Annotated in this window: 51 protein-coding genes and 1 pseudogene (2 of these 52 only partly in view); 23 read left to right on the top strand and 29 right to left on the bottom strand. The window is 63.2% G+C overall.

What is annotated here, in order from left to right; genetic code table 11:
* On the bottom strand, window positions 1-470 hold the 5' portion of the coding sequence (locus ACNFCJ_RS13950) for an alpha/beta fold hydrolase (RefSeq protein ID WP_416771939.1). 457 nt of this gene lie to the left of the window's left edge; the window shows 470 of its 927 coding nt (coding positions 1-470); the start codon lies at window positions 468-470; its stop codon lies off the left edge, out of view.
* Window positions 471-583: 113 nt separating this feature from the next.
* Here ACNFCJ_RS13950 and ACNFCJ_RS13945 point away from each other — a divergent pair, with 113 nt between their 5' ends.
* The 8 genes from ACNFCJ_RS13945 (at window position 584) to ACNFCJ_RS13910 (ending at window position 7,812) form a co-directional block, all read left to right on the top strand.
* Window positions 584-1,417 carry a substrate-binding periplasmic protein gene (locus ACNFCJ_RS13945; RefSeq protein ID WP_099525433.1) on the top strand — a complete coding sequence of 278 codons (834 nt, stop codon included), beginning with the start codon at window positions 584-586 and terminating at the stop codon, window positions 1,415-1,417.
* A 9-nt stretch (window positions 1,418-1,426) separates the two neighbouring features.
* Window positions 1,427-1,777 (top strand): DUF4398 domain-containing protein, encoded by a 351-nt coding sequence (locus ACNFCJ_RS13940; protein WP_106735224.1) that lies wholly within the window; start codon window positions 1,427-1,429, stop codon window positions 1,775-1,777.
* Window positions 1,777-2,589: an OmpA family protein gene (locus tag ACNFCJ_RS13935; RefSeq protein WP_179545092.1), complete on the top strand. Its 813-nt coding sequence runs from the start codon at window positions 1,777-1,779 to the stop codon at window positions 2,587-2,589. Before ACNFCJ_RS13940 ends, ACNFCJ_RS13935 begins: the two co-directional genes overlap by 1 nt.
* Window positions 2,590-2,776: 187 nt before the next feature.
* Complete coding sequence (locus ACNFCJ_RS13930) at window positions 2,777-4,222, top strand: PLP-dependent aminotransferase family protein (protein WP_416771936.1); 1,446 nt, start codon at window positions 2,777-2,779, stop codon at window positions 4,220-4,222.
* A gap of 85 nt (window positions 4,223-4,307) precedes the next feature.
* Window positions 4,308-6,008, top strand: a complete 1,701-nt coding sequence (locus tag ACNFCJ_RS13925; RefSeq protein ID WP_416771935.1) for a vWA domain-containing protein — start codon at window positions 4,308-4,310, stop codon at window positions 6,006-6,008.
* Window positions 6,005-6,577: an RNA polymerase sigma factor gene (locus ACNFCJ_RS13920; protein ID WP_416771934.1), complete on the top strand. Its 573-nt coding sequence runs from the start codon at window positions 6,005-6,007 to the stop codon at window positions 6,575-6,577. The genes ACNFCJ_RS13925 and ACNFCJ_RS13920 overlap by 4 nt, the downstream gene beginning before the upstream one ends.
* Entirely contained in the window at window positions 6,574-7,236 is a 663-nt protein-coding gene (locus ACNFCJ_RS13915) for a hypothetical protein (protein WP_416771933.1), read from the top strand. Before ACNFCJ_RS13920 ends, ACNFCJ_RS13915 begins: the two co-directional genes overlap by 4 nt.
* A gap of 90 nt (window positions 7,237-7,326) precedes the next feature.
* Window positions 7,327-7,812: a hypothetical protein gene (locus ACNFCJ_RS13910; protein WP_416771931.1), complete on the top strand. Its 486-nt coding sequence runs from the start codon at window positions 7,327-7,329 to the stop codon at window positions 7,810-7,812.
* Between the two features lie 12 nt (window positions 7,813-7,824).
* On the opposite strand, the pseudogene ACNFCJ_RS13905 reads toward ACNFCJ_RS13910, so the two are convergent.
* Window positions 7,825-8,027 (bottom strand): annotated as a pseudogene (locus ACNFCJ_RS13905) (AMP-binding protein); the annotation flags it as partial.
* A 27-nt stretch (window positions 8,028-8,054) separates the two neighbouring features.
* On the bottom strand, window positions 8,055-9,395 hold the full coding sequence (locus ACNFCJ_RS13900; RefSeq protein WP_416771930.1) for an NCS2 family permease: 1,341 nt from the start codon (window positions 9,393-9,395) through the stop codon (window positions 8,055-8,057).
* 592 nt (window positions 9,396-9,987) lie between these two features.
* Between ACNFCJ_RS13900 and ACNFCJ_RS13895 the strand changes: the two genes are divergently transcribed.
* Window positions 9,988-10,755: a GntR family transcriptional regulator gene (locus ACNFCJ_RS13895; protein ID WP_416771929.1), complete on the top strand. Its 768-nt coding sequence runs from the start codon at window positions 9,988-9,990 to the stop codon at window positions 10,753-10,755.
* Window positions 10,756-10,935: 180 nt separating this feature from the next.
* On the opposite strand, the gene guaD is transcribed toward ACNFCJ_RS13895, so the two are convergent.
* From guaD to xdhA, 4 genes are all read right to left on the bottom strand, one after another.
* The gene (guaD, locus tag ACNFCJ_RS13890; RefSeq protein ID WP_416771927.1) at window positions 10,936-12,240 is read right to left on the bottom strand and encodes a guanine deaminase; all 1,305 of its coding nucleotides are present in this window, start codon (window positions 12,238-12,240) and stop codon (window positions 10,936-10,938) included.
* Window positions 12,241-12,344: 104 nt separating this feature from the next.
* Entirely contained in the window at window positions 12,345-13,175 is an 831-nt protein-coding gene (xdhC, locus tag ACNFCJ_RS13885) for a xanthine dehydrogenase accessory protein XdhC (RefSeq protein WP_416771926.1), read from the bottom strand.
* A gap of 269 nt (window positions 13,176-13,444) precedes the next feature.
* Window positions 13,445-15,841, bottom strand: coding sequence for a xanthine dehydrogenase molybdopterin binding subunit (gene xdhB / locus ACNFCJ_RS13880; RefSeq protein ID WP_416771925.1), 2,397 nt, complete (start codon window positions 15,839-15,841; stop codon window positions 13,445-13,447).
* A 62-nt stretch (window positions 15,842-15,903) separates the two neighbouring features.
* Window positions 15,904-17,343 carry a xanthine dehydrogenase small subunit gene (gene xdhA / locus ACNFCJ_RS13875; RefSeq protein ID WP_416771924.1) on the bottom strand — a complete coding sequence of 480 codons (1,440 nt, stop codon included), beginning with the start codon at window positions 17,341-17,343 and terminating at the stop codon, window positions 15,904-15,906.
* A gap of 364 nt (window positions 17,344-17,707) precedes the next feature.
* Between xdhA and ACNFCJ_RS13870 the strand changes: the two genes are divergently transcribed.
* From ACNFCJ_RS13870 to ligA, 4 genes are all read left to right on the top strand, one after another.
* Window positions 17,708-18,367, top strand: a complete 660-nt coding sequence (locus tag ACNFCJ_RS13870) for a GntR family transcriptional regulator (protein WP_416771923.1) — start codon at window positions 17,708-17,710, stop codon at window positions 18,365-18,367.
* Between the two features lie 6 nt (window positions 18,368-18,373).
* Complete coding sequence (smc, locus tag ACNFCJ_RS13865) at window positions 18,374-21,862, top strand: chromosome segregation protein SMC (protein ID WP_416771921.1); 3,489 nt, start codon at window positions 18,374-18,376, stop codon at window positions 21,860-21,862.
* A gap of 213 nt (window positions 21,863-22,075) precedes the next feature.
* Window positions 22,076-22,897 (top strand): cell division protein ZipA, encoded by an 822-nt coding sequence (gene zipA / locus ACNFCJ_RS13860; protein ID WP_099525448.1) that lies wholly within the window; start codon window positions 22,076-22,078, stop codon window positions 22,895-22,897.
* Window positions 22,898-22,956: 59 nt separating this feature from the next.
* Window positions 22,957-25,317 (top strand): NAD-dependent DNA ligase LigA, encoded by a 2,361-nt coding sequence (ligA, locus tag ACNFCJ_RS13855; RefSeq protein ID WP_416771920.1) that lies wholly within the window; start codon window positions 22,957-22,959, stop codon window positions 25,315-25,317.
* Window positions 25,318-25,534: 217 nt separating this feature from the next.
* On the opposite strand, the gene ACNFCJ_RS13850 is transcribed toward ligA, so the two are convergent.
* The 5 genes from ACNFCJ_RS13850 to ACNFCJ_RS13830 all read right to left on the bottom strand — a co-directional run bounded on the left by ACNFCJ_RS13850 (window position 25,535) and on the right by ACNFCJ_RS13830 (window position 28,407).
* Entirely contained in the window at window positions 25,535-25,903 is a 369-nt protein-coding gene (locus ACNFCJ_RS13850; protein ID WP_343349940.1) for a glutaredoxin, read from the bottom strand.
* A gap of 195 nt (window positions 25,904-26,098) precedes the next feature.
* Entirely contained in the window at window positions 26,099-26,644 is a 546-nt protein-coding gene (gene folE / locus ACNFCJ_RS13845) for a GTP cyclohydrolase I FolE (RefSeq protein ID WP_074680367.1), read from the bottom strand.
* Between the two features lie 77 nt (window positions 26,645-26,721).
* Window positions 26,722-27,279, bottom strand: coding sequence for a Smr/MutS family protein (locus tag ACNFCJ_RS13840; protein ID WP_143506300.1), 558 nt, complete (start codon window positions 27,277-27,279; stop codon window positions 26,722-26,724).
* Window positions 27,280-27,408: 129 nt separating this feature from the next.
* A complete protein-coding gene (locus ACNFCJ_RS13835; RefSeq protein ID WP_143506301.1) occupies window positions 27,409-27,729 on the bottom strand; it encodes a hypothetical protein in 321 nt (106 codons plus the stop codon).
* Window positions 27,730-27,810: 81 nt separating this feature from the next.
* Window positions 27,811-28,407: a cysteine hydrolase family protein gene (locus ACNFCJ_RS13830; RefSeq protein WP_143506302.1), complete on the bottom strand. Its 597-nt coding sequence runs from the start codon at window positions 28,405-28,407 to the stop codon at window positions 27,811-27,813.
* Between the two features lie 155 nt (window positions 28,408-28,562).
* Between ACNFCJ_RS13830 and ACNFCJ_RS13825 the strand changes: the two genes are divergently transcribed.
* The gene (locus ACNFCJ_RS13825; RefSeq protein WP_343349941.1) at window positions 28,563-28,691 is read left to right on the top strand and encodes a hypothetical protein; all 129 of its coding nucleotides are present in this window, start codon (window positions 28,563-28,565) and stop codon (window positions 28,689-28,691) included.
* 78 nt (window positions 28,692-28,769) lie between these two features.
* Entirely contained in the window at window positions 28,770-29,690 is a 921-nt protein-coding gene (gene prmB, locus ACNFCJ_RS13820) for a 50S ribosomal protein L3 N(5)-glutamine methyltransferase (RefSeq protein ID WP_343349942.1), read from the top strand.
* Window positions 29,691-29,809: 119 nt separating this feature from the next.
* Here prmB and ACNFCJ_RS13815 read toward each other — a convergent pair whose 3' ends face one another.
* The 7 genes from ACNFCJ_RS13815 to ACNFCJ_RS13785 all read right to left on the bottom strand — a co-directional run bounded on the left by ACNFCJ_RS13815 (window position 29,810) and on the right by ACNFCJ_RS13785 (window position 39,302).
* Window positions 29,810-30,634, bottom strand: coding sequence for an SDR family oxidoreductase (locus tag ACNFCJ_RS13815; protein ID WP_416771917.1), 825 nt, complete (start codon window positions 30,632-30,634; stop codon window positions 29,810-29,812).
* An 88-nt stretch (window positions 30,635-30,722) separates the two neighbouring features.
* Entirely contained in the window at window positions 30,723-32,711 is a 1,989-nt protein-coding gene (locus ACNFCJ_RS13810) for an acetyl/propionyl/methylcrotonyl-CoA carboxylase subunit alpha (protein WP_416771915.1), read from the bottom strand.
* Between the two features lie 160 nt (window positions 32,712-32,871).
* Window positions 32,872-33,669, bottom strand: a complete 798-nt coding sequence (atuE, locus tag ACNFCJ_RS13805; protein WP_416771913.1) for an isohexenylglutaconyl-CoA hydratase — start codon at window positions 33,667-33,669, stop codon at window positions 32,872-32,874.
* A 54-nt stretch (window positions 33,670-33,723) separates the two neighbouring features.
* Window positions 33,724-34,884 (bottom strand): citronellyl-CoA dehydrogenase, encoded by a 1,161-nt coding sequence (gene atuD, locus ACNFCJ_RS13800; protein WP_343349946.1) that lies wholly within the window; start codon window positions 34,882-34,884, stop codon window positions 33,724-33,726.
* Window positions 34,885-34,965: 81 nt separating this feature from the next.
* Window positions 34,966-36,582: a geranyl-CoA carboxylase subunit beta gene (gene atuC / locus ACNFCJ_RS13795; RefSeq protein WP_416771912.1), complete on the bottom strand. Its 1,617-nt coding sequence runs from the start codon at window positions 36,580-36,582 to the stop codon at window positions 34,966-34,968.
* Between the two features lie 4 nt (window positions 36,583-36,586).
* On the bottom strand, window positions 36,587-37,456 hold the full coding sequence (locus ACNFCJ_RS13790; protein ID WP_416771910.1) for an SDR family oxidoreductase: 870 nt from the start codon (window positions 37,454-37,456) through the stop codon (window positions 36,587-36,589).
* A gap of 40 nt (window positions 37,457-37,496) precedes the next feature.
* The gene (locus ACNFCJ_RS13785) at window positions 37,497-39,302 is read right to left on the bottom strand and encodes an acyclic terpene utilization AtuA family protein (protein WP_416771908.1); all 1,806 of its coding nucleotides are present in this window, start codon (window positions 39,300-39,302) and stop codon (window positions 37,497-37,499) included.
* A 222-nt stretch (window positions 39,303-39,524) separates the two neighbouring features.
* On the opposite strand from ACNFCJ_RS13785, the gene ACNFCJ_RS13780 reads away from it, so the two are divergent.
* The 3 genes from ACNFCJ_RS13780 to ACNFCJ_RS13770 all read left to right on the top strand — a co-directional run bounded on the left by ACNFCJ_RS13780 (window position 39,525) and on the right by ACNFCJ_RS13770 (window position 41,923).
* Entirely contained in the window at window positions 39,525-40,148 is a 624-nt protein-coding gene (locus ACNFCJ_RS13780; protein WP_416771906.1) for a TetR/AcrR family transcriptional regulator, read from the top strand.
* A 95-nt stretch (window positions 40,149-40,243) separates the two neighbouring features.
* The gene (locus tag ACNFCJ_RS13775; RefSeq protein WP_416771905.1) at window positions 40,244-41,029 is read left to right on the top strand and encodes a substrate-binding periplasmic protein; all 786 of its coding nucleotides are present in this window, start codon (window positions 40,244-40,246) and stop codon (window positions 41,027-41,029) included.
* A gap of 75 nt (window positions 41,030-41,104) precedes the next feature.
* Window positions 41,105-41,923: a substrate-binding periplasmic protein gene (locus tag ACNFCJ_RS13770; protein ID WP_416771903.1), complete on the top strand. Its 819-nt coding sequence runs from the start codon at window positions 41,105-41,107 to the stop codon at window positions 41,921-41,923.
* Here the strand turns inward: ACNFCJ_RS13770 and ACNFCJ_RS13765 are convergent.
* The 4 genes from ACNFCJ_RS13765 to ACNFCJ_RS13750 form a co-directional block, all read right to left on the bottom strand.
* Window positions 41,874-42,632: a CPBP family intramembrane glutamic endopeptidase gene (locus ACNFCJ_RS13765; RefSeq protein WP_416771901.1), complete on the bottom strand. Its 759-nt coding sequence runs from the start codon at window positions 42,630-42,632 to the stop codon at window positions 41,874-41,876. The two genes, ACNFCJ_RS13770 and ACNFCJ_RS13765, sit on opposite strands and share 50 nt — an antisense overlap.
* Before the next feature lie 67 nt (window positions 42,633-42,699).
* Entirely contained in the window at window positions 42,700-42,873 is a 174-nt protein-coding gene (locus tag ACNFCJ_RS13760) for a DUF2897 family protein (RefSeq protein WP_081648502.1), read from the bottom strand.
* 55 nt (window positions 42,874-42,928) lie between these two features.
* Entirely contained in the window at window positions 42,929-43,696 is a 768-nt protein-coding gene (gene eutC / locus ACNFCJ_RS13755) for an ethanolamine ammonia-lyase subunit EutC (RefSeq protein WP_416771898.1), read from the bottom strand.
* Window positions 43,696-45,090: an ethanolamine ammonia-lyase subunit EutB gene (locus tag ACNFCJ_RS13750; RefSeq protein ID WP_416771897.1), complete on the bottom strand. Its 1,395-nt coding sequence runs from the start codon at window positions 45,088-45,090 to the stop codon at window positions 43,696-43,698. Before ACNFCJ_RS13750 ends, eutC begins: the two co-directional genes overlap by 1 nt.
* A 357-nt stretch (window positions 45,091-45,447) precedes the next feature.
* Here ACNFCJ_RS13750 and pyrF point away from each other — a divergent pair, with 357 nt between their 5' ends.
* From pyrF to ACNFCJ_RS13735, 3 genes are all read left to right on the top strand, one after another.
* A complete protein-coding gene (gene pyrF, locus ACNFCJ_RS13745) occupies window positions 45,448-46,149 on the top strand; it encodes an orotidine-5'-phosphate decarboxylase (protein ID WP_416771896.1) in 702 nt (233 codons plus the stop codon).
* 218 nt (window positions 46,150-46,367) lie between these two features.
* Window positions 46,368-47,129, top strand: a complete 762-nt coding sequence (locus tag ACNFCJ_RS13740; RefSeq protein WP_416771894.1) for an SDR family oxidoreductase — start codon at window positions 46,368-46,370, stop codon at window positions 47,127-47,129.
* A gap of 112 nt (window positions 47,130-47,241) precedes the next feature.
* On the top strand, window positions 47,242-48,138 hold the full coding sequence (locus tag ACNFCJ_RS13735) for a bile acid:sodium symporter family protein (RefSeq protein WP_416771892.1): 897 nt from the start codon (window positions 47,242-47,244) through the stop codon (window positions 48,136-48,138).
* Window positions 48,139-48,225: 87 nt separating this feature from the next.
* Here the strand turns inward: ACNFCJ_RS13735 and ACNFCJ_RS13730 are convergent, their stop codons facing one another.
* Window positions 48,226-49,416, bottom strand: a complete 1,191-nt coding sequence (locus tag ACNFCJ_RS13730) for a benzoate/H(+) symporter BenE family transporter (RefSeq protein WP_099525472.1) — start codon at window positions 49,414-49,416, stop codon at window positions 48,226-48,228.
* Window positions 49,416-50,027 carry a LysE family translocator gene (locus ACNFCJ_RS13725; protein ID WP_416771890.1) on the bottom strand — a complete coding sequence of 204 codons (612 nt, stop codon included), beginning with the start codon at window positions 50,025-50,027 and terminating at the stop codon, window positions 49,416-49,418. The genes ACNFCJ_RS13730 and ACNFCJ_RS13725 overlap by 1 nt, the downstream gene beginning before the upstream one ends.
* 140 nt (window positions 50,028-50,167) lie before the next feature.
* Between ACNFCJ_RS13725 and ACNFCJ_RS13720 the strand changes: the two genes are divergently transcribed.
* Window positions 50,168-50,815 (top strand): hypothetical protein, encoded by a 648-nt coding sequence (locus ACNFCJ_RS13720; RefSeq protein WP_416771889.1) that lies wholly within the window; start codon window positions 50,168-50,170, stop codon window positions 50,813-50,815.
* Window positions 50,816-50,869: 54 nt separating this feature from the next.
* On the opposite strand, the gene ACNFCJ_RS13715 is transcribed toward ACNFCJ_RS13720, so the two are convergent.
* The 4 genes from ACNFCJ_RS13715 to ACNFCJ_RS13700 all read right to left on the bottom strand — a co-directional run bounded on the left by ACNFCJ_RS13715 (window position 50,870) and on the right by ACNFCJ_RS13700 (window position 55,548).
* Window positions 50,870-53,278, bottom strand: a complete 2,409-nt coding sequence (locus tag ACNFCJ_RS13715) for a TonB-dependent siderophore receptor (protein WP_416771887.1) — start codon at window positions 53,276-53,278, stop codon at window positions 50,870-50,872.
* 80 nt (window positions 53,279-53,358) lie between these two features.
* Window positions 53,359-54,318: a FecR domain-containing protein gene (locus ACNFCJ_RS13710; RefSeq protein WP_416771885.1), complete on the bottom strand. Its 960-nt coding sequence runs from the start codon at window positions 54,316-54,318 to the stop codon at window positions 53,359-53,361.
* Window positions 54,315-54,839 carry an RNA polymerase sigma factor gene (locus tag ACNFCJ_RS13705; protein ID WP_416771883.1) on the bottom strand — a complete coding sequence of 175 codons (525 nt, stop codon included), beginning with the start codon at window positions 54,837-54,839 and terminating at the stop codon, window positions 54,315-54,317. Before ACNFCJ_RS13705 ends, ACNFCJ_RS13710 begins: the two co-directional genes overlap by 4 nt.
* A gap of 187 nt (window positions 54,840-55,026) precedes the next feature.
* A complete protein-coding gene (locus ACNFCJ_RS13700; protein ID WP_143506321.1) occupies window positions 55,027-55,548 on the bottom strand; it encodes a MarR family winged helix-turn-helix transcriptional regulator in 522 nt (173 codons plus the stop codon).
* A gap of 83 nt (window positions 55,549-55,631) precedes the next feature.
* Between ACNFCJ_RS13700 and ACNFCJ_RS13695 the strand changes: the two genes are divergently transcribed.
* On the top strand, window positions 55,632-56,136 hold the beginning of the coding sequence (locus ACNFCJ_RS13695; RefSeq protein ID WP_416771882.1) for a PLP-dependent aminotransferase family protein. The gene runs 662 nt beyond the window's last position; only the first 505 of its 1,167 coding nucleotides appear in the window; it begins with the start codon at window positions 55,632-55,634; its stop codon lies off the right edge, out of view.

Below are 56,136 nucleotides of genomic sequence, written 5' to 3'. Positions count from 1 at the left end.
GCCAGCGAGCGGACGCGTTCCGGGTAGCGCGCGGCGAAAAGGGCGGCAATCTGTCCGCCCATGGAGTTGCCCAGCATGTGCGCCTGCTGGACGCCCATTGCATCGAGGATATCCGCCAGGCGCTCGGCCTGGGTGCCGACGTCGTAGCTGCCTGGCGGCAGATCGCTGTCGCCGAAGCCGGGCAGGTCCAGTGCGATGACGCGATAGTCCTGAGTCAGGTGGCGGGAAAACCGCAGCCAGTTATCCTTGTCTGCAGCGAACCCGTGGAGCAGTACCAGGGTTTCACCGCTTGCCGGTCCTCCCCGGTAATAATGGATGTTAAGATTGTGGACAGACAGTTGCTCGTGACTGAGCCCGGCGCGGTACTGTTCTATCAGGCGCAGGCTGGCCAGTTGGGTCGCTGGAACGAAATACAGCGTGGCTGCGCTGCCTGATAGCAGAAGCAGCAGTGCGAGCAGCAGTTTTTTCATGGCGCGTCCTTATCGCGAATTATTATGGCGGCGCCATTAAGCTAGCATGAACACCGAGGATGCCGGGGTGCCAAGACCATCCCACCGATCAACGCATAAACCGAGAGTAGCCAATGCCAGAGCGTTGTCTGTTTAAGTCGCTGTTGCTGTGGTGCGCCCTGGCTCTGATGCCAGCCGCTGCTCTGGCTGCCGGTAAGTGCGAGCGCCTGGTGGCGACCGGCAATCCGGAGTATCCCCCTTATCTCTGGCGTGACCCGCAGAATCCGCAGCAGCTGATCGGCGCCAATGCCGACCTGCTCAAGCATCTGGCCAAGGAACTGGGCGTGGTGGTCGATGTGATCTACACCGGGCCTTGGTCGCGCGCGCAGGACGAAGTGCGTACCGGCCGTGTCGACCTGCTGGCAGGGGCGTTTCTGACGCTACCGCGTCTGGAGAACATGGATTACGTGCACCCGGCATTCTTCTTCACGCCGAGTGTGGTCTGGGTGCGCAAGGGAGAGGCCTTTCCCTACGGCAGTTGGATCGACCTGCAAGGGCATACCGGCGACACCCTGGTGGGCAATAGCTTCGGTCAGCAGTTCGATGCCTTCGCCAAGCAGAACCTGAAGCTGGAGGGTGTCTCCAGTCTGACGCAGGCTTTCCAGAAGCTGCTGCTCGGCCGCACCGACTACGTGCTCTACGAGCGCTACCCCGGCCTCGCGCTCGCCGAGACGCTGGGGATGGACGATGATCTGGAGGTACTGGATCCGCCGATTTCCAGCGAAGGCCTCTACCTTACCTTGTCGCACAATTCGGCGTGCAACGAGCCCTGGCTGCGTGGCCAGCTGGCGCGGAAAATGACAGAAATGGTCGCCGCCGGCCTGCCTGAGCAGTTCCTGCAAAGCAATCTAGAGCTTTGGAAGGCGCAGCAGATGCAGCCCGACCCGGTTGGCGACGTCACTCAGTAGGAAAATTTCGTGATCAATCGAACCCTTCCCTTGCTGCTGGCGCTGGGCCTGACGGCCTGTGCGAGCGATCCTGCACCCGTCGAACAACTGCGCCTGACCGAACAGGCGTTGGCGCAGACCAAGTCCCTGGGTGTGGTCAGCGAGCAATCGGAGTCGCTGCGCCAGGCTGAGGACAAGTTCGCGCAGGCCCAGGCCGCCATGCAGGACGATGAGAACAAGCAGGCGCGCCAGCTCGCCGAACAGGCCGAGCTTGATGCGCGCCTGGCCGAGGCTGAGCACCTCAACGGCAAAGGGCGGGAACAGCTGAATGAACTCAATCAGCGCATTGGCCGTCTGCGTCAGCAACTGGGGGCCATGTGATGAGGGCGTATGGTTATCTGGGCAGTCTGGCGCTGGTCGTTACTTTGCTCGGTGGTTGCGCGACCAACCAGATGGCGAGTGAGCAGGCGCTGGAAGAGGCGCGTCTGAGCTTCCAGGCAGTGAAGGAAGATCCCAGCGTGCTGCGCGCTGCACCCAAGGACGTGATTCGCGCTGGCGAATCGCTGGGCCGTGCCGAGCGCCTGTCCAGCTACTGGGGCAGTGGTGACGATGTGCGTCATTACGCTTACCTCAGCCAGCGCTATGCCGCGATCGCCCGCCAGCACAGTGATATCAGCCTCAACCAGGAGCGGGCGGCCAAGCTCGAGCTGGAGCGCCAGCGTCTGCAACTGACGCTGCGCGAGGCCAAGCTGATGAGCGTGCAGCAGCACAACGGTTGGTTGGAAGAGCAGATGGTCAGCCTCGCCACCAGCGAGACCGAGCGGGGCCTGGTGATGACCCTCGGTGACATGCTGTTCGACGCTGGTCGCGCTGATCTGCAGCCGGCCGCTAACCGCACGGTGCTCAAACTCGTGCAATTCCTGCAGATCAACCCGCAGCGCCGCGTGCGTATCGAGGGCTATACCGACAACACCGGCGACGCTGCCGAGAATCTCGAGCTTTCCCGCGCGCGGGCGCAGGCCGTGGCCGATCTGCTGGTCGACCTGGGCGTGGATGCGAAGCGGATCCAGGTGGCTGGTTACGGGGTCGACTTCCCTGTTGCGGAAAATGCCTCTGCCCGTGGCCGGGCGCAGAATCGGCGGGTGGAGATTGTCTTCTCCGACGAGCGAGGCCAGCTCGGCGCCGAGCGCTGAGGGTCAGCAGTCAAGAACCCCGGCATCGTCCGGGGTTTTTTATGCCTTGAATCAGGCTTAGACGTGGTGTTTTACGCATACAGACAGTTGGTACAGAGCTGCTTGTGAAAAGTGTTTTCATCTGTGCCGGTACAATTGTGTAGCAATAGGTTACTGTTATGCTCCTGTGACCACGGAGGATATCGCCATGACCAATCTGCTGCTTTATCAACGTATCGCCCAGCAGTTGGCCGAGGATATTCGTCGTGGCGTCTACCAGCCGGGGGAGCGCGTGCCATCGGTACGCAAGATGAGCGCCCAGCTCAATGTCAGCCACGCCACGGTGTTGCAAGCGTACGCCAATCTCGAGGATCAGGGCCTGATCCGAGCGCGGCCGCAGTCGGGCTTCTACGTACATCAGACACCGGCACTGACCGCACCGACTCCGGATATCGCCAAGGTTGAGCGGCCGGGCCTGGTGACCCGCGCCAGCATCATCAACCAGGTGCTTACCGAGTCGCGTCGCGAGGGCGTATTCCCGCTGGGCGCCGCGGTGCCGCATGTCGACTACCTGCCGGTGCGTGCGCTGCACCAGCAACTGGCGAAGGTCACGCGCTTTCACAGTCCGCGTGCCTTCAGCTACATGTTCAGCCCCGGCTTCGAGCCGCTGCGTCGCCAAGTGGCGATCCGCATGCGCGATGCCGGCGTGGTGGTCGACCCGTCCGAGGTGGTGATCACCCATGGCTGCGTCGATGCGCTGCAGATGAGCCTGCGCGTGCTGACCAAGCCAGGTGACCTGATCGCGGTGGAGTCGCCGACCTACTACGGCCTGCTGCAACTGGCCGATCTGCTGGGGCTCAAGGTCATCGAGATCCCGTGCGACCCCACCACCGGCATCAGCCTCGAAGCGCTGCAACTGGCGGCCAACCAGTGGCCGATCAAGGCACTGGTGCTGACGGCGCGGCTGTCCAATCCGCTCGGTGGCACTATCCCCGAGGAGCGTCAGCGTCAGTTGTTGCGCCTGGCAGGTGATTACGATTTCCAGATCGTCGAGGACGATATCTACGGCGAGCTGATGTTCGAACAGGCCCCGACCAAGGCGCTCAAGTCCCATGATCGCGACAGCCGGGTGATTTATTGCTCGAGCTTCTCCAAGACGCTGTCGCCCGGTGTGCGCATCGGCTGGATAGTCGCTGGCAAGTATCAGGACGAGATCCAGCGGCTGCAGACCTTCTCCACCCATTCGGCGTGCAGCGTCACCCAGATGGCTGTAGCGGCCTACCTGGAGAATGGCGGGTACGACCGTCACCTGCGGCATATCCGTCAGGAGTACCGCAAGAACCTCAGCGCCTTCCAACTGGCGGTGCAGCAGTATTTCCCGGTCGGTACGCAGATGACCCGGCCCAAGGGCGGCTTCATTCTCTGGGTCAGCCTGCCGGCGCGGGTCAACACCAAGGATCTGCATGTGCGCGCGCTGCAGCAGGGCATTTCCATCGCGCCGGGACTGATCTTCAGCAACACCGAGCAGTTCAACCATTGCGTACGCCTTAACTGCGGCATCCCGTGGAATCGCGAGGCGGAGAGGGCGTTGATGACCCTGGGCATGCTGGCCACGCAGCTGTGCCAGGAAGCAGGCGGTTCCTGGGAGGATTAAAAAGTCCGTCTCGTTTTAACCCGATTCATCGAAGGGCTGCGTCTACCTGAGCGAAGGTCTCGTGCCATTGCTCAGGAGGTGCACCATGTCCGTTTATTTCTCGTTGCTCGTTCGCCCATTCGCCGTCGGTTTTTCCGCGGGGACCTTGCTGTTGCTCGCCGCCTGCAGCGCCTCTGGCCCGGAGCCGGAAGCCCAGGTCAACTCGGAGCCGGCGGCGAAACTCGTCCGTGAACGTCTGGCTGCGCCTGTAGCCGCCGAGATGCCTGCCGCAGCCAGCCAGAAACGCATGTCGACCCTTGTTTACGCGCCGTCGCCCATCGCCGATGTCCTGCCGCCGGGCTACCGTGACGAGTCGCGCGAGCAATACCAGGCCTATGCCGACAACCCGGTATTCGCCGTTGCCGAAACGCCGGTGTCCACCTTCAGCATCGACGTCGATACCGGTAGCTACGCCAACGTGCGGCGCTTCCTCAACGGCGGGCAACTGCCGCCGAAGGACGCTGTGCGCCTGGAGGAGCTGGTCAACTACTTCCCCTATGCCTATCCGTTGCCGCAGGGTGACGTACCTTTTGGCGTTAGCACCGAGCTGGCGGTGACACCATGGAACCCGCAGACGCGCCTGCTGCGCATCGCCATCAAGGCGTCGGATCGCAGTGTGGACGAACTACCACCAGCCAACCTGGTGTTTCTGGTCGACGTGTCCGGCTCGATGCATCGCCGCGAAGGGCTGCAGATGGTGCAGGGCACGCTGAAATTGCTGGTCGATCAGTTGCGCCCGCAGGATCGCGTCTCGCTGGTCACCTATGCCGGTGACAGCAAGGTGGTGCTGGACTCCGCGCCCGGCAGCGACAAGGCGAAGATTCGTTCGGCGATCGATCAACTCAGCGCTGGCGGTTCGACGGCAGGGGAGTCGGGCATTCAGTTGGCTTACCAGCAGGCGAGCAAGCACATGATCGATGGCGGCATCAATCGCATCCTGCTGGCCACCGATGGTGACTTCAACGTCGGTATCAGCGATTTCGACAGCCTCAAGCAACTGGCTGCCGACAAGCGCAAGAGCGGCGTCTCGCTGACCACCCTGGGTTTTGGCGTGGACAACTACAACGAGCGTCTGATGGAGCAACTGGCCGATGCTGGTAACGGTAATTACGCCTACATCGATAATTTGCGCGAGGCGCGCAAGGTGCTGGTGGATCAGCTCAGCTCGACCCTGGCCACGGTGGCCAGCGACGTGAAGCTGCAACTTGAGTTCAACCCGAGCGAAGTCAGCGAGTATCGCTTGCTGGGTTACGAGAACCGGGCGCTCAAGCGCGAGGACTTCAGCAACGACAAGGTCGATGCTGGTGATATCGGCGCTGGGCATACCGTCACCGCGCTGTACGAGATCGTCCCGGCGGGAGGTAAAGGCTGGCTGGAGCCGCTGCGCTATCAGGCCAGTGCCCAGCCCGCGAACAAGAGCGGCGAGTTGGCCTGGCTGCGGATTCGCTACAAGGCGCCAGGGGAAGCATCCAGCCGGCTGTTGGAGCGGCCTATCGCACGCGGCGAGGCCAAGCCGGTTGCGGCTGCCAGCGAGGACCTGCGCTTCGCGGCAGCGGTAGCCGCCTTCGCCCAGCAGCTCAAGGACGGGCGCTACACGAGCGACTTCGATCTGGCGCAGAGCATCGCGCTGGCGCGCTCGGCCAAGGGTGAGGATCGCTTCGGCCTGCGTGGCGAGTTCATCCAACTGGCCGAAATCGCCCAGAGCCTGCACACTTCCGGTTCCAACCCAGCACGAGTTCAGCAGTGAACGCACCCCTCATGGATGACGACGCCGCTTTGCTGCGGCGTTATCGCCGCGGCGATGCCGCGGCCTTCAACGAACTGTACCAGCGCCATCGGCTGGGCCTGTTCCGCTTCCTGCTCGACCTGTGTGGCGATCACGCACTGGCCGAGGAGGTGTTTCAGGAAACCTGGATGAGCCTGGTGCGCAGCCAGAGCGAGCAGCGCGAGTCGGTGCTGTTCAAGACCTGGCTGTACCAGATCGCCCGCAACCGCTTGATCGATCACTGGCGCAAGACGGGCCGTCATCAGGCTGGGCATGACGAATACGATGAAGGCCAGCACGCCCAGGCTGACCCGCAGCCAAGCCCTGAGCAGCAGTGGAGCCTCAGTCGCGACAGTGAGCGGCTGCAGGCGGCACTGGCCGACCTGCCGGAAGACCAGCGCGAAGTGTTCCTGCTGCGCGCCCATGGCGACCTGGAACTGAACGAGATTGCCGAGTTGACCCGCACGCCGGCCGAGACGGTCAAGAGCCGTCTGCGCTATGCCTTGCAGAAGCTACGCCGGCTGTTGGCCACCGAGGAGTTGTCCGTATGAACCATGAACGAGAACCTCTTGACCACGAGCCGGCGTTGCTGGCGCATTTTCGTGCCCATGGCAGCGGCGAACCTTCGGCCGAGCTGGATGCGCGCATTCTGGCGGCGGCCAGTGCGGCTGCCCGTGAAGCGCGTCAGGCCGACAAGCCTGAATCTGGCTGGGCGCAGCGCCTGCATCAATGGTTGTTTGGCAGCGGTCGTCAGCGCTGGTCGGTGGCCGTGGCCGGGCTGGCCTGTGTCGGGATTGGCGTCAGCCTGACTTGGCGCACTCTGGAGCAGACGCCAGATGCCTTCGATGCCGTACCGCCCAGCGTGGCCATGAGCCCCGCTGCACCAGCCCCGGCACCGATGGCGGCCAAGCGTGCTGCCGAGAACGAGTCGGTGGCGCGTATGGCTGTCCCTCAGGAGCGGATGAGGAGCCAGGCGCCTTCTGCCGATATAGCGGAGGCACCGATGGCCAGCACGGCGGCAATTGCACCGATGGCAGAATTGGTGATCCAGAGCGAACCACGCGAGGCGTTGCTGCGTCTGCTGGAGCTGCGCAAGGCCAATAAGCAGGAGGAAGCGCAGCGGTTTCTGGAGCAGCTCAAGGCCGATTATCCGCAACTGGATATCGAGGCCGAACTCGAACATCTGGCTAACGAGCCGTCAGCCGAATGAGCTTCCGGGTAAAAGTCGTGTAAGGCGACTTGTCAGGCGTGCCCAGGCGGAGGAGCATGGGCGCGTTACTGATCGAGTTACCCTTGTCCCATGATGCGTAAGTCCATTTTACTGTTGCTGTGTTTGGGTTGGCTGAGCGCCTGTGAGCGTGCGCCTGATCAGCAGCCTGAGCCAAAGCCGGCAGTGGTTGCAGCACCTGCGCCCGTTGTCGAGGTTGCCAAGCCCGAGCCTATCGAACCTGCGCCGCCTGCCAAGGTGGCCGAAAGCAAGCCCGTGCCTCCTGCCAAGCCGCCTGTTGCCGCGAAGCCCAAGCCTACTGCGGCACCACAACCCAAGCCTGCCGAGCCTGAATCGAAGCTGGCGTTGGATCTCAGTGTGCCGCAGGAGCTGTTCGAGCAGGCGTTGGAAAGCGAAACTCGCGAGGAACTCTTGCCGGTGCTGCCGCCGCTGTTTGGCGAGAAACCCGAAGTCCAGAGCCCGTTCCAGATCAGCGGTCGGCTGATCAGCAATGAGCGAGTGGACGACTACTGGGATTCCATCGAAGGCGCCGAGCTGCAGTTCGAGTTCAAGCAGTAGCTCAAAAGGGATGTTGATCAGGGCGCCGATCACGCCGAGCTTGCTCAGCGCAGCTAGGGTCGTCAGTAATTCCAGGCGGTTCTCCAGCATCACTGCGACCACGTCGCCATGGCCGACGCCGCGGCTTTGAACGTCCAGGCCAGGCGGTTGGCCCAGGCGTTGAAGGCGCGATAGCTGAGCTGGCGGTTTTCATCCATCAGCGCCGGACGCCCGGGGTGGCGTTTAGCGCCTGGTGTTAGTCGTCAGAGGAAGGCGAACTTGGCGATGAAGATGATGCACAGGGCATACAGGCTCAGCGACACCTTGTCGGCCTGGCCGGTGAGCAGCTTCAGCGTGGCGTAGGTTAGGAAGCCCAGGGCGATGCCGTTGGCGATGGAGAAGGTCAACGGCATCATCACCACGGTGACGATGGCCGGGATGGTGTCGGTATGGTCCTTCCAGTCGATGTGCGCCATGCCGCTCATCATCAGCATCGCCACGTAGATCAGTGCGCCGGCGGTGGCGTAGGCGGGGATCATGCCGGCCAGTGGGGCGAAGAACATCGCGGCGAGGAACAGGAAGCCGACGGTGATGGCGGTCAGGCCGGTGCGGCCACCGGCGGCAACGCCTGCAGCGCTTTCCACATAGCTGGTCACCGGCGGGCAACCAACCACGGCACCGACGACGCTGGAGGTGGAGTCGGCTTTCAGCGCCTTGGACAGGTTCTGAATTTTGCCGTCCTCGTCCACCAGGTTGGCGCGGTGTGCCACACCCATCAGGGTGCCGGCGGTATCGAACATGTTCACGAAAAGGAAGGCCAGGATCACACTGATCATCGCCACGTTGAACGCGCCGGCAATGTCCATGGCCAGGAAGGTCGGCGCCAGGCTCGGCGGCATCGACACCAGGCCGCCGTACTCCACCAGGCCCATGGCCCAGCCGATGGCGGTGACGCCGAGCATGCTGAAGAGAATGGCGCCGAACACGTTGCGGTGGCTGAGCACGGCGATCAGCAGGAAGCACACAGCGGCGAGCAGCGCCGATGGGTTGCCGAACGAGCCCATGGTCAGCAGGGTAGCTGGGCTGTCGACAACGATGCCGGCAGTCTTCAGACCGATCAGGCCGAGGAACAGGCCGACCCCGGCACCCATGGCGAAGCGCAGACTCATCGGAATGCTGTTGAGCAGCCACTCGCGGATCTTCGACAGGCTCATGATCATGAACAGCACGCCGGAGATGAATACGGCGCCCAGTGCGATCTCCCAGCTGTAACCCATCTCGCCGACGACGGTGTAGGTGAAGAAGGCATTCAGGCCCATACCCGGCGCCAGGCCGACCGGCCAGTTGGCGTACAGGCCCATGAGGAAGCAGCCCAGCGCCGCACCGATGCAGGTGGCGACGAAGGCCGCGCCATGATCGATGCCCGCGGTAGCCATGATGTTGGGGTTGACGAAGATGATGTAGGCCATGGTGACGAAGGTCGTCAGGCCGGCCAGCAGCTCGGTCTTGATGGTGGTGCGGTGCTCGGTCAGTTTGAAGAAACGGTCGAGCAGACCACTGCTTGCCAGTTGATTCGCGTGTTGTTCTTGTTTGACGCTTTCCACAGCGGGTACTCCTCATCTCTCTTGTTGTGTACCGCCCAGAGCGTTGCACATGAACAATGCTCTCTGAGGCAGGCGGTGTTTTCGACGGTGCTTCCTGGCTAAGTTGTTGACCTGTCGGTCAAGAAGCTACTCAGGCGCGATTATGCTGTTGTATACAAAAAATGCAATTAATGTTTTTAGTGGTTCATTAATCGCACCAGTCGATCGCGCGGATTGAGAAGCGAGCGGATTTGGCGAAAATCCTCTCGGGTATTTAAATAAAATTCATATAAAACAATAAGATATGTTTATTGCGTGATCGGTGGCAGTAACCGATCGAGTGTCGGTGTGGCGACCTGAGCGGGTCCTTAGCCACTAATGAACTGATAGGGCGGCTGTATATAAGGAAAAAATTTGTTGTTCTGGGTTGAGCCATGGCTGAGGTTCGGACGATGCTCAGCTGCGAAGTCGTACAACGAGTGGTGTGATGACTGATTGACTTGTGTACAATTGCCTCAATTTTTTCTGATGTTTTTTCGCTCGGAGCTTGTCAGCTACCGGGTAGAACACAGTAGAGTCGCAGTGTCGCCGACTCTCATTGACGCGAGCCAGAATGAACGATCAATTGCAGCCTCTAAAGAAGCAGCCGCGCGTGGGCAAAAGCAGCCGCAGCGGGACTCAGGACGATGTCGTATATGCCCACATCTTCGATGCCATTCTCGAACAGCGTCTGGCGCCTGGCACCAAGCTGAGCGAAGAGGCGTTGGGTGAGATCTTCGGCGTCAGTCGCACCATCATTCGTCGCGCCCTGTCACGTTTGGCCCACGAGGGTGTGGTGCTGCTGCGCCCGAACCGCGGTGCGGTAGTGGCCAGCCCGAGCGTCGAAGAAGCGCGGCAGATCTTCTATGCGCGCCGTTTGGTCGAGCGCGCCATCACCGAGCTGGCCGTCGAGCACGCCACCGCTGAGCAGCTGGCTGAGCTACGGCAGATGGTCAAGGACGAGCAGGACAGCTTCTCGCGCGGTGACCGGGGCGCCGGTATTCGTCTGTCCGGAGAATTCCACCTGAAGCTGGCCGAGGCTGCACGCAACGCGCCGCTGGTAAGCTTCCAGCGCAGCCTGGTGTCGCAGACCTCGCTGATCATCGCCCAGTACGAAAGCGGCAGCCGCTCGCATTGCTCCTACGACGAACACAATCAACTGATCGACGCCATCGAAGCGCGCGATGCCGAGAGTGCGGTGCACCTGATGATGCATCACATGGATCACATCGACAGCAAGCTCAACCTGGACGAGGAAAGTGCCTCGGACGACCTGCACGCGGTGTTCTCGCACCTGCTGCAGACCAAGAAGAAACCCGGCCGCAGCGCTGCCAATCGCTGACCGACTGCATGTAACAAGAAAGCCCCGATGCTCGCGCCTCGGGGCTTTTTCGTTGGGGAGACTATGTGGCTGAGGCAGGGCACGTTTGTGTAGGAGCGGCTTCAGCCGCGAAGCTTTCAAGCATGCCTACAGCCTGATCGCGGATAAATCTGCTCCTACGAGGTGCGTAGATCGTCGTCTTCAATCGCGCTGGTGCACCGATACACCGGCGGCGAAGGTCTCTTTCACGGTGCGGTCATCGCCAAGCATGGTCAGGGCGAACAGGCGCTCCTCCAGGCTCTTGGCCTGCTGCATGCGGTAGCTGATCAGTGGCGTGGCGTTGTAGTCCAGCACCAGGAAGTCGGCGTCCTTGCCGGGCATGAAGTTGCCCAGCTTGTCGTCCAGATACAGCGCGTTGGCGCCGCCCAGGGTGGCCAGATACAGCGACTTGAACGGATCGAGCTTCTTGCCCTGTAGCTGCATGATCTTGTAAGCCTCGTTCAGCGATTGCAGCTGGCTGAAGCTGGTACCGGCGCCGACGTCGGTGCCGAGACCGACGCGCACGCCATGTTCTTCCAGCTTGTTCAGGTCGAACAGGCCGCTACCCAGGAACAGGTTGGAGGTCGGGCAGAAGGCCACTGCCGAGCCGGTTTCGGCCAGGCGCTTGCACTCGTCGTCGCACAGGTGCACGCCATGGGCGAACACTGCGCGCGGGCCGATCAGCTTGTGGTGGTCGTAGACGTCCAGATAGCCCTTGCGTGCTGGGAACAGCTCCTTGACCCAGGCCACCTCAGCCTTGTTTTCGGAAATGTGGGTGTGCATGTACAGGTCCGGGTACTCGCCGAACAGCTTACCGGCCAGATCCAACTGCTCCGGTGTACTGGTGGGGGCGAAGCGCGGGGTGACGGCGTAGTGCAGGCGGCCTTTGCCGTGCCAGCGTTCGATCAGCGCCTTGCTCTCGGCATAGCCGCTTTCGGGGGTGTCGGTCAGGTAGTCCGGGGCGTTGCGATCCATCAGCACCTTGCCGGCGATCATACGCAGGTTGAGCTTGTCGGCCTGCTCGAAGAAGGCATCCACCGACTGTGGGTGCACGCTGCCGAATACCAGGGCAGTGGTGGTGCCGTTGCGCAACAGTTCCTTGAGGAAGATCGCCGCCACGTCGCTGGCATGCGCCTTGTCTTCGAACTGTTTCTCGGTGGGGAAGGTGTAGGTGTTGAGCCAGTCCAACAACTGCTCGCCGTAGGAGGCGATCATGCCGGTCTGCGGGTAGTGAATATGGGTGTCGATGAAACCGGGTGTGATCAGCGCATCGCGGTAGTGCTGGACCTCGACGCCAGCCAACTTGGGCAGCAGCTCGGCGGCTGCACCAACCTGGGCGACCTTGCCGTTCTCGATCAGCAGAATGCCGTCCTCGAAGTACTGGTAGGACTGCTCGACACCGACCACGGCCGGGTCGGCAAGGCTGTGCAGGATGGCGGCGCGGTAGGCTTTGCGGGTGTTGCTCATTATTCGAATCTCATGCGTAGGGTGAGCCATGCGCACCGGAAAATAGGGACGGTGCGCGCAGCCTAGGCGGCCCCGCGACACCCTACGGGCCGTGGCGGCCCGGATCAGGACCGGCGTGAGGCCGGAAGCAGCTTGGCGACGCTGGATTCGCCTTTCTTCACGTCCTGGCCGAAGCTTGCGTTGTAGGTGGCGATCACCTCGCCGGCGATGGATACAGCGATTTCCACCGGCAGTTTGCCTTTCACTTCGGCCAGGCCCATGGGACAGCGCATGCGTGCCATCAACGTTTCCTCGAAGCCGCGTTCGCGCAGGCGATGTTCGAACTTGACGCGCTTGGTTTTCGAGCCGATCAGGCCGTAGTAGGCGAAGTCGCCGCGTTTGAGGATCGCCGCGGTCAGCTCCAGATCGAGCTGGTGATTGTGGGTCATGACGATGTAGTAACTACCAGGCGGCATGTTCTCCACCTCGTCGACCACTTCGTCGTTGACGATCTTTTGCGCACCAGCGGGGATGTGTTCGGGGAATTCGTTCTCCCGTGAGTCGATCCAGCGCACCTTGCACGGCAGGCTGGCCAGCAGCGGTACCAGCGCGCGGCCGACGTGACCGGCGCCGAACACGGCGATCTGCGCCTGTGGCTGGCCCATGGGCTCGAACAGCAGCACGGTGGCGCCGCCGCAGCATTGGCCAAGGCTGGCGCCAAGAGAGAAGCGCTCCAGGCGGGTGTCCTGGCTGCGGCTGGCGAGCATCTCGCGCGCCATCTCCATGGCCTTGTATTCCAGATGACCGCCGCCGATGGTCTCGAAGATGCGTTCGGCGGTGACCACCATCTTCGAGCCGGCATTACGTGGCGTCGAGCCACGTTCCTCGATGATGGTCACCAGCACGCAGGCTTCACCTTGTTGTTGCAGGTCGGCGAGGGCGCTGATCCAGCTCATTTGCTCAGCCTCCAGGAAGGCGTGGTTTGTCCCGGGCGCGGCAGGCGCCAGTTGCTCGGCGAAGGGGCCAGAATCGGCTCTGGTGCCGGGCGAGCGGGTGGTGTATTCGGTTCGGTGTGTTTTGTCATTGTTGTACACCCATTCATCATTTGTTCGCAGTCGCAGGTCTGTGGGAGGCGCTTTCGGCTCGGGCATCCTGCTTCCCTGCAGTCGCAGCGGCGACAGTCGCGGCTAAAGCCCCTCCCGCGGCAGCCTGAGGCTGCGCCAGGTCAGGCCGGTTCGACCTCGGCAGTGCTGGCTGCCTTGCTCTGTGCTTTCAGCTTGCGCATCTGCTCCACACCCCAGAGCACGCGCTCAGGCGTGGCCGGCGCGTCGATCTGCGGCTGCACCTTGTAGTCGGCCAGGCTCGCCACTGCGTCCTTCAGGGCGCACCAGGCTGCGATGCCGAGCATGAACGGCGGCTCGCCGACGGCCTTGGAGTGAAACACGGTGTCTTCCGGGTTCTTGCGGTTCTCCACCAGCTTCACGCGCAGGTCGATGGGCATGTCGGCGATGGCCGGGATCTTGTAGCTGGCCGGGCCGTTGGTCATCAGTTTGCCCTTGGCGTTCCACACCAGCTCTTCCATGGTCAGCCAGCCCATGCCCTGGACGAACGCGCCCTCGACCTGGCCGATGTCGATGGCCGGGTTCAGCGAGTCGCCGACGTCATGCAGGATATCGCCACGCAGCATGCGATATTCGCCGGTCAGGGTGTCGACCAGCACTTCCACGCAAGCCACGCCGTAGGCGTAGTAGTAGAAGGGGCGGCCACGCGCTTGGTCCCGGTCATAGAAAATCTTCGGGGTGCGGTAGAAACCGGTCGAAGACAGCGAGACCTGGCCGAAGTAGGCCTTCTGGATCACCTCCTCGAAGGACAGGAAGTGATCGCGCACGCGCACCTGGCCGTTACGGAATTCGACGTCTTCCGGGGTGACCTTGTACTCGTGCACCAGGAACTCCACCAGGCGCTGCTTAATGGTCTCGGCCGCGTTCTTCGCCGCCATGCCATTGAGGTCGGTGCCGCTAGAGGCTGCAGTGGGCGAGGTGTTGGGCACCTTGTCGGTGTTGGTGGCGGTGATCTGGATGCGCTCGATATCGACCTGGAACACTTCGGCCACGACCTGCGCGACCTTGGTGTTGAGGCCCTGGCCCATTTCGGTGCCGCCATGGTTCAGGTGGATCGAACCGTCGGTGTAGATGTGGATCAGCGCGCCAGCCTGGTTGAGGAAGGTGGCGGTGAAGCTGATGCCGAATTTCACCGGGGTCATGGCCAGGCCCTTCTTCAGCACCGGGCTTTTCTGGTTGAACTCGATGATCTCGCGACGGCGCTTGGCGTACTCGCAGCTTTCCTCAAGCTCGGCGGTCATCTCGTGGATGACGTTGTGCTCGACGGTCTGGTGGTAGTGGGTGACGTTGCGCTCGGTCTTGCCGTAGTAGTTGGTCTTGCGCACTTCCAGTGGGTCCTTGCCCAGGCTGCGCGCGATGGCGTCCATCACTTCCTCGATGGCGACCATGCCCTGTGGGCCGCCGAAGCCGCGGTAGGCAGTGTTCGAGGCGGTGTTGGTCTTGCAGCGATGACCATTGATGGTGGCGTTGCCGAGGAAGTAGGCGTTGTCCGAGTGGAACATGGCGCGGTCGACGATGGAGCCGGACAGGTCCGGCGAATAGCCGCAGTTGCCGGCCAGGTCCATCTCGATGCCATGCAGCAGGCCGTCGTCATCGAAGCCGACGTCGTACTCCACGTAGAAGGGGTGACGCTTGCCGGTCATGCTCATGTCTTCCATGCGCGGCAGACGCATCTTGGTCGGCCGGCCGGTGAGGTGCGCGATCACTGCGCACAGGCACGCCGGGCCGGCTGCCTGGGTTTCCTTGCCGCCGAAGCCGCCGCCCATGCGGCGCATGTCGATGACGATCTTGTTCATCGGCACGCCGAGCACTTCGGCAACCAGCTTCTGCACCTCGGTGGGGTTCTGCGTCGAGGTGTAGACCAGCATGCCGCCGTCTTCGGTGGGCATCACCGAGGAAATCTGGGTTTCCAGGTAGAAGTGTTCCTGGCCACCGATATGCAGGGTGCCCTGCAGGCGACGCGGGGCGCTGGCCAGCTTGCTGGCCGAATCGCCGATGCGGTGGGTGTGACTGGCGAGCACGAAATGCTTCTTGCGGTAGGCGTCGACCACATCGAGCACCGGCTCTAGGTCCTCGTACTCGACGATGGCAGCCATCGCTGCCTTGCGGGCGGTTTCCAGGCTGTCGGCGGCTACAGCCAGCACCACCTGGCCAACGTACTCGACCTTGCCGTCGGCCAACAGCGGGTCACCGGCGACCACCGGGCCGATGTCCAGCTGGCCCGGCACGTCATCCTTGGTAATGGCGATGGCCACCCCCGGAATCTCGTAGCAGGGGCTGGTGTCGATGCGCAGGATGCGCGCATGGGCGCGATCAGACTGGCGCGCGTAGACGTGCAATTGATTGGGGAATTCCAGGCGGTCATCGACATAGACCGCTTCGCCGGACACGTGCTTGTCCGCGCTCTCATGCTTGACGCTGCGGCCCACGCCACTGGTCATGCCGGCGCGGAACAGGGCGGCCAGCTCTTCCTGAGATTTGTGTTCGATATGACTGGACATCTTCGCCTCCAAAACTTCGCATGCCTCCGGGTGCGCCGGCGGCGTATCAATTCACTGCACGCTTACGCGTAGGCGGTAACCCGGGTTTCGATCTCGGGCGACTGCTGCTCGAGGAAGAACTTGCGCAGCAGGTTCTGGGCAGTGAGCAGGCGGTATTCCTTGCTGGCGCGGAAATCCGACAGCGGGGTGAAGTCCTCAGCCAGCGCGTTGCAGGCGCGTTCGATCACGCCCGGATACCAGGCCGAACCGACCAGGGCCGCTTCGCAGGCGCTGGCGCGTTTGGGGATGGCGGCCATACCACCGAAGGCGATACAGGCTTCGGTGACCACACCCTCTTCGATGGTGAGGTTGAAGGCCGCGCAGACGGCGGAGATGTCGTCGTCCAGGCGCTTGGACACCTTGTAGGCGCGGAACGCCTGATTGGCCTGGGCGCGCGGCACGATGATCTTCTCGATGAATTCGGCTTCCTGACGGGCAGTCACCTTGTAATCGAGGAAGTAGTCCTGCAGCGGCAGGATGCGGCGGGTGTTGCCCTGGCGCAGGGCAATCTGCGCGCCGAGGGCGATCAGCAGCGGCGGGGCATCGCCGATGGGCGAGGCGTTGCCGATGTTGCCGCCCAGAGTGCCCTGGTTGCGGATCTGCAGGGAAGCGAAGCGGTGCAGTAGCTCGCCGAAGTCCGGGTATTCGCGCGACAGCGCTTCGTAGCAGTCGGACAGGGCCGCGGCAGCGCCGATCTCGATGGCGCTGTCGGTCACTTCGATGCGCTTCATGTCTTCGATATGGCCGACGTAGATCATCACCGGCAATTCACGGTGGAACTGGGTGACTTCCAGGGCCAGGTCGGTGCCTCCAGCGAGCAGGCGTGCCTCAGGGTTGGCGGCGTAGAGGTCGGCCAGGTCGGCCACGGTCAGCGGGACCAGGCAGCGCTTGTCGCCGCTATTGAGCTCGGACGTCTCGCGCGGAGCGATGCTCTTGAGTCGGGCCACGGTATCGCTTTCGAAGGCATCGAACTGATCCGGCTGCTTCTGGCAGCAGGCCTGTTCGGCGGCGTCGATGATCGGGCGGTAGCCGGTGCAGCGGCACAGGTTGCCGGCCAGGGCCTCCATGGTTTGGCCCTTGTCGTACCCGGTGGAGTTCTTCTGCAGGGCGAACAGCGACATGATGAAGCCCGGGGTGCAGAAGCCACACTGCGAGCCATGGCAGTCGACCATCGCCTGCTGCACGCTGTGCAGCTTGCCCTGGTGCTTGAGGTCTTCGACGGTGATCAGTTGCTTGCCATGCAGGCTTGAGACGAAGGTGAGGCAGGAATTGAGGGTGCGGTAGCGTACGCGCTCGCCCTCGAGCTCGCCCACCACAACGGTGCAGGCACCGCAGTCGCCGGAGGCGCAGCCTTCCTTGGTTCCGGTTTTGCCGACGTGCTCACGCAGGTAGTTGAGCACGGTGACGTTGGGGTCCAGGACATGCTCTGTGCGCAGCTCCCGGTTGAGTAAAAACTGGATCAAGGACGACCTCCAGGCATTTTATTGTTATGAATCGGTGGCTCGCCGGGTGATCTGCGTGCACTGCAAGGCCCGGGCGAGATTGGTCATGGAGGCAATCTAGGGTTTTCTGACTTTTGGGTCAATAAATTTCTGACCTGAAAGTCAGTCTATTTCTGGCAGCATGATCCGTGAGTCTGGCCATTCTGCTTGATGGCTTCCGCCTTGCAGGGCGCTCCGAGATTCGTGCAGCAAGTGTCATGCCGTACGCTTGGCCCGGATGCGCCCTGTGGTACACTCGCCGCCAGATTTTCTTGCTCCCGCCCAGCCGTGGCGGGGCTCTCAGACTCGACCGCCTGCCCCTGGATCGACGTAAATAAGGAATGTCATGACGTTCAAGGCCCTGGACAGCCTCGCCGAGCAAATTGCGCATTACCTGGCCGAGCGCATCATTCGCGGTGAGCTCAAGGAACGTGAGCGCATTCAGGAGCAGAAAGTCACCCAGGCCCTTAACGTCAGTCGTGGTTCGGTACGCGAAGCCCTGCTCATTCTCGAGCGCCGCCACCTGATCGTGATCCTGCCGCGCCGCGGTGCCCAGGTCAGCGAACTGACCCCGCACCACGTCACCAGCCTCTATGCGCTGAGCATCGAGTTGTACGCCATGCTGGCCCGGGCGGTGATCGAACGCTGGCAGGTGGAGGCCGATCTGGCGCCGTTCATCGAGATCAAAAATCGCCTGCAGGACAGCCTCGAGCGCGACGATATCAGCGCCTTTGTCGAGAACAGCTTCGACGTGATGCGCGCCGCCTTTCCCTTCGCCGACAACCCCTATCTGCAGGAAACCCTGGAAAATCTGCTGCCGGCCATCAGTCGCACCTACCACCTGGCGCTGGAGCGGCGCAAAGGCGAGATGGGCCAGTTCATGAATACCTTCGCCAGCCTGCTGCAGGCGATCATCGCCCGCGACCCAGTGAGTGCCCGCGAGGTGCTGCAGGCTTATGGCGAGCACAACTGCCAGCTGGTGCTGGCGACTTTGGCCGAGCGATAAGCCCAGATGCGCCTGAAGAGCATCAAGCTGGCGGGCTTCAAGTCCTTCGTCGATCCGACGACTGTAAGCTTTCCCAGCAACATGGCGGCGGTGGTCGGGCCCAACGGTTGCGGCAAATCGAACATCATCGACGCCGTGCGCTGGGTGATGGGCGAAAGCTCGGCGAAGAACCTGCGGGGCGAGTCGATGACCGACGTCATCTTCAACGGCTCCAACACCCGTAAACCGGTGACCCAGGCCTCGATCGAGCTGATCTTCGACAACAGCGACAACTCGCTGGTGGGTGAATACGCCGCCTTCGCCGAGATTTCCATTCGCCGCCGGGTCACCCGCGACGGGCAGAACACTTACTTCCTCAACGGCACCAAATGCCGCCGCCGCGATATCACCGATATCTTCCTCGGCACCGGCTTGGGTCCGCGCAGCTACTCGATCATCGAACAGGGCATGATCAGCAAGCTGATCGAGGCCAAGCCCGAGGAACTGCGCAACTTCATCGAGGAAGCCGCCGGCATCTCCAAGTACAAGGAGCGCCGCCGCGAGACCGAGAACCGCATCCGCCGCACCCAGGAAAACCTCGCACGTCTGACCGACCTGCGCGAAGAGCTGGAGCGCCAGCTCGAACGCCTGCACCGTCAGGCCCAGGCGGCGGAGAAGTACCAGGAATACAAGGCCGAGGAGCGCCAGCTCAAGGCACAACTGCTGGCACTGCGCTGGCAGGGGCTGAACCAGCAGGTGGGCAGCCGCGAGCAGGTGATCGGCGACCAGGAGGTGGCCTTCGAGGCCCTGGTGGCCGAACAGCGCAGCGCCGATGCCAGCATCGAGCGCCTGCGCGACGGTCACCATGAACTCTCCGAGCGCTTCAACCTGGTGCAGGGCCGCTTCTATTCCGTGGGCGGCGATATCGCCCGCGTCGAGCAGAGCATCCAGCACGGCCAACAGCGCCTGCGCCAGTTGCAGGACGATTTGCGCGAGGCGGAAAAGGCGCGTCTGGAAACCGAATCGCACCTGAGGCACGACCGCACTCTGCTTGCCACTCTGGGTGAAGAGCTGGAGATGCTACTGCCCGAGCAAGAGATGACTGCGGCTGCCGCCGAAGAGTCCGCTGCCAGTCTGGAAGAGGCCGAAGCCGCCATGCACGGCTGGCAGGAGCAGTGGGACGGCTTCAACCAGCGCAGCGCCGAACCGCGCCGCCAGGCCGAAGTGCAGCAATCGCGCATCGCCCAGCTGGAGCAGAGCCTGGAGCGTCTGGCCGAACGCCAGCGCCGCCTCAACGAAGAATTGCAGCAACTGGCGGCCGATCCCGAAGACGCCGCCATTCTCGAATTGAACGAACAGCTCGCTGCCGGTGAGTTGGAGCATGAAGCGCTGCAACTGGCCGAAGAACAGCAGGCCGAGCGCCTGCAGCATCTGCGCGAGGAACTGCAGCAGGCCGGTCAGGCCCAGCAGCAGGCGCAAGGCGAGCTGCAACGGCTGAACGGTCGCCTGGCCTCGCTGGAAGCGCTGCAACAGGCTGCGCTCGATCCGGGGCAGGGCGCTGGCGAGTGGCTGCGCGAGCAGAACCTGCTGCAGCGTCCGCGTCTGGCCGAGGGCCTGCGCGTCGAGTCCGGCTGGGAGCTGGCGGTGGAAACCGTGCTCGGTGCCGACCTGCAAGCCGTGCTGCTGGATGATTTCGTCGGCCTGGATTTCTCTGCGCTGGAGCAGGGCGAGCTGCGCTTGGCCAGCCCGGCTTCGGGTGGTGTGCGGCGTGCCGGCAGCTTGCTGGACAAGATCGAGTCGAGCCATGACCTGTCGCCCTGGCTAGCCGGCGTGCGCCCGGTCGAATCGCTGGAGCAGGCGCTGGCAGCCCGTGCGCAACTGGTGGACGGCGAAAGCCTGATCAGCCGCGACGGCTACTGGGTCGGCCGACACTTCCTGCGCGTACGCCGTACTGCTGAAGCCGACAGTGGCGTGCTGGCGCGTGGCCAGGAGCTGGAACGTCTGCAACTGGAGCGCGAAGAGCGTGAAGCGGCCCTGGCGCAACTGGATGAGCGCCTGCTGGCGCTGCGTGATGATCAACGTCGTCAAGAAGAGCAACGCGAGCAGCAGCGCCGTCAGGGCCAGGAACTGGCGCGCCAGCTGGCTGAGCTGAAAGCCAAGCTGTCCGCGAGCCAGGCCAAGGCCGAGCAGTTGGGCTTGCGCCGCCGCCGTCTGCAGGACGAGCTGCAGGAGGCCGCCGAGCAGCGCGAGATCGAGCAGGAACAACTGGGCGAGTCGCGCCTGCAATTGCAGGACGCACTGGATGCCATGGCGCTGGATAACGAGCAGCGCGAAAGCCTGCTGGCCAGCCGCGACAACCTGCGCGAGCGCCTCGACCGTGTGCGACAGGAAGCCCGCCAGCACAAGGATCATGCGCACCAGTTGGCGGTGCGCGTCGGTTCGCTCAAGGCGCAGCACGATTCCACCCGTCAGGCGCTGGAGCGCCTGGAGATGCAGGCCGAGCGCCTGCATGAGCGGCGCGAGCAGTTGTCGCTGAACCTGGAAGAGGGCGAGGCGCCGCTGGAAGAGCTGCGCATCAAGCTAGAAGAGCTGCTCGAACGGCGTATGGCGGTGGACGACGAGCTGCGTCAGGCGCGTTTGGCGCTGGAAGATGCCGACCGCGAGCTGCGTGATGCCGAGAAACGCCGCACTCAGGCCGAGCAGCAGGCGCAACTGCTGCGCAGCCAGCTGGAGCAACAGCGCATGGACTGGCAGTCGCTCAACGTACGGCGCAAGGCGTTGGCCGACCAGCTCGCCGAGGACAATTACGACCTGCACGGGGTGATCGCCACGCTGCCGGCCGAGGCCACGGAAAGCGCCTGGGAAGAAGAGCTGGAGCGCATGGCCGCGCGTATTGCCCGTCTCGGGCCGATCAACCTGGCGGCTATCGACGAGTATCAGCAGCAGTCCGAGCGCAAGCGCTATCTGGATGCTCAGGACGCCGACCTGGTCGAGGCGCTGGAAACCCTTGAGAACGTCATCCGCAAGATCGACAAGGAAACGCGCAATCGTTTCAAGGACACCTTCGATCAGATCAATGGCGGTTTGCAGGCACTCTTTCCAAAAGTTTTCGGTGGCGGCAACGCTTATTTGGAACTCACCGGCGAAGATTTACTCGATACCGGTGTAACCATCATGGCGCGGCCTCCGGGCAAGAAGAACAGCACCATTCATTTGCTCTCCGGTGGAGAGAAAGCGTTGACTGCTTTGGCATTGGTGTTTTCCATCTTCCAGCTCAATCCGGCGCCGTTCTGCATGTTGGACGAAGTGGATGCACCGCTGGACGACGCCAACGTCGGGCGCTATGCGCGGCTGGTCAAGGAGATGTCGGCGACGGTGCAGTTCATCTACATCACCCACAACAAGATCGCCATGGAAATGGCCGATCAACTGATGGGGGTTACCATGCACGAGCCGGGTTGTTCGCGCCTGGTGGCAGTGGATGTCGAGGAGGCGCTGGCGATGGTGGAGGCGTGATGGCAGAGCGCCGCGAGATTAACTGAATATAGGCAAAACCTTGTGTGGCTCCCTGTGTAAAGTTGCCTTTCGTCGTGCTAGCTTATTGCCCACTTTTGTTACACGCGGAAAACGTCAGATAGAACATCAAGTTGGCGTCGCGTTTTATAGTTGAGTTGTGATCCGGTTGATTGGATCTTTTTTTCACCAGAATTATTAAGGGTCAGGTATTTCATGGAATTCGGTCTGCGCGAGTGGCTGATCGTTATTGGCATCATCGTTATCGCTGGCATTCTTTTCGACGGCTGGCGCCGTATGCGCGGTGGCAAGGGCAGGCTCAAGTTCAAGCTCGACCGCAGTTTCGCCAACATGCCTGATGACGACAGTGACCCGGACCTTCTCAGCCCGCCGCGCGTGGTCAATCGCGACCACGAGCCGCAGCTGGACGAAGACGAACTGCCGTCGATGACTGCCAAGGACCTGCCGCGTCGTCCGCGCAACGAGCCGCAGCAAGGCGACCTCAATCTGGCCGTCGATGAGCCGGTGCCGACTCTGCTCAATCCGGTCGATGACGAACCCGTCGAACCGAAGAAAGCCGCCAAGCCAGCTGCAGATGCCGCGCCGGTGGAAGAGGTGCTGGTGATCAACGTGGTCGCCCGCGATGATTTCGGTTTCAAGGGCCCAGCTCTGCTGCAGAACATCCTCGAAAGTGGCCTGCGCTTCGGCGAGATGGATATTTTCCATCGCCACGAAAGCATGGCTGGCAATGGCGAAGTGCTGTTCTCCATGGCCAACGCTCTCAAGCCGGGTACCTTCGATCTGGACGACATTGAAGGCTTCAGCACCCGCGCTGTTAGCTTCTTCCTCAGTCTGCCCGGCCCGCGTCATCCCAAGCAGGCCTTTGACGTGATGGTCGCTGCCGCGCGCAAACTGGCCCACGAGCTGGGCGGCGAGCTGAAGGACGACCAGCGCAGCGTGATGACCGCGCAGACCATCGAGCATTACCGCCAGCGCATCGTTGAATTCGAGCGTCGGCAGCTGACCCAGAAACGCTGAAACATCAGTGCATTGCAAAAGAGCAGCCGAGGCTGCTCTTTTCGTTTGAGAGACCGAGCATGACCGACGCCGCCCAACGTATTTCCGAACTGCGCAACGAACTGGACGCGCACAACTACCGTTACTACGTGCTGGACGAGCCGAGCGTACCCGACGCCGAGTACGATCGCCTGTTCCGCGAACTGCAGGCGCTGGAAGCTGATCACCCTGAGCTGGTCACACCAGAATCCCCGACCCAGCGCGTCGGCGGTGAGGCGCTCAGCGCCTTCGGCGAGGTGCGTCACGAAGTGCCGATGCTTAGCCTGGGCAACGCCTTCGAGGAAGACGACCTGCGTGCCTTCGACCGCAGTGTGCAGAACGGCCTTGGCGTGCCGGGCGGTGATCTGTTCGGCGGCGGTGCCGAGATCGAATACAGCTGCGAACCCAAGCTCGACGGTCTGGCCGTCAGCCTGCGTTACGAGAATGGCCAGTTGGTGCGTGGTGCCACGCGCGGCGATGGCAGCACCGGCGAAGACATCACCAGCAACGTACGCACCATTCGCAATGTGCCGCTCAAACTACAGGGCGAGGGCTGGCCGCAGGTGCTGGAAGTGCGCGGCGAGGTGTTCATGCCCAAGTCCGGTTTCGAGGAGCTCAATGCGCGGCAGGCCGAGAGCGGTGGCAAGACTTTCGCCAACCCACGCAACGCCGCTGCCGGCAGCCTGCGTCAGCTCGACCCGAAAATTACCGCCAGCCGCCCACTGGAGTTCTGCTGCTACGGCGTCGGCCAGGTTAGCGGCGAACTGCCGGGTACCCAGGTAGCCATGCTGCAACAGCTCAAGGCCTGGGGCGTGCCTATCAGTCGCGAGCTGAAGCTGGCCAAGGGCGTCGAGGCCTGTCTGGATTACTACCGCGACATCGGTCAGCGCCGAATGAGCCTGGCCTATGACATCGATGGCGTGGTGTTCAAGGTCAACAACATCGAGGACCAGCAGCAACTGGGCTTTCGTGCGCGCACCCCGCATTGGGCCATTGCCCACAAGTTCCCTGCGCAGGAAGAGCTGACCGAGCTGCTGGACGTGGAGTTTCAGGTCGGCCGTACCGGCGCCGTCACGCCTGTGGCGCGGCTCAACCCGGTCAAGGTGGCCGGAGTGATGGTAGCCAATGCAACCCTGCACAACATGGATGAAGTGGCGCGCCTCGGCGTGATGATCGGTGACACGGTGATCATCCGCCGCGCCGGCGACGTGATCCCGCAGGTGATGGCAGTAGTGCCCGAGCGTCGCCCGGAGAATGCGCGCCCGGTGCATATCCCCGAGCAATGCCCTGTGTGCGGTTCAGCCGTGGAGCGCACACAACTGGTCAAGCGCAGCAAGGGCAAGGAGTCGCTAAGCGAAGGCTCGGTGTATCGCTGCGTCGGTCGCCTGAGCTGTCAGGCGCAGCTCAAGCAGGCGATCATCCACTTCGTCTCGCGCCGCGCCATGGATATCGAAGGCCTCGGCGACAAGACTATCGAGCAACTGGTGGACGAGAAGCTGATCGCGTCGCCAGCCGACCTGTACAAACTGACCTTCGAGCAGATCATCGGTCTGGAAGGCTTCGCCGAGGTGTCCAGCAACAAGTTGCTGGCGGCTATCAGTGACAGCAAGCGGCCGACCCTGGCGCGCTTTATCTACGCCCTGGGGATTCCCGATGTAGGCGAGGAAACCGCCAAGGTGCTGGCGCGCTCCCTGGCCTCGTTGGAGCGTGTGCGCAAGGCGCTGCCGCAAGTGCTGACCTATTTGCCGGATATTGGCCTGGAAGTCGCGCACGAGATCCACAGCTTCTTCGAGGATGAGCACAACCAGCAGGTGATCAACGCTCTCTTGGGCGAGTGCGGTCTACAACTGCAGGAAGAGGGCGAGCTGAACGCCGAGTTCACCGCCATCGCTACCCTCGGCGGCATGCTCGACAAGCTCAATATTCCCAGCGTTGGCCCAGGTGCGGCGCAGAAGCTGGCCGAGCGTTTCGGCAGCCTGGAGGGCGTGCTTCGCGGCGATTGGCTGGACATGCGCCAGACCCTGCCGGAGAAGCAGGCCAAGGCCGTGCGTGAGTTCTTCGACAATGTTGAAAACGCCCAGCTGGCGCGGGCCATCGAGCAGCAACTGCGCGTTTTCGGCATGCACTGGGAAAGTGAGAAGAAAGTCGCTGAGGGCCTGCCACTGGCTGGCCAGACCTGGGTGCTCACCGGCACCCTGGAGGTGATGAGTCGCGACGTCGCCAAGGAAAAGCTGGAGAGCCTGGGCGCCAAGGTGGCCGGCTCGGTATCGTCCAAGACACATTGCGTCGTCGCAGGGCCTGGTGCCGGTTCGAAGCTGGCCAAGGCTAGCGAGCTGGGGGTGAAGGTATTGGACGAGGCGCAGTTCCTCGACCAGCTCAAGGCATACGGCATCGACCTTTAGGGAGCTGGTCGCGAGCAGAGCTCGCTCCTACAGATACAGGCGAAGATACGCCGATCTTGTAGGAGCGGCTTTAGCCGCGAAAACCAGTGCCGGATCGTCGAGAGCCTGCAGGCCTGGACGAAGTTCAGGTGTTGATTCTGAATCTGTAGGAGCCGGCTTGCCGGCAATCCTTTACGGAGACATCGCCGGTAATCCGGCTCCTACGAAAAGCTCGGCTTCAGCCAGCGAAGCGCTGATCCAGATAGGCGATGATCGCCTTGGATTCGTACAGCCAGGTGCTCTGACCGTTTTCCTCGATGCGCAGGCACGGCACCTTGATGCGGCCGCCGTGCTGCTCCAGTGCCTGCCGGTGTTCGGCGTCGTTCTTGGCGTCGCGCAGTTGCACCGGCAGGTTCAGACGGTGCAGGGTGCGGCGCACCTTGACGCAGAACGGGCAGGCGCGGAACTGGTACAGCGCCAGATTGGCCGTGGCACGCTCGACTTCGGCTTGCGCCTCGGGGCTGCGCTTGAGCTTGCGCGGACGGCTGACCCAGTCGGCGAACACGACGAGCTGACCCAGGCCGATACGAAGGGCTTTGAGCAACATTTTTCTAACTCCTGAACGGGCATGCCGCGGGCGGCACTCCAAATGATCTTTGCGGCCTGCCCACCCTCATCCGGCGCTTCGCGCCACCTTCTCCCGAAGGGAGAAGGGTCATCGAGGAAGGCGTTGCTACGCGACTTTTGCGTTAAGCGGCGAAGGCCGTTCACCGAAGTGAGCGGCCGTCGTCTTGAGCGGGAATCAGCGAACCAGATTGAGGAATTCGCCGCGGGTCGCCGGGTTGCTGCGGAATTCGCCGAGCATCACCGAGGTGACCATGGAGGAGTTCTGCTTCTCCACGCCGCGCATCATCATGCACATGTGCTGCGCTTCGATGACCACCGCCACACCGAGGGCACCGGTGACCTGCTCGACCGCTTCAGCGATCTGTCGGCTGAGGTTTTCCTGGATCTGCAGGCGGCGGGCGTACATGTCGACGATGCGTGCCACCTTGGACAGGCCGAGTACCTTGCCGTTAGGGATATAGGCGACGTGGGCCTTGCCGATAAACGGCAGCAGGTGATGCTCGCACAGCGAGTACAGCTCGATGTTCTTTACCAGCACCATCTCGCTGTTGTCGGAGCTGAACAGCGCGCCATTGGTGACCTCTTCCAGCGTCTGCTGGTAGCCACGGCAGAGGTACTGCATGGCCTTGGCGGCGCGCTTGGGCGTGTCCAGCAGGCCTTCGCGGGAAACATCCTCGCCAAGTTGGCCAAGGATCGCGGTGTACTGTTGTTCCAGGGACATGGAAAATCCTGTTGGGTATCGAATGGGCGCAGGGTAGGGCGCCGACAGGGGCCTGGCAAGAGTGCCAGGTTCTCTGATTACTCGTCGCGACCATCCATCATGGTGCGCTTGAGGATGATGTACACCGCGCCAGTACCGCCGTGTTTGGCGACGCAGGAGCTGAAGCCCAGTACTTGCGGGTGCTGGCGTAGCCAGGTGTTCACGTGGCTCTTGATCATCGGCTTGCGCCCGTCCATGCGCACCGCCTTGCCGTGGGTGACGCGCACGCAGCGGATCTCCAGTTTGGTGGCTTCGGCAAGAAACTCCCACAGTGTGTCACGCGCCTTCTCGACGCTCATGCCGTGCAGGTCGAGGCTGCCGTCGAAGGGGATCTGGCCCAGCTTGAGCTTGCGCATCTGGCCGTCCTGCACGCCGTTACCAGCCCAGTACAACGGGTCTTCGGCGCCCACGTCGATGACGAACTGATCAGACAGGCCATCCACCTTGATCTCGCCCTGGCTGATGGTCGCAGCCTGGCGCAGGGTGTTGAACTGTTTACGGTCAGTTTTGGGTTTGCCGGTATCGGCGCGGTCGTGCTTGATCGGCTTGACGCCGCGCAGCTCGGCCTGGAACAGGGAAAAGTCGTCGTCTTGCATCGGTGGCTCCGCGAAACAGGCGAGCATTTTACCCAAATGCCAGCGGTGTAAGCGTAGAAAGACGAATTTGTAGGAGCCCGCTTGCGGGCGATCTTCAATTCTAGTTACACGCGCTGTGTTTTCGGCTGATCAGTCGCGCTTTTTCATCAGCGACGGCGATAGGCTCAAATCGCTGGGGCGACGCAGGCGTCTGCGGCAGCGACGCCAGAATGCGATGCCGGCCCACAACAGGAACAGACCGAATAACAGCAGGACGATAGCCTCGCCGGCGGAGTCGTTGAGCGCGCCCAGCACTGGCGCACGACCCGCCAGCGAGGCGACGCCGGCCATCGCCAGGAGAATACCGAAGGCGGCGAGCAGGGCGCCCAGGCCGGCTCCGATACGCAGGCGCCAGTTTCTCGGCTGGCGCGGGCGCAGGCGGCGTGCATCGAAATCGTCGGACAGCTTCATTCCGATTTCCTTTGGTTTATCGGCGGTATGACCGGCTGGTCGCACTCAGGTTCCGCAGCACAGGCAAGACTGCTACCGCTTTCACACCAGCGACTTGGCGTGCGGCACCAGGGTGGCGAAGTTATCGCCCAAGGCGATCATCTCGATGCGGTGCACTTCGGCGGCGGCAATCACGCTGCCATCCGGTGCGGGCAGGTCACGGGTAGCGCAGGCGGCATCGACCAGAGTGCAGCGGTAGCCATAGTCCTTGGCGGCGCGAACGGTGGTGCTGACGCTGGAGTGGGTCATGAAGCCGCAGACGATCAGGTCCAGGTGGCCGAGTGCCTGCAGGCGATCATGCAGCTCGGTGCCGGCAAAGGCGTTGGGCAGGCGTTTTTCCACCACGATTTCGCCTGCCAGTGGCGCTGCCTCCGGCAGATGACGACCGCGTGGGCCGCTGGGGTCGAGGAGGCCGCCCGGGATGCCAAGGTGCTTGACGTGAACGATGTCGGTGCCGGCGGCGCGGGCGGCTGCCAGCAGGCTGGCGATCTCCGCCAGTGCCGGGTCCAGGCCGGGAAGTGCCAGTACGCCGCTGCGGTATTCTTCCTGGGCATCGATGATCAGCAAGGTCGCATTGCTCAGGCTGGCCGCTGCGTGGCCACGGCCGGTGAGCTGGAACATGGTTTGCGGATGGGACATCTCGGGCTCCTGGCTGATGGTGATGATTTGCCATTGTCCGCTGGCCAGAGCGGTCTGTGAACCTCTATCTGCGCCAATACTTGCTCAGGGCATGCTGCGAGAGCAGAATCGGAACTGCCCCGAAGGAGTCAGGGTCGTACGCAAAAGGAGTTGCCATGTCGCTCTTGTCGCAGTTGTCCCCGCATTTCTGGCTTTTGTTCTCCATCGCCGTATCGGCCGCAGTGCTGCGCGAGTTGCGCCGCCCCGACGAGGATGCGGAACGCAAGAAACATAAAGGCTCGTGAGCGCTCGTTAATCCTACGTTCATGCGCTAGCTACCTGCACTGGGCTAAACTTCCGCACTTTTCATCCGGAGGCCGCCCGTGACCGCTCTCACTACCCGTTTACGCACCCTGCGTGATTACATCCGCTGGGCCGTCAGCCGTTTTCAGGCCGAGCAACTGTTCTTCGGCCACGGCACCGACAACGCCTGGGACGAGGCGCGCCAACTGGTGCTCGGCGCATTGCACCTGCCCTGGGAAATCTCCGACGCCTACCTCGATTGCCGCCTGGAAGACGACGAGCACGCCCACTTGCAGGCGTTGCTCCAGCGCCGAATCGAAGAACGTGTTCCTACTGCTTACCTGCTGGGCGAGGCCTGGTTCTGCGGTTTGCCCTTCGTGGTTGATGAGCGTGTGCTGGTGCCACGCTCGCCGATTGCCGAGCTGATCGACCGTCATTTCGCTCCCTGGCTGCCGACCGAACCGGCGCGCATTCTCGACCTGTGTACCGGCTCCGGCTGCATCGGTATCGCCTGTGCCTACGAATTCCTCGAAGCGGAAGTAGTGCTGGCCGATCTATCGTTCGACGCGCTGGAGGTGGCCAACCTCAACATCGAGCGCCACGGCCTGGAGCAGCGCGTTTACTGCGTGCAGGGCGACGGTTTCGCCGGGTTGCCCGGGCAGCGTTTCGACCTAATCGTCTCCAACCCGCCTTATGTCGACGCCGAAGATTTCGCCGACATGCCTGCCGAATACCAGCACGAGCCGGAGATAGGCCTCGCCTGCGGCGCTGACGGTCTGGATCTGGTACGGCGCATGCTGGCTGAGGCGGCCGACCACCTCACCGAGCGTGGTGTGCTGATCGTCGAGGTGGGCAACAGCCAGGTGCATGTCGAAGCGCTATACCCGGAAGTGGACTTCACCTGGCTCGACTTCCAGCGTGGCGGGCACGGCGTGTTCCTGCTGGCGGCCAAGCAGTGCCGCGAGCATCAGGAATTGTTTCGCTCGCGTATCGAGAGCTGATACCCCGGTGCGCACGACGGCGCACCCTGCGGATCCGGGCTACGAAGTTGAAATGGTATTCCCTCTCCCCAGCCCTCTCCCATGCATGGGAGAGGGCAGCGAGGTGTATCCAGCCGTGCTCAATCGACGAACAGATCCGGCACCAGGCTGCCGCCAGCGGGATCGAAGCGGTACTGCTCGAAATCGGTGACACCCCGCTCGCGCAGGATGTCCTCGTCGATAAGCAGGCGCCCCGTGAGGCTGCGGCCCTGGCTGGCCAGGATCGCGTGGGCCGCGTCGGCCATGATCGCCGGCGTGCGCGCGCGCTTGAAGGCGTCGCGGCTGCCTAGCTCGAACTCGATGGCGGCGGTGGCGATCATGGTTTTCGGCCACAGCGAGTTGACGCTGATGCCGTACTTCTTGAACTCCTCACTCATGCCCAGGGTGAGCATGCTCATGCCGTACTTGGTGACGGTGTAGGGGCCGTGTTGGCCGAACCATTTAGCGTCTAGGTTGAGTGGCGGCGAGAGGCTGATGATGTGCCCGCCCGCGCTTTGCTTGAGATAGGGCAGGGCCGCCTGGCTGCAGACCATCACCGCGCGGGTGTTGATCTGGTACATCAGGTCGAAACGCTTGGGTTCGAGTTTCTCCACGCCCACCAGCTTGATCGCCCCGGCGTTGTTAACCAGGGCGTCGATGCCGCCGAAATGCTCGGCGGCCTGGGCCATGGCCGCCGCCACGGCCTGTTCGTCGCGCACGTCCAGCTGCAGTGCCAGCGCCTTGCCGCCAGCGGCTTCGACCTCGGCGGCGACGCTGAAGATGGTGCCTTCGAGTTTTGGGTGCGGCTCGGCGCTCTTGGCCGCAATGACGATGTTGGCGCCATCGGCGGCGGCCTTGAGGGCGATCTCGCGGCCGATGCCACGGCTGGCGCCAGTGATGAACAGGGTCTTGCCGGAAAGTGACATGGGCGTGCTCCGGTATTGTTGTTATGAGGGAGGAGGGACTCTAATTGTGAGTTTCCGTCGCGGCTAAAGCCCCTCCCACAGCGATATTTCAGGCCCCTACAGCTTCGATTTCCACCAGCAACTGGCGATTCTTCACCTGGTCGCCCTGGCTCACGCCGACGCGGCGAACGATGCCGTCGACGCCAGCCTTGAGCGGGTGCTCCATCTTCATCGCTTCCAGCACCACCAGTAGTTGTCCCTTGCTCACGCTGGCGCCCTCGGCGATCAGTACGTCGACGATGGCGCCATCCATCGGTGCCTTCACCGCGCCGCTGCTGGCGGTGTTCTGGCCGCCGGCCGGCTCGTGGGTGACATCCACTAATTCCAGGTTGCCATGCTCACCATACAGCCGCAGGCGTTCGCCTTCGATGTGGTAAGCCTGGCGGCGGCGCACCCCGTCCAATTCCAGGGTCAGCCAGCGACCGTCGCTGGCCAGCAGGCGCAGGGACAGCTGTTCTTCGCCCCGACGCACGCAAAGGTGCGCTTGGGCGCCGCTGGCGAGCACGTCCAGCTCCACGGCGTGCTTGTGCTCGCCCTGCTTGAGAACGAAACGCCAGGGCGCACTGCCGGCGCTGCGCCAGCCAGACAGGCCAGGTTGGTGCGCACGGGCATCGGCCGAGACCTGGTAGAGCAGGGCAGCAGCCATGGCCAGCTCGGCCAGGCTGGCGGTATGAGGGTGCAGGCTGGGGTCATCCGCGAAGTGCTCGGCGATGAACGCCGTGGTGGCGTTGCCAGCGGCGAACTCCGGGTTCTTGAGCAGGTTGGCGAGGAAGCGCTGGTTGCCGTTGACGCCGAGCAGCACGCACTGCTCGACGGCGCGTACCAGCTTGCGCCGGGCTTCGTCACGGGTTTCACCGTAGGCGATGACCTTGGCCAGCATCGGATCGTAGAAGGGCGTGACGGCCTGGCCCTCGACCAGGCCGTGATCGATGCGCACACCGGCCAGCAGCTCGGGCTCCCAACGCAGCACCTGGCCGGTTTGCGGCAGGAAGCCGGCGGCCGAATCCTCGGCGTACAGGCGCACTTCCATGGCATGGCCGGTGAGGCGAATGTCGTCCTGCAGCAGCGGCAGGGGCTGGCCCTCGGCTACGCGAATCTGCCAGGCCACCAGATCCTGCCCGGTGATCAGCTCGGTCACCGGGTGCTCGACCTGCAGGCGTGTGTTCATTTCCAGGAAGAAGAATTCGCCGCTGGCGTCGAGCAGAAATTCCACGGTGCCGGCGCCGACGTAGTTGACCGAAGCTGCAGCCTTGACCGCCGCTTTACCCATGGCTTTGCGTAGCTCCGGCGTCATCACCGGGCAGGGTGCTTCCTCGACCACCTTTTGGTGGCGGCGTTGCACCGAGCAGTCACGCTCGCCGAGATAGACGATATTGCCGTGCTGGTCGCCGAACACCTGAATCTCCACGTGGCGTGGGCGGATCACTGCGCGTTCGAGGATCAGCTCACCGGAGCCGAAGGCGTTCTGCGCCTCCGAGCGGGCGGTGCGGATCTGCCCCAGCAGTTCGGCGGACTCTGCTACCTGCCGCATGCCGCGACCACCACCACCGGCGCTGGCCTTGATCATCAGCGGGTAGCCGATACGTTCGGCTTCGCTGGCCAGGGTGTCGTCATCCTGGGCGGCGCCTTCGTAGCCGGGGATGCAGGGCACGCCGGCTTCGAGCATGGCGATCTTGGACAGGCGCTTGCTACCCATCAGGTGGATGGCTTCCACGGTCGGGCCGATAAAGACGATGCCGGCTGCTTCACAGGCGCGGGCGAAATCGGCGTTCTCGGAGAGGAAGCCATAGCCGGGGTGGATGGCGTCGGCGCCGGTCTTGCGCGCGGCTTCGATGATGGCGTCGATGCGCAGGTAAGACTGGTTGACCTGCGCCGGGCCGATGCACACGGCTTCGTCGGCGATCTGCACGTGGCGGGCGTCGGCATCGGCCTCGGAGTACACCGCCACGGTGCGGTAGCCGAGTTCGATGGCGGTGCGCATCACCCGGCAGGCGATCTCGCCGCGGTTGGCGATCAGGATCTTGTTGAATGCGGGCATCTCTGTGCTCCTGCTGTGCTAGCTGGATGGTCTGTTCCGGATGGCATCCGGGTTACGTCAATTCATTCCCTCTCCCCTTGGGGAGAGGGTTAGGGAGAGGGGCTGCGCAAGGCCAAACCCTCTCCCCCAGCCCCTCTCCCGCAAGCGGGAGAGGGGAGTTTTACTGTGCCCATTTCGGCTTGCGCTTCTGCACGAAGGCCATGGTGCCCTCGACGCCTTCGGTGCCGGTCACGGCGGCGGCGAACTGCTCGGCAGCGCGGTCGAGCAGCGGGCCGAGTGCTTCACGTTCGCTAGCCAGCAGCAGGGCCTTGGTCTGGGCGTTGGCCTGTGGCGCGCATTGGCGAATCTGTTCCAGGGTCTCGTCCAGACGCTGCTGCAGGGCTGCGTCATCGTGCTCGCAGTAGTGCACCAGGCCCAGGCGCAGCGCCTCGCTGCCGTCGAAGCGGGCGGCGGTCAGGGCCAGGCGGCGGGTCTGGGTCAGGCCGATGCGGTGCACGACGAAGGGAGCGATCTGCGCTGGGAGGATGCCCAGCGTGGTTTCCGGCAGGCCGAACTTGGCGCCGCTGGCGGCGATGGCCACGTCGGAGACGCAGGCCAGGCCGAAGCCGCCACCCAGCACGGCGCCTTCCAGCACGGCAACCAGCACCTGCGGCGCGGCCTGGGCCTCTTCCAGCAGCGCACCGAAGGCGCGGTTCAGCTCGCGGTAGGCGTCCCCACCTTTGGCGCGGGCGCCAGCCATGTCCTTGATGTCGCCGCCGGCGCAGAAGTGGCCGCCGGCGCCGCGCAGAACGAGGGCGCGTACGTTCGGATCATGGCGCACGGCCTCCAGGGTGGCGCGCAGCTCGCTGACCATGGCCAGGCTCATGGCGTTGCGACTGTTCGGCCGGTTGAGGGTGACGTGCAGCACGCCACCGATGTAATTCAGCAGCAGGGTTTCGCAGTGGGGCAGATCGTTCATCGCATAGCCTCGGTGTAGGGCGGGTGAAACCCGCCGCACGGGATGAGTGGCAGGTCAGCCTTTCTTTTTCCCTGGCAGGATGCCCATCAGCTTGCAGATGATGCCGAGCATGATTTCGTCGGCGCCGCCGCCGATGCTGACCAGGCGCACGTCGCGGTAGGCGCGCGACACCGGGTTGTCCCACATGAAGCCCATGCCGCCCCAGTACTGCAGGCAGGCGTCGGACACTTCGCGGCCCAGGCGGCCGGCTTTGAGCTTGGCCATCGACGCCAGCTTGGTCACGTCGCGGCCCTTCACGTATTGCTCGGTGGCCTGGTAAACCAGTGCGCGCAGGCACTCGATGTCGGTTTGCAGCTCGGCCAGGCGGAAGTGGATGACCTGGTTGTCGATCAGCGGTTGGCCGAAGGTGTGGCGCTGCTTGCAGTAGTCGATGGTAGTGTCGACGCAGTGCTCCAGGCCCTTGATCATGTTGGCGGCGCCGAACAGGCGCTCTTCCTGAAACTGCAGCATCTGCATCATGAAACCGGCGCCTTCGTGGCCGATGCGATAGCGCTGCGGCACACGCACGTTGTCGAAGAACACCTGGGCGGTCTCGGAGCTGCGCATGCCGAGCTTGTCCAGGTGTGGGCTGACGGTGATGCCGGGCGTCTTCATCGGCACCACGATCAGCGACTTGTTGACGTGCGGCTTGTCGTCACTGGTATTGGCCAGCAGGCAGATGAAGTCGGCCGACGGCGAGTTGGTGATCCACATCTTGCTGCCGTTGATCACGTAGTCGTCGCCGTCCTTGCGGGCGGTGGTCTTCAGGCCCGCCACGTCGGAGCCGGCGCCGACCTCGGAGACGCCGATGCAGCCGACCATCTCGCCTGTGATGGCCGGACGCAGGAACTCTTCACGCAGCTCATCGGAGCCGAAGCGCGCCAAGGCCGGGGTACACATATCGGTCTGCACGCCGATGGACATCGGGATGCCGCCGCAATGGATGGTGCCGAACTCTTCGGCGGCGACGATGGAGTAGCTGTAGTCCAGACCCATGCCGCCGAATTTTTCCGGTTTGGAGATGCCCAGCAGGCCCAGCTCGCCGGCCTTCTTGAAAATTTCTTGGATGGGGAAACGGCCTTCCTTTTCCCACTCATCGACGTGCGGGTTGATTTCCTTGTCGACGAAGTTGCGGACGGTACGGCGGAGTTCTTCGTGCTCTTGAGTGAAGATCATTGTTGTTGTACTCCGTATCGAATGGGTCTGTAGGGCGGGTGAAACCCGCCACATGCTTGGCGGGTTTCACCCGCCCTACGTTTAAAATCTCGCGACGCCGAAACTGCTCTTCTTCAACGGCCGCAGGTTGGCTTCGGCGCAGATGTCCAGCAAAAAGCCCAGCAGCTTGCGGGTGTCACGCGGGTCGATCAGGCCGTCATCCCACAGGCTGGCGGTGCCGTACAGCGCGGTAGACTGGCTGTCGAGCTTCTGTGCGGTCACGGTTTCCAGCATGTCGAGCATCTTCGGGTCAGGCTCTTTGCCCTCCTTGGCGTGCTTGTCCTCGGTGACGATGCGCAGCACCTTGCCGGCCTGGGCACCGCCCATCACGGCGGTCTTGCTGTTGGGCCAGGCAAAGATGAAGCGAGGGTCGAGGCCACGGCCGCACATGGCGTAGTTGCCGGCGCCGTAGGAGCCGCCAACGACGATGGTGAGCTTGGGCACGGTGGCGTTGGCCACGGCCTGGATCATCTTCGAACCGTGTTTGATCACGCCGTTTTGTTCCGATTCCGTCCCGACCATGAAGCCGGTGGTGTTGTGGAAGAACAGGATCGGTGTGTTGCTCTGCTCGCACAGCTGGATGAACTGTGCCGCCTTGGCCGCGCCCTGTGGGGTGATCGGGCCGTTGTTACCGATGAAGCCGCAGGCCTGGCCTTCTATCTGCAGGTGGCCGCAGACGGTCTGGCTATCGAACTCGTTCTTGAAGTCGAGGAACTCCGAGCCATCGGCGATGCGCGCGATGATCTCGCGCACGTCGTAGGGCTTCTTGGCGTCGGCCGGCACCAGGCCGAGCAGTTCCTCGGCCGGGTACAGCGGTTTGCGCCAGCTTTTTACCGGACGTGCCGGCAACTGCTGGTTCCACGGCAGCATGGCGAGAATCTCGCGTGCCAGGCGCACGCCGTCGGCGTCGTTCTCGGCCAGGTACTCGGCGGTGCCGGCGACCTGAGCGTGCATCTCGGCGCCGCCGAGTTGCTCGTCGGTGGCGATCTCGCCGGTGGCGGCCTTGAGCAGGGGCGGGCCGGCGAGGAACATCTTGGCCTTGCCGCGCACCACCACCACGTAGTCCGACAGGCCGGGCTGGTAGGCCCCGCCAGCGGTGCTGGAGCCATGCACCACGGTGATCTGCGGCAGGCCCATGGCGGACATGCGCGCCTGGTTGGCGAAGCCGCGCGCACCTTCGACGAAGATGTCGGCGGCGTAGTTGAGGTTGGCGCCGCCGCTCTCGGCCAGGGTCACTACCGGCAGCTTGTTCTCGAAGGCAATCTGCTGCAGGCGCAGGGATTTCTTCAGGCCCGTGGGGGAGATGGTGCCGCCCTTGATCGCGCTGTTGTTGGCGATCACCAGGCAACGCACGCCGGCGATGTAGCCGATACCGGCGATCAGGCCGCCGCCGGCCTGGCTGCCGTCCTTGTCGTCGTGCAGCTTGTAGCCGGCCAGCGAGGCCAGTTCGAGAAAGGGCGCGCCGGCATCGAGCAGCAGGTTGATGCGCTCACGCGGCAGCAACTGGCCGCGCTTGTCGAACTTGACCTTGGCCTCCTGCGCCGTGTCCAGCACCTTCTGTTCCACGTCGCGGAAGGTCGCGATGGCCGCCAGCATGGCTTCGCGGTTCTGCGCGAAGGCTTCGCCATGCACATCGATTTCCGATTGGATCACGGGCATCGTCTTACTCCTGATCTTTCAGTACATCGGGCAGGTAGGCCCGATGGAAGCCGTTGTAGGGCTCGCTGTTTTTCGCCTTGCCCAGCGTCCAGGCACGGGTGCCCTGGCTGGCGGCGCCATCGATGCGGATGGTGTTGCCGCTGATGAAGTTGGCGCCTGGGCTGAGCAGGAAGACGATGGCCGCGGCCACCTCGGACTCGCTGCCGATGCGCTGCAGCGGCACGTGATCCTTGAGGTTGCGGATCATGCTCTTCATCGACTCGGGGTAGGTGTCCATGCCGCTGGAGGCGATCCAGCCCGGCGCTACGGCGTTGACCCGCACGCCGGCGTGGCCCCATTCGTAGGCGGCGGTCTTGGTGAAGTTCTCCATGCCGGCCCGCGCCGCGCCGGAGTGGCCCATGCCGGGCATGCCGCCCCACATGTCGGCGAGCATGTTGACTATGCTGCCACCGTGCTTGCTCATGCTCTGCAGGAAGACTTCCTTGGCCACCAGAAAACCGCCCACCAGGTTGGTGCGCACCACGGTCTCGAAGCCTTTCTGGTTGATGCCGATCAGCGGCGCGGGGAACTGGCCACCTGCATTGTTCACAAGCTGGTGGATGCGCCCGCGTTGCTCGATCACTGCACCGACCATGGCCTTTACCGCGTCTTCGTCACGGATATCGCAGACCTGGAAGCTGGCGCTGCCGCCGTCCTCGGTGATCTCGGCGCAGGTCTTTTCCAGCTTTTCCTGTTTGCGCCCGACCAGCACCACATGGGCGCCGAGGTGGGCCAGCTCGTGGGCCACGCAGCGGCCGATGCCGCTACCGCCGCCGGTGACCAGAATGGTCTGTTCATTGAACAGGCCAGGTTTGAATACGGAGTCGTAGCTCATTGTTGTTGTTGTCCTGAGTGATTGCGGTGCGCGTTGCGCGCTACGAGACGGTTGCAGTGTTCAGGCTGTCGGCCAGTGCCTTGGGCACCGGCACCGGAAATTCCAGCAGTTGCTGGGCGAACGCCTTGCCCTGCGGGTCGATGCGCAGGCTGGCGACGCCACCACCGCCCAGTGCGTTTTCCAGCAGGAAGTTGAGGCTGTGGCTGCCCGGCAGGTACCAGCGGCTGACGCGGCCCTGTTCGGCGTCCAGGGTATGCACCATCCAGTTGGCCACGGCTTCGGGCGTCAACGCAGCGGCGATCCATGCCAGGTATTCGGGTTTTCTGGCCATCACGCCGATGTTGCTGTGATTGCCCTTGTCGCCGGAGCGAGCGACGGCCAGGCGGATCAGCGGCACGGCAGCGTCGGCTTCACCCATCGGTACGGGCAGAGCGGCTGGCGCACGGAGTTGGGCAGGGTCGAAGGTATCGATCTGCGGCAGGGCGACCGGCTGGCGCTCGCCGTCGATTTCGACGCTCAGGGCGCAGGCACTCTTGTCCACCAGGAAGCTGAACAGGCGGATCACCGGGTAGACGGTGGGGCGGCCACCGACGATGCCGGTCAGACCCGGCGCCATGCCGGTGGCAGCTTGGGCGATCTCGCGGGAGAACAGGATCAGTGCCTCCTTCTTGGCATGGCGTGCGGCGATCTTCACCACCACTTCGCGGCTGTACGTGCGATGGGCATGGGCGCCATAAGTGGCTTCGCTGCCGAGCAGCTCAACACTGACTTCCTGATAACGGCCCCAGCCGCGCTCGGCGAACAGCTCTTCGGTCTTGTTGATGATCGCCTCGGCAACGCGCTCAGCCTTGGCCACCGCATCGATGCCAGCCAGCAGGAAGCTGGCGGTGCAGCGGAAACCGTCCGGGTGGGTGGCGCTGACCTTGTACTGATCGGTGGGCGGCAGACCGCGCGCGCCCTGCAGCTGTACGCGGTTGTCGCCGACCTGGCTCAGCTCGACCAGGGTGAAGTCGCAGATCACGTCCGGCAGCAGATAAGCGCGCGGATCGCCGATCTCGTAGAGCATCTGCTCGCCAACGGTAAAAGGCGTGACCAAGCCGCCGGAACCCTCCGGCTTGGTCACGACGAAACGGCCATCGTCCTCGACTTCGACGATGGGGAAACCGATGTGCTCGTAATCCGGTACGTCGCGCCAGTCGGTGAAGTTGCCACCGGTGCACTGCGCGCCGCATTCGATGATGTGCCCGGCCAGCGCGGCCTGGGCCAGCTTGTCGTAGTCGTTCCAGGCCCAGCCGAACTCGTGCACCAGAGCGGCGCTGACCACCGCGCTGTCGACCACGCGGCCAGTGATGACGATATCGGCCCCCTGTTCCAGCGCGCCGACGATGCCCGGCGCGCCCAGGTAGGCGTTGACCGACACGCAGAAGGGCGGCAATGCGGCGCCGGTGAACATCTCGCGGGTGCCGGCCTTGACCAGCTCGCCAAGCTTGGGCTGCAGGTTGTCGCCGTGCAGCACGGCAATCTTCAGGTTCACCCCAGCCTGTTCGCAGGCTGCGCTCAGGGCCGCAGCGCAGGCCATCGGGTTGACCCCGCCTGCGTTACTGATGACGCGGGTTTTCTTCGCTGCCAGTTCGCCGAGCAGAGGCGCCAGCACCTCGACGAAGTCGCGGGCGTAGCCGTCATCCGGCTTCTTCATGCGGGCGCCGGCCATGATCGACATGGTGATCTCGGCCAGGTAGTCGAACACCAGATAATCCAGTTCGGCGCCGCGAACCAGTTGAGCGGCGGCTGTGGAAGTGTCGCCCCAGAAAGCGGAGGCGCAGCCGATGCGTACGGTTTTGGTCATTGGAATTGGCCCGCCACACATTTGAGAAGGTGAGTCCACACTACCAAGCAAGCGCTTGGTTGAAAAGTGGCGAAAGACGACAATTCGGCCAAAAATGCGCCCAAGCGCTTGCTTGGTCAGCTGGCGCCGCATACATTTCATCAAGCAAGACAAGCACTTGCCGGCAGCATGAAGAATTAATCAGAACAATCGCCGAGCAGGGCAATCAGGGGAGAAGTCAGCGTGGACGAACACAGAGCCCGGGCCGTGATGCAGGAGCTGGTCGATAGCGGCCAGGTGACCGATCCGGACAGTGCCCGCGGCAAGCTGCTGCAGATGGCTGCCCACCTGTTCCGCAGCAAGGGTTACGAGCGCACCACGGTGCGTGATCTGGCCGCCGCCATAGGCATCCAATCGGGCAGCATCTTTCACCACTTCAAGAGCAAGGACGAAATTCTGCGCTCGGTGATGGAGGAAACCATCGTTTACAACACTGCACTGATGCGCTCCGCGCTGGCAGAGGCGCAAGGCACGCGCGAGCGCTTGCTGGCACTGATCCGCTGCGAGTTGCAGTCGATCATGGGCGGTACCGGCGAGGCCATGGCCGTGCTGGTATACGAATGGCGTTCACTATCAGACGACGGCCAGGCGCAGGTGCTGGCCTTGCGTGATACCTACGAGCAGATCTGGCTGGCCGTGCTGGGCGAGGCGCGCGATGCCGGTTATTTCAAGGGCGACCCCTTCATTCAGCGGCGTTTTCTCACGGGAGCGCTGAGCTGGACCAACACCTGGTTCCGCTCGCAAGGACCGATGAGCCTGGATCAACTGGCCGAAGAAGCGTTGTCATTGGTCTGTAAGGAAGCTTGAGCGATTTCGGCTAGGCTAGTAGCAACTGCCGGTTTTCGGCTCGAACACGGGCGCAGGGGTGTACCCGTGTTGTGATCCGTGACGAGAGGTCGAGTTTGCGCGCACTAGCTTTCTGCCTGTTGTCCTGTCTTGCGCTGCTGCATGTGCCTGCTGCCGTTGCGGTCGAGGAGGTGCGTGTCGGCGGTTATCACTTCCCGCCTTACCTGGATAAACCTGAATCGCAGCACCCGCAAGGTCTGGTACCCGAGTTGCTGCAAGCGCTCAACGCGGCGCAGCAGCGGTATCGCTTCGTCCTGGTGCCGACCTCGGCAACCCGCCGTTACCGCGACCTGGAGAGCGGCCGCTTCGATCTGATGTTTTTCGAGTCCAGCCGTTGGGGGTGGCAGGGCACTTCATACCTGGCCTTGGGGTTGGATATCGATGATGCGGAAGTTTATGTTGCTGCGGCTGAGCGGGGGCGCGGCCAGGAGTATTTCGAGGACCTTAGCGACAAGCGCATGGCGCTCTATAACGGCTATCACTACGGCTTCGCTGGGTTCGATGCCGACCCTGACTATCTTGCGCGCACCTTCAACGCGGTGCTGACCTACTCCCACGATAGCAACGTGCGCATACTGCTGGCGCGACGGGCCGATGTCGCAGTGGTGACGCGTTCATACCTGGAATCGTTTCTGGCCCGACACCCGGAAATACTGCCTGAGCTTCTGGTATCCGAGCGCCTGGACCAGCTCTATCACCATCAGGTTCTGCTGCGGCCGAAGGGGGCTTTGAGTCCTGCCGAGGTGGCGGAATTGCTCGGTCAGTTACAAGCCAATGGCGAGCTATCCAGGCTACTTGGACGGTATCGTCTGACATTAGGCGGCAAAGTGTCTGCGCAGTGAAAATCCATCTAGTCGGTCAGGAGAGACTGGAGTAGGCTGCACCACACTAGAAGAAGGATTTTTTGGGGATTCGACATGCGGCATTCGCGGCGCTGGGTTCATGAGTGTTGGGCTGCCTTGGGTCTATTGTTTGCCAGTTCTCTCTACGCTGCCGAGGTCGTCAAGGTCGGCGGTGCGCACTTCCCTCCGTACGTCATCAAATCCAACCTGCAAGAGTCGAGCGGCTTATTGCCGCAGTTGCTCGACGCGCTCAATCAAGAACAGGCCGAATACCATTTCACCATGCTGCCCACGGCCATTGTGCGTCGCTTTAGCGACCTGCAACGAGGGCGTATCGACATGGCGATTTTCGAGAATCCGCAGTGGGGTTGGCAGGACATCGACGCCGAGGCCGTAGACATGGGGCTGGAAGACGCCGAGTTATTCGTCGCCAGAGTGGAAGAGCGGCGCGGCCAGGAGTACTTCGAGCAGCTCGAAGGCAAACGTCTGGCGCTCTACCGCGGTTATCACTACGGCTTTGCCCAGTTCAACAGTGACCCGGAGTTTCTTACCCGCACCTTCAATGCCAATCTCGGCCACTCTCACGACAGCAACCTGCTGATGGTGGTGCGCGGGCGTGCGGATGTGGCGTTGGTGACCCGCTCCAACCTTTACGACTTCGTTGAGCGTAATCGCGAGCATGCGCGCAAGCTGCTGATTTCGGAGGGGGTCGATCAGGTCTACCGTCATCACGCGATGATCCGTCCCGGCGCCCCGATAAGCCCTGAACGCTTCGCCGCCTTGCTCGAGCGGCTACGGGTAAAAGGCGAATTGCAGCGCATCTTTTCGCCTTACCGTATAGCTGTCATGCCAGTCGTAGCGGATAACTCAACAGCACTAGATGCAGCAGATTGACTGCTGCGTGCAGGGCAATGGCCAGGCTAATGCGGCCGCTGTAGTGAAAGGCCAGCCCATAACCCAGCCCTGCGCAGGTCGCCACCACGGCAAATAGCGTGCTGAAGGGCAGGTGGGCTGCGCCGAAAAGACCCGCCGTCAACAGCAAACCAGGCCATATGCCCAGACGCTTGATCAAGGCGTTTTGCAGCAGACCGCGAAAGAGCAACTCTTCCGCCAGCACCGCTACGCCGAGATTGACCGCCAGCCACAGCAGCAGGCCCTGTGGCCATTTGGGTTGCCAGGCGACCAGGCCCAGCGCCATGGCCAGCAGCGGCACCAGCAGCAAGGTGGCGATGCACGCCAGCCAGGCATTTTTCAGCGAGTTCACGGGGTTGCGCGGTTGCCCCAGCCACCAGGCGAGCAGGGAGGTTCCCAGCAGCAGTTTGTCCCAGGACAGGCGCAGCGCGTAGGGCGCGGCGTCCGGGCTGATGGGACGCGGTTGCCACAGTTGCCAGGGGCTGAACCCCGGTACGAGATGTGCCGCCAGGGCGATGCCACCGAGCAATATCAGGGGCAGCCATAGCCAGTTCGGCATATGCCGTTTGCCTATCAGCAGGAGTAGGACGAACAAACTGCCCAACAGTAGCCCGATGGGGTCGATGAAGCCCAGCCCCGTGCCCAGGGCGAGGGTGAGGGCAGGAAACAGCAAGCGCAGATGCAGGGGCATGGCACCTTCTCCTTGGAAGGCGCGCAGTCTAGCAGCCTGTCTCTGCGGGCGAGGAGAGCGGAGGTGCCTAGCGCTGGCGCTCGCGGGCGTCCTTGGCTTCCTGCTCGATGGCGCGTTTACGCATGCGTTCGAGCTGATCCTCGCTCAGGCGCATCTTCTTGGCGCTGCTGCGCAGTATCAGCAGGCTACCGATCACCGAGCCGAATACCAGCACCAGCAATAGCCAGACGTACCAGGGCATGACGAGTCCTCACGGGGGAATGGAGCCTTCACCATAACCCGCATGCCGGGACTTGTCAGTCGGCCTGTAGCGCCACCGGCTGCAGGGTGCTCTCGTCCTTGAGCTGCACGCCACTCAGTTGCAGGCGCAGCGCCTGGCGCGTCAGGTAGTCGAGTTTGTGCGCCGCCAGTTCGTAAGGCAGGCCCTCGGGACGCACGTTGGAGATGCAGTTACGCGCGCTGTCCGGGCAGCCCACCCGCGGCGCATGGGTCAGGTATAGGCCGAGGCTGTCCGGCGAGGTCAGCCCAGGGCGCTCACCGATCATGACGATCACCAGACGTGCGCGCAGGGCTTCACCGATGCCGTCGCCAATCGCCACGCGCCCCTGTTCGGCTAGCACCACCGGGGTGTTGGCCCAATCGGTATCAAAACGCTCGCACAGGGCTTGCAACAGCGGCAGGGCATGGCGCTGGACGGCAACGGCCGACAAACCGTCGGCGAGGACGATGGCGATTTCAGGCGCCGGCAGTTCGTGCTGCAGTTGCACCTGGCAGTCGCCGTGCAAGTGGCGGCCGTGATCGGGGCGCAGCAGGTAGGTCTGCCGGTCTTCGGCGTTGCTGCGTACTTTCAAGGTGCGAAAGCCCGCCGCATGCAACTGGTGCTTGAGCTCGCTGAAGTCCAGCGGACGATGCACCGCATCGCGCGCCTGGGCATGGGCCAGACCGAACTTCAGCACCTCGCGGGTGGGTAGGCTGCAGCCGACGCGGCCGAGCGCGATACGGGCCGAGGTATGCGTGCGCAGTTCGTCCCAGGGGTTGTGCTGGATCAAGTCGATCTGTTTCATCAGGCCGCTCCGGAAATCTGTGGCAACTGCTTGAGCAGATGATGGCCGCTACCGATCTCACGCAGGCGGCCGCTGGGTTCGGTAATGGCCATGCGCGCCAGCCAGGCGTCGAACTCCGGTGCGCGTTTCAGGCCCAGCACGTTGCGCAGGTAAAGCGCGTCGTGGAACGAGGTGCTCTGGTAGTTGAGCATGATGTCGTCGGCACCCGGGATGCCCATTATGAAGTTGATACCGGCTGCACCGAGCAGGGTGAGCAGGCTGTCCATATCGTCCTGATCGGCTTCTGCATGGTTGGTGTAGCAGACGTCGCAGCCCATCGGCAGGCCAAGTAGCTTGGCGCAGAAGTGATCCTCCAGGCCTGCGCGGATGATCTGCTTGCCGTCGTAGAGATATTCTGGGCCGATGAAACCGACCACGGTATTGACCAGCAGTGGACGGAATTCTCGAGCGACGGCATAGGCGCGGACCTCACAGGTCTGCTGGTCGACGCCATGGTGGCCGCCGGCCGACAGCGCGCTGCCCTGGCCGGTTTCGAAATACATGACGTTGTCGCCCAGGTTGCCGCGCCCTAGCGACAGTGCGGCCTCGTGGGCCTCGCGCAGGATCGCCAGGGATACGCCGAAGCCGGCGTTGGTGGCCTCGGTGCCGGCGATGGACTGAAACACCAGGTCTATCGGCGCGCCGGCCTCGATGGCCTGGATCTGTGTGGTGACGTGGGTCAGCACGCAGCTCTGCATGGGAATTTCGAAGTGCTGGCGCACCTCGTCCATCATCTGCCACAGGCGCATCAGTGTTGGCAGCGAATCGCTGGCCGGGTTGATACCGACCGTGGCATCGCCGGAGCCATAGAGCAGACCGTCGAGCATGCTGGCAGCGATACCACGCACATCGTCGGTAGGGTGGTTGGGTTGCAGGCGCACGGCCAGATGGCCGGGCAGGCCCAGGGTATTGCGAAAACTGGTGATCACCTGGCATTTGCGCGCCACTAGGATCAGATCCTGATTGCGCATCAGTTTGCTCACCGCGGCGACCATCTCTGGTGTCAGTCCAGCGGCCACGGCCGCCAGGCGCGCGCTGTCGGTCTTTTCCAGTAGCAGCCAGTCGCGCAGATCACCCACGGTCAGGTGGCTGATCGGGGCGAAGGCCGCGGCGTCATGGCGGTCGATAATCAGGCGGGTAACTTCGTCGTCTTCGTAAGGAATCAGCGCCTCGTCGAGGAAACGCTTGAGCGGCACCTCAGCCAGCGCCAGCTTGGCCGCCATGCGTTCTTCGTAGGTAGCAGCAGCCAGCCCCGCCAGGTAGTCGCCGGAGCGCGCCGGGCTGGCCTTGGCCAGCAACGTCTTGAGGTCGGCGAAGCGGTAGACCAGGCTGCCGATGGTGGTTTGATAAGGCATGGCTGCAACCCGTTGCAGAGAGGATGTGCTTACCGTGCAGTGCTCATGCCAGAGGCCTGAGTGCTGACCAGCCGCCGCCTTTACCTGGATGCCGGTCGGATCGGACGAGTGAAAAGAGTGCAGTAGCAGTGTGGGTGCACCGCTCTGGCGCGCGTCGCGCGATGCCTGTTAAATGATGGCAACCGCAATTCGAATGCCGAATTTCCGATGGCAGAAGGTGGTTGGCAGCTGGATGGCCGCTAGACCAGTTTTTATTCAGGCTGCCGCTCTGCATGCGGTAGGGGCTTTAGCCGCGACCAGTGACAGGATGCTTTGCGCTACAATGCGCCGCGTTTTTATCCTGTTCGAGACCCGCCCATGCCCGCCTGCCAAACTCCGATCATCGTCGCCCTCGACTTTCCCAGCCGTGATGCCGCTCTGGCGCTGGCCGACCAGCTCGATCCGGCGTTGTGCCGGGTCAAGGTTGGCAAGGAGCTGTTCACCCTCAGTGGTCCGCAAGTGGTCGAGGCGTTGCAGGCCAAGGGCTTCGAGCTGTTCCTCGATCTGAAATTCCACGACATCCCCAACACCACTGCGATGGCGGTCAAGGCTGCTGCGGAGCTAGGCGTGTGGATGGTCAATGTGCATTGCTCCGGCGGTCTGCGCATGATGGCGGCCTGCCGTAACGAACTGGACAAGCTCGCTGGCGCCGAGCCGCTGCTGATCGGCGTGACGGTGCTGACCAGCATGGAGCAGCAGGACCTGGCCGGCATCGGCCTGGACGTGCCGCCGCAGGAGCAGGTACTGCGCCTGGCCGGCCTGGCTGCTGAAGCCGGGCTCGATGGTCTGGTCTGCTCGGCGCAGGAGGCGCAGGCGCTGAAGGTCGCGCAGCCGCGTCTGCAACTGGTCACGCCGGGCATTCGTCCTGCTGGCAGCAGTGCCGATGACCAAAAACGCATCCTCACCCCACGTCAGGCGCTGGATGCCGGCTCCGATTACCTGGTGATCGGCCGTCCGATCAGCCAGGCTGCCGATCCGGCGCAGGCGCTGGCTGCGGTTGTTGCCGAACTGCAGGGCTGAGCCCTGTAGCCCGGATGAAATCCGGGGCGGTCTGTCATGCCGTCCTATCTGTCCCGGATTTCATCCGGGCTATCCGCTGATCGCGGTAACGCGCTGCTGGAGTCGTCATCAGCGCCCTGCATGACTCACCACTCCAGAGTCTGATAGTGCTGCTCTGCCCGCGGCCGCCTGGCTAGACTCCTCGCCAATTCAACAAGAATCGCTGCGAGGAAGCAGACATGAGCATGACGTTCTCCGGCCAGGTCGCCCTGGTCACCGGCGGTGCCGCCGGTATTGGCCGTGCCACCGCCCAGGCTTTCGCTGCCGAAGGGCTCAAGGTGGTGGTTTCCGATGTCGACGTGAGCGGTGGTGAAGGCACCGTCGAGCTGATTCGTGCGGCCGGTGGCGAGGCCTGCTTCGTGCGTTGCGACGTGACCCGCGATGCCGAGGTCAAGGCGCTGATGGACGCCACCGTGGCGCAGTACGGCCGCCTGGATTACGCCTTCAACAATGCCGGCATCGAGATCGAAAAGGGCAAGCTGGCAGACGGCAACGAAGCCGAGTTCGACGCCATCATGGGCGTCAACGTCAAGGGCGTGTGGTTGTGCATGAAGCACCAGATCCCGTTGCTGCTAGCCCAGGGAGGCGGCGCCATCGTCAATACCGCTTCGGTCGCCGGCCTGGGTGCCGCACCGAAGATGAGCATCTACGCCGCCTCCAAGCATGCAGTGATCGGCCTGACCAAATCCGCTGCGATCGAGTACGCCAAGAAGAAGCTGCGGGTAAACGCGGTATGCCCAGCGGTGATCGACACCGATATGTTCCGCCGTGCTTACGAAGCTGATCCGAAGAAGGCCGAGTTCGCCGCCGCCATGCACCCGGTCGGGCGTATCGGCAAGGTCGAGGAGATCGCGGCTGCCGTGCTCTATCTGTGCAGCGACCACGCCGCGTTCACCACTGGCCAGGCGTTGGCCGTGGATGGTGGCGCCACGGCGATATAAAGGCTCTAGCCCGGTCGTCTGCACGTCGGCTAAGGTTGGCTCGCAGGGCCACTGCCAGCAGTGGCCCTGACTCAGCACAATCCTGCCAGGTTCAACTGGAACGATAACAATAATGACCGCCGATCCCTTGCTGACGTTTTTCCTTCCCGCTGCGCTGGGCATCATCATGCTCGGGCTTGGCCTGTCACTGAGCCTGGCCGACTTCGCCCGCGTGGCCAATTTTCCCAAACCGGTATTGATCGGCCTGGCTTGCCAGCTGCTGTTGCTGCCGCTGGCGTGCTTCTTCCTGGCCAAGGCCTTCGGCCTGGCGCCGGCGCTGGCCGTTGGCCTGATGCTGCTGGCGGCCTCGCCGGGCGGCACCACCGCCAACCTCTACAGCCACCTGGCCCATGGCGACGTGGCGTTGAACATCACTCTCACCGCGGTCAATTCGGTGATCGCGATTCTGACCATGCCGCTGATCGTCAACCTGTCGCTGGCCTACTTCATGTCCGCCGATCAGGCCATCCCGCTGCAGTTCGCCAAGGTGGTGCAGGTGTTCGTCATCGTCCTCGGGCCGGTGGCCATCGGCATGTGGCTGCGCAGTCGCTTCCCCGGCTTCGCCGAGCGTATGCAGAAACCGGTGAAGATCGTTTCGGCACTGTTCCTGCTGCTGATCATCCTGCTGGCGGTGGCCAAGGACTGGCGCACTTTCGTCGATTACGCGCCTGCGGTCGGCGGTGCGGCGCTGGCCTTCAACCTGCTGAGCATGGCGGTGGGCTATTGCGTGCCGCGCCTGCTCAAGCTCAATCTGCGTCAGGCGATTGCCATCGCCATGGAGATCGGCATCCACAATGGCACCCTGGCCATCGCCCTGGCTCTCAGCCCGGCGTTGCTGAACAACCCGACCATGGCCATTCCGGCGGCCATCTACAGCTTGATCATGTTCGTCACTGCAGCGCTGTTCGGGCTGTGGGTCAACCGTATGCACGGCGCCGAGCTGGCTAACGAAACGGTGGCTGAACAGTAGGGTGCGCCGTGTGCACCGCTTGAACACGCTGTTATCCAGTGGTGCGCGCGGCGCACGCTACCGCTCGTAACCTGGATTGCATCGGAGTTAGCGCTTGCCCCAGTTCAGCACGGCCAGCGTCAGCAGGCCGGCGACTATGCCCCAGAATGCCGAGCCGACACCGGCCAGGGTCATGCCCGAGGCGGTGACCAGAAAGGTGATCAGCGCCGCTTCGCGCTCGTTGGGCTCGCTCATGGCCTGGGTCAGGCCGCCGATGATCGAGGCGAACAGTGCCAGCGCGGCGATGGAGAGGATCAACGCCGCCGGCAGCGCCGCGAACAGCGAGGCCAGGGTGGCGCCGAAAATGCCGGCGATGGCGTAGAACACCCCGCACCAGACTGCCGCGGTGTAGCGCTTGCGCGGGTCTTCATGGGCTTCCGGCCCGGCGCAGATGGCGGCGCTGATTGCGGCCATGTGAATGCCGTGACTGCCGAACGGCGCCATCAGGATCGACACCAGGCCGGTGCTGGTCAGCAGCGGCGAGGCTGGCACGTCATAGCCATTGGCGCGCAGCACGGCCATGCCCGGCAGATTCTGCGAGGCCATGGCAACGATGAACAGCGGAATGCCGATGCTGATGGCGGCGGCCAGCGAGAAGCTCGGTGTGGTCCATTCCGGCGTGGCCAGCTGCAGCTGGAAGTTCGTGAAGTCCAGCAGGCCGAAGACCGCTGCCAGCACGCTGCCGACGATCAGCGCGGAGAGCACCGAGTAACGTGGCCACAGGCGCTTGCCAAGCAGGTAGGCGAGCAGCATGGCAACCACCAGGATGGGCTGCTGCTCGGCGGCCACGCAGATTTCCAGGCCGATCTTGAACAGCACACCGGCCAGCAGGGCGGCGGCGATGGAGCCGGGGATGCGGCGCATCAGGCGGTCGAAGGTGCCGGTCAGGCCGATCAGCACGATCAGCCCCGAGGCCAGGATGTAGGCGCCAATGGCCTCACCGTAGGACACCTGCGGCAGGCTGGTGATCAGCAGCGCAGCGCCGGGGGTGGACCAGGCGATCATCACCGGCGCGCGATAACGCAGCGACAGCACGATGCAGCAAAGCGCCATGCCGATGGACAGCGCCCAGATCCACGAGGAAATCTGCCCGGCGGTTAGGCCGGCAGCCTGGCCGGCCTGGAACATCAGCACCAGGGAGCTGGTGTAGCCGGTGAGCATGGCGATGAAGCCAGCGACCACGGCCGAGGTAGAGGTGTCCGCCAGGGGGCGCAGACGAGTAGGGGCGGCGTCTTGCATCAGAACATTCCAGTGTCGACGATGATGGGATACAGCGAGGCGACCAACAGCAGCGCCATGCCGATATTGAAGGCGCGCAACGCACGCGGGTTGTCCAGCCACTTGCGCAGCATGCTGCCGGCGATGGTCCACAATCCCACGCTGGGGCAGTTGACCAAGGCAAACAGCGCGGCGATGAGTAGTACGTTGCTGAAGAAACCATCCTGTGGGGTATAGGTGGTAATGGCGCCAATGGCCATGATCCACGCCTTGGGATTGACCCACTGAAAGGCCGCCGCCTGCAGGAAGCTGAACGGCTTCGCTTCAGGGTTCTCGCGGCTCTGTGGTGAGCCGGAATGGGCGATCTTCCAGGCCAAGTAGAGGAGATAAGCGGCGCCGACATAGCGCAGTACGTCATGCAGCACCGGCAGGCGCTGGAACACCTGGCCGAGCCCCAGGCCCACGGCAGCCACCAGCAGCATGAAGCCCAGGCTGATGCCGAGCATGTGCGGAATGCTGCGGCGCACGCCGAAGTTCACCCCGGAGGCGAGCAGCATCATGTTGTTGGGCCCTGGCGTTACCGAGGTGACGAAGGCGAAGGCGATGAAGGCGAGCAGCAGTTCGGTGGACATGGTCGTTCTCCGGTGACTGGCAAAGCCTATTGCGCGGCCGCCACGCCGTCGCGGTACAGCCACTGGTGGGTTGAACCGTACAGTCTGGTCAAGCACATCGTGGATGGTTAGCCTTGATCTTTTGCAGACAAGAAAGCCTCATGCAGCCGGACAACCCCTACAGTGCCCCGCAGGTCGAACTGATCGATGACCAGCCGGTGCGGCAGCTCCCGGGCTGGAGTGCGCGTCAGTTGCAGGTGCTTGGCTGGTTGGCGCTGATATCTGCACTGGGCAGTGCGCTGATGCTGGGCGTCATTTTCGCTAGCAGTTGGCTGGGCCAGGCAGAGCTGGAGGAGGTCGAGCGCTATACCCGCTGGCTGGGACTGTTGCTGATGTTGTTGGGCAACTACTTGTTGATCCGCCTCAAGAGCTTCATCGAGCAGCGTTTTGCTGCGCCGGGGCTGAGCTGGCCGGTCTGGATCATCGTTGTTCTTGCCCTGGTCAGCGGGGTGATGGACTTCATGGTTGGGGATCATCTGTTCAAGGCACTTAGCGTGCTGACCATCACCTACCTGGGCCTGATGGTACTCATGGGGTTCGGCATTACCTGGTTCGGTATTCTCCTGCTCAAGGTGAGGCTGGCGTACGCCTCTCTAAGGGTCATGGCCTGGCTGTCCATCGCCAGCGGTGTGATGTTCGCCAGTGTGCTGTTTTTGCCGCTGGCTATAGTGCCGGCACTGGCGGTTTGCGTGGCGCAGGGGCTGGTGTTCTTCAGAGGGGCTGCCGAGTTGCAGGGGGCTGCGAGTTAGCAAAGCCCAAAACGACAAGAGCCGCCCATTGGGCGGCTCCTGTTTTTCAGCCGATCACCACTTGTAGTCGAGGCTGGCCGTGACCCTGCGTGGGTCGCCGGCATAGCAGTAGAAGCCATCGCAGGTGGCCAGGTATTCCTTGTCGAACAGGTTGTTGGCGTTGAGCGACACGCTGGCGCCACGCAGGCTGGCGTCGATCTGGCCAAGGTCGTAGCGCACCGCCGCGTCGTAGACGGTATAGGCGCTGCTGTGGCCGTCGGAAGGATCACGTACGAAGCCCATGCTACCGACAGAGATGTTGTCGGTGGAACCGACGAAGCGGGCGCCAAAGCCGACGCCGAAGCCCGCCAGCACACCCTGACTCCAGTCATAGTCGGCCCAGATCGAGGCCTGATGCTCGGGGATCAGTGGCAGTGCGCGGTTCTTGTCGCGTGGATCGCCGACCTTGGTCATCTTGCTGTTGGTGTAGCTGTAGGAGGCGGTCAGGCTGAGGTTCTCGGTGATATTACCGGTGGCTTCCAGCTCCAGGCCGCGGACTTCTACCTCGCTGACCGGTTCGGTGGCGCCAGCGATGTTGGTGGTCACGATGTTCTGCCGCGTGAGGTCATAGACGGCGGCGGTGAACAGCATGTCGCTACCCGGCGGTTGATACTTGATACCTAGTTCGTACTGCTTGCCGGTGCTGGGTTTGAACGCCGCGCCGCCGTTGCCGCCCGCTTCGGCCTGAAAGGATTCGGCGTAGGACACGTAGGGCGTGAAACCGGAGTCGAACACGTAGCTCAGCGCCGCATTGCCGCTGAATTGGCTGTCGCGACGGCTGTCCTTGGCATCGTTGGCGTTGTGGAACAGCGAATCGGTGTCCAGACGGTCCCATCGGCCACCGAGGGTCAGGCGCCAGTTGTCCAGCGACATTTGGTCCTGAAGGTAAAGGCCTGTGTTACGACGCTTCTGGTTGTAGTCCTGGTAAGCCGTGTAGCTGACGCCGCTGAAATCCTGGCCGTAGATCGGGCGAATGATGTTGCTGCTGGGAGCAGAACCGTACAGCCAGCGGTAATCGGTATCCACGCGCAGGTAGTCGAGGCCCAGCAGCAGGGTGTGGCCGATGGCGCCAGTGTTGAAGTCCGCCTGGAAATTGTTGTCCACGGCAAAGTGGCTGATGTTCTCGTCGTAGACGTTGGCGCCGCGCGCGACCGTACCGTCGTCAGCCACGGCGGTGGCCCAGCCCCCGGCCGTGATGATCTGGTTATCCAGTTCGAGCTTGCTGTAGCGCAGGTTCTGGTTGAATTGCCAGGTGTCGTTGATGCGGTGCTCGAAGGCGTAGCCCAGTGCGTAGAAGGTCTTGTCGTAGAACTCCCAGTCCGGGTCGCCGAGGTTCTTGTGGAAGTCGACCTTGCCGGCCGGCGTACTTAGCTTGGTGCCTTGCAGCGGCAGGAATTGGCTGGTAGCGCCGGTATCGTCACGGTTGAACTGACCGAGGAAGGTGAGCTTGGTAGTGTCGGCAATATTCCAGGTCAGGCTTGGCGCGAGGTTAAAGCGCTGGTCGTCGATATGCTCGATGGCGGTGTCGCTGTCACGGCCGGTGCCGCTGAAGCGGTAGAGAAAACGACCATCGTCATCGATCTTGCCAGTGCTGTCGAAGCTGATTTGTTTGTGGTTGTAGTTGCCGACCTGCACCTGTACCTCATGGCTGCTTTCGGCCTGCGGGCGGCGGCTGACGGCGTCCACCAGGCCGCCGGGCGGCGTCTGGCCGTACACCGAGGAGGCTGGCCCACGGAGCACGGCAACGCGCTCCAGGTTCCAGGTCTCCAGTTTGGGCATGGCGTAACTGCCCTTGGGCAGCGGCAGGCCGTCGAGCATCTGGGTCGGTTCGAAGCCGCGGATCTTCATCCAGTCGGCGCGGCTGTCGCTGCCGTAGCTGCTGGCGATGACACCCGGCATGTAGCGCACGGCGTCATCGAGGTTCTGCACCTTGCGGTCCTGCATCTGCTCGCGGGTGGCGACGGAGATCGAGCGTGGGGTTTCCAGCAGAGGCGTGTCGGTCTTGGTGCCGGTCGCGGTGCGGTTGGCCAGGTAACCACGGGTTGGGCCCCAGGCGGTCTCGGCGGCTTGTTCGCTGGCGGTCACGGTCACGTCCGGCAGTGCCATTGCCGCTTCTGCGGCGGGGGCCAGGCTGTAGGCGCCGCCATTGCCGCTTTGCAACTGCAGGCCAGTGCCAAGCAGTGCTTGATTGAGGGCTTCGATGGCTTCGTAGTCGCCGTTGACCGGTGCCGAGCTTTTGCCCGCGGTCAGGGCCGGGTCGATGCTCAGGGTCACGCCGGCCTGGCTGGCGATCTGATTGAGCGTGGCCGCCAGGGGGCCGGCAGGCAGCTGATAGACCTCGGCGTGGGCCAGCCCGGCATGGCCGGCGAAGGCGATCGTCAGGGCCAGCAGCGTGTGGCGGAACGGGGCAGGGCGGAAGGACATTGCGAACGTCTCCTAAGAGTTAATGTATCTCAATGCCCTTTTGCCGAAGCAGGAAGTAAAAGTGACAGGGGCGGGAAAAATTATTTTTCCGCCGGTAGCACGCGGGTCCACCAGGGGCTCAGTTGCTCGGTGCGCACCGGCAGGCTCAGTGCTACAGCGGCCAGTGCCTTGTCGCTGTCGTGCAACGGGAAGCTGCCGCTGATGCGCAGATCGGCGAGGCTCGGATCGAGGCTCAGGTAACCGCTGCGGTATTCGCCGAGCTTATCGATCAGGCGCTGCAGGGGCAGGTTGTCCGCCACCAGCATGCCGCGGCTCCAGGCGTCGGCACCGATGGGGGCAGGGTGGCTTGCGCTGAGGTGTTGGCTGTCCATGCGCACCTGTTCGCCGCTGTGGATAATGCGTTCCTGTGAACCGGCCAGCGGCCTGGCGGCGACTGCCGACTGCAACACGATCAGCTCGGTCGCGGCGCCTTCACGCCGTACCAGAAAGCGCGTACCCAGCGCACGCAAGCGTCCCTGCTCCGTCAAGACGATGAAGGGGCGGGTATCGCCCTTGGCGGTCTGAATCAGAATTTCGCCGCTGTGCAGGTGCAGGCGGCGTTCGTTGTCGTCGAATTCGATATCCAGCGCACTACGGCTGTTGAGGCGTACCTGGCTGCGGTCGGCGAGCAGCAGGTCGCGCTGTTCTCCACTGGCGGTATGGTAGTCGGCGAGGTAGTCGCCCAGCGGGCGCTGCTGGGCCAGCAATACCAGCGTTATGCCCGTGGCCAGAAGCAGACCCAGGGCGCTACCACCAAGGCGGCGCAGGCTGCGGCGACGGCTGGCGCTGCTTTGCAACAGGGCGCGTCGCGCCATCGGCGCGCTGGCGGCAGAAAGCTGCTGGTCGATACCGCCCAGGCGTTGCCAGACCAGACCATGCTCCGGATGAGCGGCCAGCCAGTCGGCGAAGTCATGGCGTTGCTGCTCGCTGGCTTCGCCCGAATCCAGACACAGCTGCCAGGCGATGGCCTCATCGAGCACGCGAGCCGAGACCTGGCTCATTGCGGCGCTCCGTACAGCGCGACGTAGCACTGGCGCAGGCCCTGGGCGAGGTACTGACGCACGCGGGACGGCGACACGCCAAGCCGCTCGGCGATCTCGGCGTGGCCTAGGCCATCCAGGCGGTTATAGAGGAACGCTGCGCGTGCCTTGCTCGACAGTTGGCCGAGCAGGCGGTCGATCTCGGCCAGTTGCTCCAATGCCAGGGTCTGTTCTTCCGGGCTGGGTTGCACCGCTTCAGGAGCCTGCGCGAGCGCTTCCAGGTAGGCGCGCTCCAGCGCGTTGCGGCGGAACTGGTCGACCAGCAATCCCTTGGCGATGGTGGTGAGCAGGGCTCTGGGTTCGCGTGGGCTATGCAGGTCAGCGCGACTGAGCAGGCGGACGAAGGTGTCCTGGCTCAGGTCTTCGGCGCGCTGCGCGCAATTCAGGCTTTTGCGCAGCCAGCCGAACAGCCAATCACGGTGATCGCGATAAAGCAGACCGACCAGCTGTTGGTTGCTGGAGTCCTGAACCGACACGCGCACCTCGCGAGATCTAAGTTAAGGTGATAATTATTCGCATATGATTGCAGAGGTCGTGTCAGGGTGCAATCACGCGTTGGCGTGGCATGACCGGTGGTGCGGGGGGATGGAAAGGCAGGCTGAATCGGTAGGAGCGAGCTCTGCTCGCGAACAAGAGGGTTCGCGAGCTACGGGGGCGTGACGACGATGCTCAGGTGCGTTCCTGGCGGCTGCGTGCCAGGGCGTGATTGACGGCCAGCCAGCCTTGCACGGCCTCTTCGCCCATTTCGCCGAATACGCGTTGCAGCAGGCGCGCCTGCTCGCGGCGCAGGGCCTGTTCCAGCTTGGCACCCTCGGCAGTGAAACCCAGTACACGCTTGCGCTTGTCGTCCGCGGCAGCTTCGCTCTGCACCAGGTCCATCTCGATCAACTGGCGCAACGGCATGTTCAGCGCCTGTTTGCTCACCCCAAGGTAACCCAGCAGCTCGGTCATGTTCAGGCCCGGGTACTTGGCGATGAAGAACAGGATGCGGTGGTGCACGCGTGACAACCCGCGCTTGGCCAGCATTTCGTCCGGCTTGGCGGTGAAAGCCTGATAGCCGAAGAAGAAAGCCTCCATGGCGGCCTGCTGAGCTGCGCCGTTCTTGATCAGCTGCGCGCCGTGACGGCCGGCCTGCGTGCCCTCGGCGGGCGACGTCAAAAATTTCTCGGAGAAATTTTTTAGGTCAGTCATATTGACGTATCTCTGGTTGGAGGCGTAGTTTCGGTCAAGCAGTTTGACTTAATTCCAATAACTTTTGCACCCCAGGACATTCCATGGCCTTCTCCGAACGCATCGCCCGCCTGAAAAGCTCCCTGATTCGTGAAATTCTTGCCGCGGCGCAGCGTCCGGAAGTGATGTCGTTCGCTGGCGGTCTGCCGGCCGAACCGATGCTGCCAAAGGTGGACTGGGCCGAGATGCCGGCGAGCATGGGTCAGTACGGTATGAGCGAAGGCGAGCCAGCCCTGCGTGAGGCCATCGCTGCCGAGGCGCGGGCGCTGGGCGTGCCTTGCGATGCCAGCCAGGTGCTGATCGTCAGCGGCTCGCAGCAGACACTGGACCTGGCCTCCAAGCTGTTCATCGATCCGGGCACCGAAGTGCTGCTCGAAGCGCCGACCTACCTGGCGGCCCTGCAGGCTTTCCAGCTGTTCGGCGCCGACTGCATCAGCGTGCCGCAGGAGGCTGACGGTCCTGAGCTGGAGAGGTTGCGTCAACGCCTGGAGAACCACAAGCCGGCTTTCGCCTACCTGATCCCGACTTTCCAGAACCCGTCCGGCACCC

The sequence above is a fragment of the Pseudomonas sp. NY15364 genome (genome assembly GCF_048068235.1).
Taxonomy (GTDB): Bacteria; Pseudomonadota; Gammaproteobacteria; order Pseudomonadales; family Pseudomonadaceae; genus Aquipseudomonas; species Aquipseudomonas mendocina_D.
This window is presented reverse-complemented; position numbering and strand designations above follow the sequence as displayed.

Coding starts and splice junctions, on each gene's coding strand:
- ACNFCJ_RS13945 (WP_099525433.1), top strand. CDS start 584: ATGCCAGAGCGTTGTCTGTTTAAGTCGCTGTTGCTGTGGTGCGCCCTG.
- ACNFCJ_RS13935 (WP_179545092.1), top strand. CDS start 1,777: ATGAGGGCGTATGGTTATCTGGGCAGTCTGGCGCTGGTCGTTACTTTG.
- ACNFCJ_RS13930 (WP_416771936.1), top strand. CDS start 2,777: ATGACCAATCTGCTGCTTTATCAACGTATCGCCCAGCAGTTGGCCGAG.
- ACNFCJ_RS13925 (WP_416771935.1), top strand. CDS start 4,308: ATGTCCGTTTATTTCTCGTTGCTCGTTCGCCCATTCGCCGTCGGTTTT.
- ACNFCJ_RS13915 (WP_416771933.1), top strand. CDS start 6,574: ATGAACCATGAACGAGAACCTCTTGACCACGAGCCGGCGTTGCTGGCG.
- ACNFCJ_RS13910 (WP_416771931.1), top strand. CDS start 7,327: ATGATGCGTAAGTCCATTTTACTGTTGCTGTGTTTGGGTTGGCTGAGC.
- ACNFCJ_RS13895 (WP_416771929.1), top strand. CDS start 9,988: ATGAACGATCAATTGCAGCCTCTAAAGAAGCAGCCGCGCGTGGGCAAA.
- guaD (WP_416771927.1), bottom strand. CDS start 12,240: ATGAGCAACACCCGCAAAGCCTACCGCGCCGCCATCCTGCACAGCCTT.
- xdhC (WP_416771926.1), bottom strand. CDS start 13,175: ATGAGCTGGATCAGCGCCCTCGCCGACCTGCAACAACAAGGTGAAGCC.
- xdhB (WP_416771925.1), bottom strand. CDS start 15,841: ATGTCCAGTCATATCGAACACAAATCTCAGGAAGAGCTGGCCGCCCTG.
- ACNFCJ_RS13870 (WP_416771923.1), top strand. CDS start 17,708: ATGACGTTCAAGGCCCTGGACAGCCTCGCCGAGCAAATTGCGCATTAC.
- smc (WP_416771921.1), top strand. CDS start 18,374: ATGCGCCTGAAGAGCATCAAGCTGGCGGGCTTCAAGTCCTTCGTCGAT.
- zipA (WP_099525448.1), top strand. CDS start 22,076: ATGGAATTCGGTCTGCGCGAGTGGCTGATCGTTATTGGCATCATCGTT.
- ligA (WP_416771920.1), top strand. CDS start 22,957: ATGACCGACGCCGCCCAACGTATTTCCGAACTGCGCAACGAACTGGAC.
- ACNFCJ_RS13850 (WP_343349940.1), bottom strand. CDS start 25,903: ATGTTGCTCAAAGCCCTTCGTATCGGCCTGGGTCAGCTCGTCGTGTTC.
- folE (WP_074680367.1), bottom strand. CDS start 26,644: ATGTCCCTGGAACAACAGTACACCGCGATCCTTGGCCAACTTGGCGAG.
- ACNFCJ_RS13840 (WP_143506300.1), bottom strand. CDS start 27,279: ATGCAAGACGACGACTTTTCCCTGTTCCAGGCCGAGCTGCGCGGCGTC.
- ACNFCJ_RS13835 (WP_143506301.1), bottom strand. CDS start 27,729: ATGAAGCTGTCCGACGATTTCGATGCACGCCGCCTGCGCCCGCGCCAG.
- ACNFCJ_RS13830 (WP_143506302.1), bottom strand. CDS start 28,407: ATGTCCCATCCGCAAACCATGTTCCAGCTCACCGGCCGTGGCCACGCA.
- ACNFCJ_RS13825 (WP_343349941.1), top strand. CDS start 28,563: ATGTCGCTCTTGTCGCAGTTGTCCCCGCATTTCTGGCTTTTGTTCTCC.
- ACNFCJ_RS13815 (WP_416771917.1), bottom strand. CDS start 30,634: ATGTCACTTTCCGGCAAGACCCTGTTCATCACTGGCGCCAGCCGTGGC.
- ACNFCJ_RS13810 (WP_416771915.1), bottom strand. CDS start 32,711: ATGCCCGCATTCAACAAGATCCTGATCGCCAACCGCGGCGAGATCGCC.
- atuE (WP_416771913.1), bottom strand. CDS start 33,669: ATGAACGATCTGCCCCACTGCGAAACCCTGCTGCTGAATTACATCGGT.
- atuD (WP_343349946.1), bottom strand. CDS start 34,884: ATGATCTTCACTCAAGAGCACGAAGAACTCCGCCGTACCGTCCGCAAC.
- atuC (WP_416771912.1), bottom strand. CDS start 36,582: ATGCCCGTGATCCAATCGGAAATCGATGTGCATGGCGAAGCCTTCGCG.
- ACNFCJ_RS13790 (WP_416771910.1), bottom strand. CDS start 37,456: ATGAGCTACGACTCCGTATTCAAACCTGGCCTGTTCAATGAACAGACC.
- ACNFCJ_RS13785 (WP_416771908.1), bottom strand. CDS start 39,302: ATGACCAAAACCGTACGCATCGGCTGCGCCTCCGCTTTCTGGGGCGAC.
- ACNFCJ_RS13770 (WP_416771903.1), top strand. CDS start 41,105: ATGCGGCATTCGCGGCGCTGGGTTCATGAGTGTTGGGCTGCCTTGGGT.
- ACNFCJ_RS13765 (WP_416771901.1), bottom strand. CDS start 42,632: ATGCCCCTGCATCTGCGCTTGCTGTTTCCTGCCCTCACCCTCGCCCTG.
- ACNFCJ_RS13760 (WP_081648502.1), bottom strand. CDS start 42,873: ATGCCCTGGTACGTCTGGCTATTGCTGGTGCTGGTATTCGGCTCGGTG.
- eutC (WP_416771898.1), bottom strand. CDS start 43,696: ATGAAACAGATCGACTTGATCCAGCACAACCCCTGGGACGAACTGCGC.
- ACNFCJ_RS13750 (WP_416771897.1), bottom strand. CDS start 45,090: ATGCCTTATCAAACCACCATCGGCAGCCTGGTCTACCGCTTCGCCGAC.
- pyrF (WP_416771896.1), top strand. CDS start 45,448: ATGCCCGCCTGCCAAACTCCGATCATCGTCGCCCTCGACTTTCCCAGC.
- ACNFCJ_RS13740 (WP_416771894.1), top strand. CDS start 46,368: ATGAGCATGACGTTCTCCGGCCAGGTCGCCCTGGTCACCGGCGGTGCC.
- ACNFCJ_RS13735 (WP_416771892.1), top strand. CDS start 47,242: ATGACCGCCGATCCCTTGCTGACGTTTTTCCTTCCCGCTGCGCTGGGC.
- ACNFCJ_RS13730 (WP_099525472.1), bottom strand. CDS start 49,416: ATGCAAGACGCCGCCCCTACTCGTCTGCGCCCCCTGGCGGACACCTCT.
- ACNFCJ_RS13725 (WP_416771890.1), bottom strand. CDS start 50,027: ATGTCCACCGAACTGCTGCTCGCCTTCATCGCCTTCGCCTTCGTCACC.
- ACNFCJ_RS13720 (WP_416771889.1), top strand. CDS start 50,168: ATGCAGCCGGACAACCCCTACAGTGCCCCGCAGGTCGAACTGATCGAT.
- ACNFCJ_RS13715 (WP_416771887.1), bottom strand. CDS start 53,278: ATGTCCTTCCGCCCTGCCCCGTTCCGCCACACGCTGCTGGCCCTGACG.
- ACNFCJ_RS13710 (WP_416771885.1), bottom strand. CDS start 54,318: ATGAGCCAGGTCTCGGCTCGCGTGCTCGATGAGGCCATCGCCTGGCAG.
- ACNFCJ_RS13700 (WP_143506321.1), bottom strand. CDS start 55,548: ATGACTGACCTAAAAAATTTCTCCGAGAAATTTTTGACGTCGCCCGCC.